Origin of the sequence: Curtobacterium sp. PhB190 (assembly GCF_004365385.1) — a bacterium.
GTDB lineage: Bacteria > Actinomycetota > Actinomycetes > Actinomycetales > Microbacteriaceae > Curtobacterium.
In genome coordinates this window covers 287,497-340,595 of the sequence record NZ_SODN01000006.1, presented here as the reverse complement: position 1 = coordinate 340,595, position 53,099 = coordinate 287,497, and the positions used below count along the sequence as shown (strand labels likewise).

Annotated in this window: 53 protein-coding genes, 1 tRNA gene and 1 pseudogene (1 of these 55 running past the window's edge); 11 read left to right on the top strand and 44 right to left on the bottom strand. The window is 69.0% G+C overall.

The annotated features are described in order from the left end of the window. Nucleotides 1-142 precede the first annotated feature (142 nt). A complete protein-coding gene (gene polA, locus EDF47_RS12450) occupies nucleotides 143-2,812 on the bottom strand; it encodes a DNA polymerase I (RefSeq protein ID WP_123294360.1) in 2,670 nt (889 codons plus the stop codon). 100 nt (nucleotides 2,813-2,912) lie between these two features. On the opposite strand from polA, the gene EDF47_RS12445 reads away from it, so the two are divergent. Both EDF47_RS12445 and EDF47_RS12440 read left to right on the top strand, forming a co-directional pair. After that, nucleotides 2,913-3,281, top strand: coding sequence for a hotdog fold thioesterase (locus EDF47_RS12445; protein ID WP_111084165.1), 369 nt, complete (start codon nucleotides 2,913-2,915; stop codon nucleotides 3,279-3,281). Between the two features lie 46 nt (nucleotides 3,282-3,327). Continuing rightward, on the top strand, nucleotides 3,328-3,702 hold the full coding sequence (locus tag EDF47_RS12440) for a VOC family protein (RefSeq protein ID WP_131879602.1): 375 nt from the start codon (nucleotides 3,328-3,330) through the stop codon (nucleotides 3,700-3,702). A 12-nt stretch (nucleotides 3,703-3,714) separates the two neighbouring features. Here EDF47_RS12440 and EDF47_RS12435 read toward each other — a convergent pair whose 3' ends face one another. The 5 genes from EDF47_RS12435 to EDF47_RS12415 form a co-directional block, all read right to left on the bottom strand. Further along, nucleotides 3,715-4,185 carry a GNAT family N-acetyltransferase gene (locus EDF47_RS12435; protein WP_159571203.1) on the bottom strand — a complete coding sequence of 157 codons (471 nt, stop codon included), beginning with the start codon at nucleotides 4,183-4,185 and terminating at the stop codon, nucleotides 3,715-3,717. Nucleotides 4,186-4,461: 276 nt separating this feature from the next. Beyond that, entirely contained in the window at nucleotides 4,462-5,067 is a 606-nt protein-coding gene (locus EDF47_RS12430; RefSeq protein ID WP_071291723.1) for a response regulator, read from the bottom strand. A 74-nt stretch (nucleotides 5,068-5,141) separates the two neighbouring features. Then, nucleotides 5,142-5,223 (bottom strand) — tRNA-Leu (locus EDF47_RS12425). A 12-nt stretch (nucleotides 5,224-5,235) separates the two neighbouring features. Continuing rightward, a complete protein-coding gene (locus EDF47_RS12420; RefSeq protein WP_131920098.1) occupies nucleotides 5,236-6,744 on the bottom strand; it encodes a HAMP domain-containing sensor histidine kinase in 1,509 nt (502 codons plus the stop codon). Beyond that, on the bottom strand, nucleotides 6,741-7,424 hold the full coding sequence (locus EDF47_RS12415) for a response regulator transcription factor (protein ID WP_243648773.1): 684 nt from the start codon (nucleotides 7,422-7,424) through the stop codon (nucleotides 6,741-6,743). The genes EDF47_RS12420 and EDF47_RS12415 overlap by 4 nt, the downstream gene beginning before the upstream one ends. A 147-nt stretch (nucleotides 7,425-7,571) precedes the next feature. On the opposite strand from EDF47_RS12415, the gene EDF47_RS12410 reads away from it, so the two are divergent. Next, nucleotides 7,572-8,090 carry a hypothetical protein gene (locus EDF47_RS12410; protein ID WP_133936957.1) on the top strand — a complete coding sequence of 173 codons (519 nt, stop codon included), beginning with the start codon at nucleotides 7,572-7,574 and terminating at the stop codon, nucleotides 8,088-8,090. 79 nt (nucleotides 8,091-8,169) lie between these two features. Here the strand turns inward: EDF47_RS12410 and EDF47_RS12405 are convergent, their stop codons facing one another. Then, nucleotides 8,170-9,348 (bottom strand): helix-turn-helix domain-containing protein, encoded by a 1,179-nt coding sequence (locus tag EDF47_RS12405; protein WP_133936959.1) that lies wholly within the window; start codon nucleotides 9,346-9,348, stop codon nucleotides 8,170-8,172. 52 nt (nucleotides 9,349-9,400) lie between these two features. Continuing rightward, entirely contained in the window at nucleotides 9,401-9,640 is a 240-nt protein-coding gene (locus EDF47_RS12400) for a DUF779 domain-containing protein (protein ID WP_279586404.1), read from the bottom strand. 95 nt (nucleotides 9,641-9,735) lie between these two features. Here EDF47_RS12400 and EDF47_RS19865 point away from each other — a divergent pair, with 95 nt between their 5' ends. Then, the gene (locus EDF47_RS19865) at nucleotides 9,736-10,185 is read left to right on the top strand and encodes a hypothetical protein (RefSeq protein WP_166673224.1); all 450 of its coding nucleotides are present in this window, start codon (nucleotides 9,736-9,738) and stop codon (nucleotides 10,183-10,185) included. Between the two features lie 29 nt (nucleotides 10,186-10,214). Further along, on the top strand, nucleotides 10,215-10,484 hold the full coding sequence (locus EDF47_RS12395) for a hypothetical protein (protein WP_133936961.1): 270 nt from the start codon (nucleotides 10,215-10,217) through the stop codon (nucleotides 10,482-10,484). A gap of 96 nt (nucleotides 10,485-10,580) precedes the next feature. On the opposite strand, the gene EDF47_RS12390 is transcribed toward EDF47_RS12395, so the two are convergent. Together EDF47_RS12390 and EDF47_RS12385 are read right to left on the bottom strand one after the other, a co-directional pair. Continuing rightward, nucleotides 10,581-10,832: a DUF3892 domain-containing protein gene (locus EDF47_RS12390; protein ID WP_133936963.1), complete on the bottom strand. Its 252-nt coding sequence runs from the start codon at nucleotides 10,830-10,832 to the stop codon at nucleotides 10,581-10,583. 75 nt (nucleotides 10,833-10,907) lie between these two features. Then, complete coding sequence (locus EDF47_RS12385) at nucleotides 10,908-11,324, bottom strand: hypothetical protein (RefSeq protein WP_133936965.1); 417 nt, start codon at nucleotides 11,322-11,324, stop codon at nucleotides 10,908-10,910. Nucleotides 11,325-11,415: 91 nt separating this feature from the next. Here EDF47_RS12385 and EDF47_RS12380 point away from each other — a divergent pair, with 91 nt between their 5' ends. Continuing rightward, complete coding sequence (locus EDF47_RS12380; protein ID WP_133936967.1) at nucleotides 11,416-11,703, top strand: hypothetical protein; 288 nt, start codon at nucleotides 11,416-11,418, stop codon at nucleotides 11,701-11,703. Nucleotides 11,704-12,025: 322 nt separating this feature from the next. Further along, nucleotides 12,026-13,249, top strand: coding sequence for a hypothetical protein (locus EDF47_RS12375; RefSeq protein ID WP_133936969.1), 1,224 nt, complete (start codon nucleotides 12,026-12,028; stop codon nucleotides 13,247-13,249). 57 nt (nucleotides 13,250-13,306) lie between these two features. Here EDF47_RS12375 and EDF47_RS12370 read toward each other — a convergent pair whose 3' ends face one another. The 12 genes from EDF47_RS12370 to EDF47_RS12315 form a co-directional block, all read right to left on the bottom strand. Next, entirely contained in the window at nucleotides 13,307-14,548 is a 1,242-nt protein-coding gene (locus tag EDF47_RS12370; RefSeq protein WP_133936971.1) for a GDSL-type esterase/lipase family protein, read from the bottom strand. A gap of 82 nt (nucleotides 14,549-14,630) precedes the next feature. Continuing rightward, nucleotides 14,631-18,446 carry a phage tail tape measure protein gene (locus tag EDF47_RS12365; protein WP_133936973.1) on the bottom strand — a complete coding sequence of 1,272 codons (3,816 nt, stop codon included), beginning with the start codon at nucleotides 18,444-18,446 and terminating at the stop codon, nucleotides 14,631-14,633. 359 nt (nucleotides 18,447-18,805) lie between these two features. Further along, nucleotides 18,806-19,090 carry a terminase gene (locus EDF47_RS12360; protein WP_243834052.1) on the bottom strand — a complete coding sequence of 95 codons (285 nt, stop codon included), beginning with the start codon at nucleotides 19,088-19,090 and terminating at the stop codon, nucleotides 18,806-18,808. Nucleotides 19,091-19,662: 572 nt separating this feature from the next. Continuing rightward, on the bottom strand, nucleotides 19,663-20,205 hold the full coding sequence (locus EDF47_RS12350; protein WP_133936979.1) for a hypothetical protein: 543 nt from the start codon (nucleotides 20,203-20,205) through the stop codon (nucleotides 19,663-19,665). After that, nucleotides 20,202-20,621, bottom strand: coding sequence for a helix-turn-helix domain-containing protein (locus EDF47_RS12345; RefSeq protein WP_133936981.1), 420 nt, complete (start codon nucleotides 20,619-20,621; stop codon nucleotides 20,202-20,204). The genes EDF47_RS12350 and EDF47_RS12345 overlap by 4 nt, the downstream gene beginning before the upstream one ends. Then, on the bottom strand, nucleotides 20,614-21,018 hold the full coding sequence (locus tag EDF47_RS12340; protein ID WP_133936983.1) for a hypothetical protein: 405 nt from the start codon (nucleotides 21,016-21,018) through the stop codon (nucleotides 20,614-20,616). Before EDF47_RS12340 ends, EDF47_RS12345 begins: the two co-directional genes overlap by 8 nt. A 10-nt stretch (nucleotides 21,019-21,028) precedes the next feature. Next, a complete protein-coding gene (locus tag EDF47_RS19860; protein WP_166673230.1) occupies nucleotides 21,029-21,178 on the bottom strand; it encodes a hypothetical protein in 150 nt (49 codons plus the stop codon). Continuing rightward, on the bottom strand, nucleotides 21,175-22,230 hold the full coding sequence (locus EDF47_RS12335) for an AAA family ATPase (RefSeq protein WP_133936985.1): 1,056 nt from the start codon (nucleotides 22,228-22,230) through the stop codon (nucleotides 21,175-21,177). Before EDF47_RS12335 ends, EDF47_RS19860 begins: the two co-directional genes overlap by 4 nt. Further along, nucleotides 22,227-22,529 carry a hypothetical protein gene (locus EDF47_RS12330; protein ID WP_133936987.1) on the bottom strand — a complete coding sequence of 101 codons (303 nt, stop codon included), beginning with the start codon at nucleotides 22,527-22,529 and terminating at the stop codon, nucleotides 22,227-22,229. Before EDF47_RS12330 ends, EDF47_RS12335 begins: the two co-directional genes overlap by 4 nt. Nucleotides 22,530-22,809: 280 nt before the next feature. Continuing rightward, the gene (locus tag EDF47_RS12325; protein WP_123294341.1) at nucleotides 22,810-23,034 is read right to left on the bottom strand and encodes a hypothetical protein; all 225 of its coding nucleotides are present in this window, start codon (nucleotides 23,032-23,034) and stop codon (nucleotides 22,810-22,812) included. Further along, on the bottom strand, nucleotides 23,034-23,396 hold the full coding sequence (locus EDF47_RS12320) for a hypothetical protein (RefSeq protein WP_133936989.1): 363 nt from the start codon (nucleotides 23,394-23,396) through the stop codon (nucleotides 23,034-23,036). Before EDF47_RS12320 ends, EDF47_RS12325 begins: the two co-directional genes overlap by 1 nt. Nucleotides 23,397-23,805: 409 nt before the next feature. Then, entirely contained in the window at nucleotides 23,806-23,997 is a 192-nt protein-coding gene (locus tag EDF47_RS12315) for a helix-turn-helix domain-containing protein (protein ID WP_123294339.1), read from the bottom strand. A 90-nt stretch (nucleotides 23,998-24,087) separates the two neighbouring features. Between EDF47_RS12315 and EDF47_RS12310 the strand changes: the two genes are divergently transcribed. Then, nucleotides 24,088-24,675, top strand: coding sequence for a helix-turn-helix transcriptional regulator (locus EDF47_RS12310; RefSeq protein WP_133936991.1), 588 nt, complete (start codon nucleotides 24,088-24,090; stop codon nucleotides 24,673-24,675). After that, on the top strand, nucleotides 24,662-25,753 hold the full coding sequence (locus EDF47_RS12305) for a site-specific integrase (protein WP_166673229.1): 1,092 nt from the start codon (nucleotides 24,662-24,664) through the stop codon (nucleotides 25,751-25,753). Before EDF47_RS12310 ends, EDF47_RS12305 begins: the two co-directional genes overlap by 14 nt. Here the strand turns inward: EDF47_RS12305 and EDF47_RS12300 are convergent. Together EDF47_RS12300 and EDF47_RS12295 are read right to left on the bottom strand one after the other, a co-directional pair. Beyond that, nucleotides 25,734-26,126: a DUF779 domain-containing protein gene (locus EDF47_RS12300; protein WP_123294336.1), complete on the bottom strand. Its 393-nt coding sequence runs from the start codon at nucleotides 26,124-26,126 to the stop codon at nucleotides 25,734-25,736. The genes EDF47_RS12305 and EDF47_RS12300 overlap by 20 nt on opposite strands. Then, nucleotides 26,126-27,638 (bottom strand): annotated as a pseudogene (locus tag EDF47_RS12295) (aldehyde dehydrogenase family protein). Before EDF47_RS12295 ends, EDF47_RS12300 begins: the two are co-directional and overlap by 1 nt. A gap of 182 nt (nucleotides 27,639-27,820) precedes the next feature. On the opposite strand from EDF47_RS12295, the gene EDF47_RS12290 reads away from it, so the two are divergent. After that, nucleotides 27,821-28,360 (top strand): DUF308 domain-containing protein, encoded by a 540-nt coding sequence (locus tag EDF47_RS12290; RefSeq protein ID WP_166673228.1) that lies wholly within the window; start codon nucleotides 27,821-27,823, stop codon nucleotides 28,358-28,360. 18 nt (nucleotides 28,361-28,378) lie between these two features. Here EDF47_RS12290 and EDF47_RS12285 read toward each other — a convergent pair whose 3' ends face one another. From EDF47_RS12285 to EDF47_RS12200, 18 genes are all read right to left on the bottom strand, one after another. Then, entirely contained in the window at nucleotides 28,379-29,473 is a 1,095-nt protein-coding gene (locus tag EDF47_RS12285; protein ID WP_133936997.1) for a VIT1/CCC1 transporter family protein, read from the bottom strand. A gap of 130 nt (nucleotides 29,474-29,603) precedes the next feature. Then, the gene (pyk, locus tag EDF47_RS12280; protein ID WP_123294333.1) at nucleotides 29,604-31,049 is read right to left on the bottom strand and encodes a pyruvate kinase; all 1,446 of its coding nucleotides are present in this window, start codon (nucleotides 31,047-31,049) and stop codon (nucleotides 29,604-29,606) included. Between the two features lie 157 nt (nucleotides 31,050-31,206). Continuing rightward, nucleotides 31,207-32,664: a glutamate synthase subunit beta gene (locus tag EDF47_RS12275; RefSeq protein ID WP_131846522.1), complete on the bottom strand. Its 1,458-nt coding sequence runs from the start codon at nucleotides 32,662-32,664 to the stop codon at nucleotides 31,207-31,209. Further along, nucleotides 32,657-37,174 carry a glutamate synthase large subunit gene (gene gltB, locus EDF47_RS12270; protein WP_133937188.1) on the bottom strand — a complete coding sequence of 1,506 codons (4,518 nt, stop codon included), beginning with the start codon at nucleotides 37,172-37,174 and terminating at the stop codon, nucleotides 32,657-32,659. Before gltB ends, EDF47_RS12275 begins: the two co-directional genes overlap by 8 nt. 202 nt (nucleotides 37,175-37,376) lie before the next feature. Then, nucleotides 37,377-38,375 (bottom strand): prolipoprotein diacylglyceryl transferase, encoded by a 999-nt coding sequence (gene lgt, locus EDF47_RS12265; protein ID WP_123294331.1) that lies wholly within the window; start codon nucleotides 38,373-38,375, stop codon nucleotides 37,377-37,379. A 98-nt stretch (nucleotides 38,376-38,473) separates the two neighbouring features. Continuing rightward, a complete protein-coding gene (trpA, locus tag EDF47_RS12260) occupies nucleotides 38,474-39,268 on the bottom strand; it encodes a tryptophan synthase subunit alpha (protein ID WP_123294330.1) in 795 nt (264 codons plus the stop codon). Next, on the bottom strand, nucleotides 39,265-40,479 hold the full coding sequence (trpB, locus tag EDF47_RS12255) for a tryptophan synthase subunit beta (RefSeq protein ID WP_123294329.1): 1,215 nt from the start codon (nucleotides 40,477-40,479) through the stop codon (nucleotides 39,265-39,267). Before trpB ends, trpA begins: the two co-directional genes overlap by 4 nt. A gap of 64 nt (nucleotides 40,480-40,543) precedes the next feature. Then, complete coding sequence (gene trpC, locus EDF47_RS12250) at nucleotides 40,544-41,329, bottom strand: indole-3-glycerol phosphate synthase TrpC (protein WP_123294446.1); 786 nt, start codon at nucleotides 41,327-41,329, stop codon at nucleotides 40,544-40,546. A 16-nt stretch (nucleotides 41,330-41,345) separates the two neighbouring features. Further along, complete coding sequence (locus tag EDF47_RS19855; RefSeq protein ID WP_159571188.1) at nucleotides 41,346-41,585, bottom strand: HGxxPAAW family protein; 240 nt, start codon at nucleotides 41,583-41,585, stop codon at nucleotides 41,346-41,348. Continuing rightward, nucleotides 41,582-42,247, bottom strand: a complete 666-nt coding sequence (locus EDF47_RS12240) for a Trp biosynthesis-associated membrane protein (RefSeq protein ID WP_123339700.1) — start codon at nucleotides 42,245-42,247, stop codon at nucleotides 41,582-41,584. Before EDF47_RS12240 ends, EDF47_RS19855 begins: the two co-directional genes overlap by 4 nt. Continuing rightward, complete coding sequence (locus EDF47_RS12235; RefSeq protein ID WP_133936999.1) at nucleotides 42,244-43,788, bottom strand: anthranilate synthase component I; 1,545 nt, start codon at nucleotides 43,786-43,788, stop codon at nucleotides 42,244-42,246. Before EDF47_RS12235 ends, EDF47_RS12240 begins: the two co-directional genes overlap by 4 nt. Then, nucleotides 43,785-44,183: a phosphoribosyl-AMP cyclohydrolase gene (gene hisI, locus EDF47_RS12230; RefSeq protein WP_133937001.1), complete on the bottom strand. Its 399-nt coding sequence runs from the start codon at nucleotides 44,181-44,183 to the stop codon at nucleotides 43,785-43,787. Before hisI ends, EDF47_RS12235 begins: the two co-directional genes overlap by 4 nt. A 43-nt stretch (nucleotides 44,184-44,226) precedes the next feature. Next, entirely contained in the window at nucleotides 44,227-45,012 is a 786-nt protein-coding gene (gene hisF, locus EDF47_RS12225; protein WP_243692450.1) for an imidazole glycerol phosphate synthase subunit HisF, read from the bottom strand. Further along, nucleotides 45,009-45,848, bottom strand: coding sequence for an ATP phosphoribosyltransferase (gene hisG, locus EDF47_RS12220; RefSeq protein WP_133937003.1), 840 nt, complete (start codon nucleotides 45,846-45,848; stop codon nucleotides 45,009-45,011). Before hisG ends, hisF begins: the two co-directional genes overlap by 4 nt. A 69-nt stretch (nucleotides 45,849-45,917) precedes the next feature. Next, nucleotides 45,918-46,181 (bottom strand): phosphoribosyl-ATP diphosphatase, encoded by a 264-nt coding sequence (locus EDF47_RS12215; RefSeq protein ID WP_111084162.1) that lies wholly within the window; start codon nucleotides 46,179-46,181, stop codon nucleotides 45,918-45,920. A 59-nt stretch (nucleotides 46,182-46,240) separates the two neighbouring features. Next, on the bottom strand, nucleotides 46,241-46,900 hold the full coding sequence (gene rpe / locus EDF47_RS12210) for a ribulose-phosphate 3-epimerase (protein WP_123294325.1): 660 nt from the start codon (nucleotides 46,898-46,900) through the stop codon (nucleotides 46,241-46,243). Between the two features lie 44 nt (nucleotides 46,901-46,944). Continuing rightward, nucleotides 46,945-48,519, bottom strand: coding sequence for a transcription antitermination factor NusB (locus EDF47_RS12205; RefSeq protein WP_243834051.1), 1,575 nt, complete (start codon nucleotides 48,517-48,519; stop codon nucleotides 46,945-46,947). Then, complete coding sequence (locus tag EDF47_RS12200) at nucleotides 48,516-49,451, bottom strand: methionyl-tRNA formyltransferase (protein ID WP_133937005.1); 936 nt, start codon at nucleotides 49,449-49,451, stop codon at nucleotides 48,516-48,518. Before EDF47_RS12200 ends, EDF47_RS12205 begins: the two co-directional genes overlap by 4 nt. A gap of 96 nt (nucleotides 49,452-49,547) precedes the next feature. Between EDF47_RS12200 and EDF47_RS12195 the strand changes: the two genes are divergently transcribed. Continuing rightward, on the top strand, nucleotides 49,548-50,003 hold the full coding sequence (locus EDF47_RS12195) for a DUF4383 domain-containing protein (RefSeq protein ID WP_123339707.1): 456 nt from the start codon (nucleotides 49,548-49,550) through the stop codon (nucleotides 50,001-50,003). 210 nt (nucleotides 50,004-50,213) lie between these two features. Here the strand turns inward: EDF47_RS12195 and EDF47_RS12190 are convergent, their stop codons facing one another. Next, nucleotides 50,214-52,220, bottom strand: a complete 2,007-nt coding sequence (locus EDF47_RS12190; RefSeq protein WP_133937007.1) for a primosomal protein N' — start codon at nucleotides 52,218-52,220, stop codon at nucleotides 50,214-50,216. A gap of 8 nt (nucleotides 52,221-52,228) precedes the next feature. Then, nucleotides 52,229-53,099: the 3' portion of a methionine adenosyltransferase gene (gene metK / locus EDF47_RS12185; protein ID WP_133937009.1), read on the bottom strand. 341 nt of this gene lie beyond the right edge of the window; only the last 871 of its 1,212 coding nucleotides appear in the window; the start codon falls outside the window, past its right edge; its stop codon occupies nucleotides 52,229-52,231.

The window sequence follows — 53,099 nt, the reverse complement described above, 5'->3', positions numbered from 1 at the left end:
GGCACGACTCGAGGGCATGAGCCCGGTTCAATACCGAGCTCACGCCCTCGCGGCCTAATCTGACTTCACGGTCCAACAAACCGGGACCAGTTCACTGGCACCGAGCCTCCCGTCCGTTCTGTGGTCGCGTCGCGACCCGCGGTCAGTGCGCCGCGCTCTCCCAGTTCGCGCCGAGGCCGACCGAGACGTCGAGCGGCACGGTGAGTTCGGCGGCGTTGCCCATCCGGGTGCGGAGGATCTCCTCGACGCGGTCCTGTTCGCCGGGCGCGACCTCGAGGATGAGCTCGTCGTGCACCTGGAGCAGCAGGTGCGACTCGAGTCCGCCGTCGCGCAGGTCCTGGTCGACGCCGAGCATCGCGATCTTCATGATGTCGGCCGCCGAGCCCTGGATCGGCGCGTTCAACGCGGCGCGCTCGGCGTTCTCGCGCAGGACGCGGTTCGGGCTCTTCAGGTCCGGGAACGGCCGGCGACGACCGAAGATCGTCTCGGTGTAGCCGTCCTCGCGCGCCTGCTCGACGACGTTGCGCAGGTAGTCGCGCACGGCGCCGAACCGGGCGAAGTACTCGGTCATGAGCGTCCGGGCCTCGGACTGCTCGATGCGGAGCTGCTTCGACAGCCCGAACGCGCTCAACCCGTAGGCCAGGCCGTACGACATCGCCTTGACCTTGGTGCGCATCTCGGCGGAGACCTCGGCCGGCTCGACGCCGAACACCCGGGCGCCGACGAAGCGGTGCAGGTCCTCGCCCTCGTTGAAGGCCTGGATCAGACCGGGGTCACCGGACAGGTGCGCCATGATGCGCATCTCGATCTGCGAGTAGTCGGCCGTGATGAGCGTCGTGTACGGCTCCGCGACGGCGAACGCCGACCGGACCCGGCGTCCGACCGCGGTCTTCACCGGGATGTTCTGCAGGTTCGGATCGGTCGACGAGATGCGGCCGGTGCTGCTGCCGGTCTGCTCGTACCGGGTGTGGATGCGCCCGTCGACGATCGCCGCGTCGAGCGTGTCCACGATCTGGCGGAGCTTCGTGGCGTCGCGGTGCTGCAGCAGCAGTCCGAGGAACGGGTGCGGGTGCTGCTCCTGCAGGTCGGCCAGGCTCGCGGCGTCGGTCGAGAACCCGGTCTTCGTCTTGCGGGTCTTCGGCATCGCGAGCTCGGTGAACAGGACTTCCTGCAGCTGCTTCGGCGACCCGAGGTTCACCTCGTGCCCGATCTCGGCGAACGCCTGCTGCGCCAGGTCGGCGGCACGCTCCCCCAGTTCCTTCGACAGCCCCGTGAGCACCGGGCGGTCGATGCCGACACCGATCGTCTCCATGCTCGCGAGCACCGACACCAGCGGGAGCTCGATGTCGTCGAGGACCTTGAGCGACGACTCGTCGATCCGGGCACGGAGCGCCGTGGTGACCCGCAGGACGAACCACGCGTGGACGCCGACGTTGACCGGGTCGGTCTCCGGCACGAGCTGGTTCGGGTCGGCGGTGGGGAGCTCTTCGCCGAGCTCCTGGTAGACGAGGTCGGCCAGCGGCTGCCCCTGCTTGCCGGGCTGGGCGAGCCACCCCGTGATGCGGGCATCGCCGGCGATGCCGTTCACGACGAAGCCCGCGGTCGCGAGCACCTTGATCGCGGTCTTGGCGTCGTGGAAGTGCTTCGGGGCGTCGGAGGCGAACCACGCCGACAGCTGCTCGTAGTCCTTCGCGCCGCTGCCACCGGGCACCTGGACGGCGTCGTCGTGCGTGGCGATGCCGATGGTGCTGAGTCGGCCGTCGATGACCTCGACCGCGACGCCGTAGCCGTTCGCCGCCTCGGAAGCGTTGCGGCGCTCGAGCCAGTACCCGAGTTCCTCGTCGATCAGGGTCTTCACCGACGGCGGGGTCGCGGCGCCGTCGGTTACCCCGCCCTCGGCCGGCTGCTCGGACGGTTCACCGGAGCCAGCGACCTTGAAGACGCGGTCGAGCAGCGTGCGGAACTGCAGCTTGGCGAACAGCTCGCGCACGGCGGTCTCGTCGAGGGGCCGGAGCGCGACGTCGGCCGGACCGACGGGCAGTTCGACGTCGGTGACCAGGCGGTTCAGCCGGCGGTTCCGGACCGCACGGTCCTGCTGCTCGCGCAGGTTGTTGCCGACGACGCCCTTGATCTCGTCGGCGTGCTCGAGGACCCCCTCGAGCGAGCCGTACTGCGTGACCCACTTGACCGCGGTCTTCTCGCCGACCTTGTCGATGCCGATCAGGTTGTCGCTGGTCTCGCCGACGAGCGCGGCGATGTCCGGGTACTGGTGCGGCTCGATGCCGTAGCGCTCGTACACCTTGTCGCGGTCGTACCGGGTGAGCTCGGAGACGCCACGGACCGACGGGTACAGCAGCGTCACGTCGTCGTTGACGAGCTGGATGGCGTCGCGGTCGCCGGAGACGACGTACACCTGGTACCCCTGCGCAGCACCCTGGGACGACAGGGTCGCGAGGATGTCGTCAGCCTCGTAGTCTTCCTTCGTCACCGTCGTGATGCCCATCGCCTCGAGCGCCTGCTGCAGCAGCGGGATCTGCCCCTTGAACTCGGCCGGGGTCTCGGAGCGGGTGCCCTTGTACGCCTCGTACTCACGGGTGCGGAACGAGAACCGGGAGATGTCGAACGCCACCGCCAGGTGCGTCGGCTTCTCGCGCTGCAGGAGCATGAGCAGCATCGAGATGAAGCCGTGGATGGCGTTCGTGTGCTGCCCGTCGCGGTTCACGAAACTGTCGACCGGCAGCGCGTAGAAGGCCCGGAAGGCGAGCGAGTGGCCGTCGATGACCATGAGGGTAGGCTTTGCGGAGTCCGACACCCGGACAGCCTACCGACGCCATCCGACACGGGAGTTCGAGCGCGTGACCGACGAAGCCACCATCACCGGGAACGTCGACGAGCGGCTCGCTGCCCGTGGGATGGGCGAGCTCGCCGACAAGATGGGCATGGTCATCACCGAGATGTCGGCCGACCGCGCCGTCGGCAGCATCCCGGTCGAGGGCAACCGTCAACCGGTCGGCCTGCTGCACGGGGGCGCCTACGTCGTCCTCGCCGAGAGCCTCGGTTCGATGGCCGCCAACGTGCACGCCGGCGAGGGCCGCTACGCCGTCGGCATCGAGCTGAACGCCTCGCACACCCGCAGCGCCACGTCCGGCACCGTCACCGGTGTCTGCACCGCGATCCACCTCGGCAACACGCTCACCACGCACGAGATCGTGCTCACCGACGACCAGGGGCGCCGCTGCTCCACCGTCCGCATCACCAACCTCATCCGCGAGGCACGCTGAACTGCGAACAGCGCTGAACCCCTCGCACGCACGCAGGGAGTCCGTCATGGACTGGAAGATCGAACTCGTCATGTTCCCCGTCAGCGACGTCGACCGGGCCCGCGAGTTCTACGAACGCATCGGCTTCACGATCGACCACGACCAGCGCGTGTCCGACGACGTACGGTTCGTGCAGGCCACCCCGCCCGGGTCGGCGTGCTCGATCGCGTTCGGCGAGGGCATCATGTCGCCCGACGTCCAGCCCGGGTCGCTGAAGTCCGTCCAGGTGGTGGTCCCCGACGCCGACGAAGCCCTCGCCCACCTGCAAGGACTCGGCGTCGACGCGATCGGTGTCGACGAACTGGCCTGGGGTCGCTTCGTGTTCTTCACCGACCCGGACGGCAACGCCTGGACGCTCCAGCAGCTCCCCGCGCGCGGCTGAGGCACCGGGCGCTCAGTCCTCGGGCGGACGCTGCAGCAGCAACCGTGCGTCGCCGAAGCCGAGCCGTCGGTACAGCCGCTCCCCGTCGACGCTCGAGTGCACCGAGGTCCGCTCGACGCCGAGGTCGTCCGCGATGTCGAGCAGCGCGGTGACGAGTCGTCCGGCGACGCCGAGCCCGCGCAGGTCGGGGTGCACGTAGACGGTCTGCACGTCGGCGGTCAGGCGTCGCCCCGGCCGGTCCGGGGTCGGCGGCCGGGCGACGAGTCCGAGCCACGCCATGCCGAGCACCGCACCGTCGCGCTCCGCGACCACGCACCGGTGCGTGTCCGGGTGTTCGCGGGCGAAGGCCGTCATCGCCGCGCGGTAGTCGTCCGGCGTCGCGGCCGGCTCGGCGCCGCCCTCGCCCACACTCCACCGCCACCGCAGGTCGGCCACCGCCGGCATGTCGTCAGGCCGGGAGGCCCGGATCACCACGTCGTCCACGGCTCCAGCCTGCCAGGTGGTCGCCTCCACCGCCCCACGCGCCCGTGGCCGCCAGTGCATGCGTCCGCACACTCCGACAGAACACGCGTCGATCGACCGGTGTCGTGTCGCAACATGCACACGCAGACGATGCGTCTGCACACTGCGACAGAACACGCGTCGATCGACCGGTGTCGTGTCGGAACATGCACACACACCGAGCGCGCCACGCGCCCGGGAACGCAGCAGCGCCGCCGGACCGGGGTCCGACGGCGCTGGTGTGAGCGACGGGTGGTACTACTTCTTGGCGCTGAGCTGCTCGATGATCGCCTTGGCGACGTCGTGCATGGTCAGACGGCGGTCCATCGAGGCCTTCTGGATCCAGCGGAACGCCTCGGGCTCGGTGAGGCCCATCTTCTCGTTGAGCAGGCCCTTGGCGCGGTCGACGAGCTTGCGGGTCTCGAAGCGCTCGACGAGGTCGGCGACCTCGGCCTCGAGCGTGATGATCTGCTGGTACCGCGAGAGGGCGATCTCGATCGCGGGGAGCAGGTCGTTCGGGGTGAACGGCTTGACCACGTAGGCCAGCGCGCCGGCCTCGGTCGCACGCTCGACGAGGTCCTTCTGGCTGAACGCCGTGAGGAGGACCACCGGAGCGATGTGGTTCTTGGACAGCTTCTCGGCTGCGGAGATGCCGTCGAGCTGGGGCATCTTGACGTCCATCACGACGAGGTCGGGACGGAGGTCGGTGGCGAGCTGCACGGCGGTCTCGCCGTCGCCGGCCTCGCCGACCACGTCGAACCCGTTGTCGCGGAGGATCTCGACGATGTCGAGGCGGATGAGCGACTCGTCCTCGGCGACGACGACGCGGCGCGGTGCTGTTGCAGTTGCTTCTGTGTCACTCACAGCCGCAAGCCTACTAGACGTCAGAAGTGCTTCATGTCATCACACGGCGATCCGTGGACAGAACAGTCGCCTTGTACGAGTGGCGGGACTTGAACCCGCACGCCGTGAGGCAGAGCATTTTGAGTGCCCCGTGTCTGCCGATTCCACCACACTCGCGAGGCCTCCAGGCTAGCAGGGCCCCCGCCCCTCGACCGCCGCCGGCAGCCGCAGGTCGAACACCGCACCGCCGAGCACGTCGCCCTCGCCGCCTTCGTTGTCGTCGGCGTGCTGCAGGGACCCGCCGTGCGCCTCGGCGATGCCCCGTGCGATCGGCAGGCCCAGTCCGGCCCCGCCGGAACGGGCGTCGCGAGCGGCCTCGAGGCGGACGAGTCGGTCGAACACCCGCACGCGGTCCTGGGCCGGGATGCCCGGACCATCGTCCGCCACCCGGAGCACGGGGCCCGCTCCCCGGTCGTCGAGGGAGACGACGATCCGGCCGGCGGGTCCGGCAGCGCGGGCGGCGTTGTCGACGAGGTTCCCGACGACCTGGGCGAGCCGCTCGGGGTCGACGTCGGCGCACACGGGCCGCTCGGGCACCACGACCTCGAGCGCGACGGACGGCAGCCGCAACCGCAGCCGGTCGCCCTCCGCCACCAGGAAGGCGCCGAGGTCCACCGGTCGTCGGTCGAGTTCGATCCCCCGGTCGAGCCGGGCCATCGTGAGCATGTCCTCGATGAGCCGTGCGGCTCGGTCGGCCTGGCGGACGACGTGCACGGCGAGCACCTCGCGCGTGGCGACGTCGCCGCCACCGTCGCGCACGAGCGTGTCGGCTGCAGCCCGGACCCCGGCGACCGGCGTCCGCAGCTCGTGCGCGGCGTCGGAGAGGAACGAGCGGACCCGTGCCTCCGCGGCGACCGCCTCACGCTCCGCGCCCTCGACGGCGTCGAGCATCTCGTCCAGGGCGACGGCGACGCGACCGATCTCGGTGTCCTGCCGCGAGGGTCGGAGTCGCCGCCCACGGTCGCCGCCCGCGATCGACCGCGCGGTCGTCGCCATCTCGTCGAGCGGCCGCAGGGACCGCCGGACGACGACCACCACCCCGAGGACGGCGACCCCGAGGAACGCCGCGGAGGCACCGCCCATGACCCAGCCGAGCTGGACCAGGGTGTCCTGCACATCGCGGGTCCCGGCGGTCAGCGTGATGCGGGTGCCGTCGTCGAGTCGGCTCACGAGGGTGAGCACCCCGTCGTCCTCGCGCACGGACGACGACGTGACCGTGGCGCCGTCCTCGGTGGTCGTCGGCGTCGCCGCGGCCGTGGGTGTGGTCCCGCCGACGAGTGCGCTGCCGCGCGGAACCGTTGCCGGCAGGCTGCCGGGGTCCGGCGGGCCCGTCCGCAGCTGGTCCGGCGTCGGACCGGCCTCGACGGCCCCGCCGTCCGGCCGGACGATGCGCACCGACAGCCCCTGCGCGGAGAGCCGGTCGGCGAGGTCCTCGGCGTCGACGGTCCCGACGAGCGCCGCGGCGGCCGACGCCCGGTCACGGAGCCGGTCCTCGGCCTGGGCGCGCAGTCGGATGCCGAGCAGCACCTCGACGGCGACCGCCAGCCCGGCGAGCAGCACCGCGAGCAGGACCACGATCGCGACGACCGTGCGCAGCCGCAACGAGGTCGTGCGGAGCGCGCCGTCGTGGACCCTCACGCCGCCGTCCGCTCGTCGCTCAGCCGGTACCCGAGGCCGCGGACGGTGTGCACGAGCCGCGGCCCGTGCGCCTCCATCTTGCGTCGGAGGGCGCTGAGGTGGACCTCGACGACGTTCGCCGCGACGTCGTCGTAGCCCCACACCTGCGTCGTGATCTGCCCCTTCGACACGGTGCGGCCCCGGCTCTCGGCGAGGAACCGCAGCAGGCGGAACTCCGTCGCGGTGAGGTCGAGCAGGACCCCGGCACGCCGAGCGGTGGCGGCGTCCGGGTCGAGGACGAGGTCGCCGACCTCGACGACCGACGGGATCCGCCCGCGCCGCCGGAGCACCGCCGTCACCCGCGCCACCAGCTCGGCCATCGCGAACGGCTTCACCACGTAGTCGTCGGCACCCTCGGCGAAGCCGCGCAAGCGCTCGTCGAGCTCGTCCCGCGCGGTCATCATGACGACGGCGGCGTCCGAGGTGGAGCGCACCCGGCCGGCGAGCACGATGCCGCTCGGCCCGGGCAGCATCCAGTCCAACAGGACGAGGTCGGGTGCGGCGCGTCGGAGGTCCTCGACGAGGTCGCGTCCGTCGGATGCCTCGGCGACCAAGAAGCCCTCCGCACGCAGGGTCGTCGCGACGGAGGTCCGGATGGAGTCGTCGTCGTCGACGACCAGGATTCGAGCGGGAACAGGCACGGCGGACACCGTAGGACGCTCCGGCGGCCACCGAGCATGGAGGACGCTGGAGAACCCCTGTGCTTCAGGCATGCTTCAGATTCGGACTCGAGCGTCGTCTCCAGCGGCGGATCACCCGGATCCGCCCGGTCACGGAACGGAACCACCATGCTCGACGAACGAGACGACTCGACCACCACCGCCACCCCGCGACGCGGCGCACTCCTGCGACGGGTCGGGATCGGCACGGCCGCAGCCGCGGTGCTGGTGCTCGGCGGGTTCGGCATCGCCACGGCGAACGCCGCGACGACGACCCCGGCGCCGAGCGCCCCGACCGGTGCGCCGAGCGGTGCACCGGACAGCGCGACCACACCGGCCCCGGTTCCGTCGGACGGCGACACCGCGACGGTGCCCGCACCACCCGAGGGCGGCCCCGCGGCGGCGCCCGGCTGCACGGCGCTGCCGAAGGCCGGCGACACCGCGACGGTGCCCGTGCCGCCGAAGGGCGACGAGGGGAAGGCACCCACCCCGCCGAAGCACGGTGCGAAGACCACGGCACCCACCCCGCCGAAGGACGGTGCGAAGCCCACGGCACCCACCCCGCCGAACGACGGTGCGAAGCCCACGACGGCCACCCCGCCGACGCCCGACGCGACCACCACGCCGGCGCCGACCTCCGGTTCCTGATCACCAGGCCGGGAGGCGCGCACCGTCGGCGGTCCCGACCGCGCGGGGCGTGCCTCCAGGCCGGGTCGTCCCGACCGGCTCAGGGACCCTCGAGCGCCTCGATCGCCGCCACGAGACCGGCTCGTCGCGGCGACCGCCGCGGCAGGACCGCGAGCAGCGCGCGGAGCACGCGCGCGTCCGCCGCCCCGTCCGGCGTTCGCGCCCACGCGAGCAGCGCCTCGACGCTGCCGTCCGCGACGACCGACTCGCGGAACCGACCGCGCACCAGGTCGCGCACGGCGTCCACGCCAGGCGCAGCCGACCCCGGCAGGACCGGTCCGGTGTACCGGTCGACGGCCTGGAGGCGCGCCCCGCGGTCGAGCGCGGACAGCACGGTGTCGATGTCGGTCGCCATCCCGGTCACCCGGTACGGTCGCGACGTCACGGTCACGCCCGACGCGTGCTCCGCGAGGACCCGTCGGAGCCGCACCACCTCGGCGCGCAGCGTCACGACGGCGCCGGCGTCGCCGTACACGGCGTGCGCGAGGTCGGCGGCCGCCAACCCGTCGGGGTGGGCGGCGAGGACGACCAGGAGCTCGGAGTGCCGCGCGGACAGGTGGACCCGGCGGTCGTGGACGCGCAGGACGGCGGTGTCGGTGCCGAGGACCGTCAGGTCCGCGCCGGGTGCGCGCGGCGTCGACGCGGCGGACGCCGGGAACCGGCTCGCGGCCAGGGCGAGCTGCGCCTCGGCGGCGGCGACCGTGGCGGTGAGGAGCGAGAGGGTGTGCCGTTCGACGGCCCGGTCGTCGCCCGTCAGGTCGAGCACGCCGACGGTGGCCCCGTGGGCGTCGTGCACGGGCACTGCGGTGCACGACCACGGCTTGACGGCGTTGGCGTAGTGCTCGTCGGAGCGGATCTGCACCGGTCGATCCAGCCGCAGTGCGGTGCCGGGCGCGCTCGTGCCGACGCGGTCCTCGGCCCAGTCGGCCCCGGGCACGAAGCCCATGTCCTCCGCCGCACGTCGGGCCGTCCGCGCGCCGTCGACCCACACCAACCGGCCAGAGGCGTCGCCGACGGCGAGGACGCAGCCGGCGGACCGGGTGTCGTCGAGCAGCAGGTGCCGGACCACGGGCAGCAGGGTGGCGAGGGGGCCGTCCCGGCGGGCGGCGTCGAGCTCGTCGTCACCGAGCGCGAGCGATGGCACGCCGTCCGGGTCGACCGCCGCGGACCGTCGCCACGACGCGGCGACGAGCGGGCGGAGCCGGTCGGGTGCGCGCATGCGTCCTCCGATCGACCCCACCCGCCGCACCGTCGCGACGAGTACGGCCAGCCTACGTCCGGTGCGCGACCGGGACCAGGCCGAGATCCGCCAGCTCGGCGTCGTCGAACATCCGCGACCGGGTCAGGAACCGCTTGCCCTCGGGGCTCTCGACCGAGAACCCGCCGCCCCGCCCGTCGACGACGTCGATCGTCAGGTGCGTGTACTTCCAGTACTCGGCCGAGGGTGTTGTCCAATGGTGCCGGTGGTTGTCCGGCGCGGTCCGTCGCGGATGCGCTGGTAGTGGGGTGATGCTCTTTGATGGTGGCCGGAGCTGCTTTTGCGGACTTCTCGCGGACTTCTGCTCGGTGCTGGCAGAAGAGACTCGAGGCTGGAAGTGTGTGCGGCATGCACCCCGAGGATGAGCGCTTCGAGTATCGGGCTGGCTTCGTGAGGGAGGATGACGGTCAGCCGGTCTGGGTCGCGATGGAACAACTGAGCGGGATACGACAGGCTGCGTCAGTCGGATGGGAGCTCGAGGCGCGACGAGTCGGCCGCTGGCAGCCGTTCGATGCGTCTTCGATACCCGGCCTGGTCCGATTGCGCCAACTCGATTCGAGCACGGTGCACGCCGGGGTGCTGATCGACGGTTGGCGACTCGACTCGGCCGGCGAGACCTACTCGACCTTCTGTGGCCCGAAGACGGGCGCGAACCGGTTGGTCGAGACGACTGACGCGCTGACTTGCAAACGGTGCATCGCGTCGAACCGATCCTCCGAGAAGCCAACAGACATGCGAGCTCTCATCAGCTGGCATGCGAAGGAGATCGAGCGTCTCGTTCGGCAGTCGGCCCTCTGAGCAGCCCTGCGGTCGCCTATCGTGTCGGTGTGGTTGACGACATCGAGTCCATCATCCGGCGCGTGGTGCGCGAAGAGCTCGAGCGCAGCCGTGGTGATGCTGCGGAGCAGGCGACGAGCAAACGCGCCTACACAGTGCAGAGCATGTCCGAGGCGTACGAAGTGAGCGTCTCCTACATCAGGAACGACATCGCCACTGGGAGACTGCGACCGCAGTACCTGGGACGTAAGCCATTGATCGGCATCGATGAGGCTCAGCGCTGGTTCGCGGCGCTCCCGCCCGAGAGGCCAGTCGTCTAACTAGAGCGCCCACAGCCCCAGTCCGTCGAAACCGGCCTCGCGCGAGGGTCCCTGTCGCAGGAGTCAACTCGCTGCCACTGAATAAGCGATCAACCGTTAGCAGGGGGGCAGATCGTCGAGGTTGTTGCGCGTTGTGCCATCCCAGTTAGTTCTGAGGTACGGGCGATTCCGCCCTTGCACGATCTCGATCTCTGCCGTCGAGCCGTTCGTCAAGGGGACGTAGAACCGGTGCCCGAGCTGGATGAGCTGCATGACATCGGTGCTGGAAGCGGACCCCCATGGCCCGCATAGCTTGATGATGTCACCGTCCCGATCCTTGCCTGCCCGGTTGACCTGGTAGTCAGTCATCGCAGCTCCTTTGCTCGAAGGGACCGTAAGCACACTGACCGGTGGCACCAATCCCCGCAAACAGGGGTGCTCGGGCTACTCTTCGAGCAGCTTGGCCAGACGTTCGTCCTCGAGGCTCAGGTTGAACCCGTTGTCCGGATGGTAGGTCCACGACGCGTGGATGCCGCGGAAGGTTGCCTCTTGCATCCCGTCGAGGGCGCGAGTGCTGAGCATCCGATCTTGCAGCGCTGCGCTTGCCTTGACGCGCTTGAGAACGCACACGACGTTGAGAATGTTGGCCTCGTTGGCCTCTACGTCGACATCATCGTCCGCCGCAGTGGTGAGGATGAGTGAGACGCCCTTGTCTGCGTACTCGACCCCATCCTTGCCTTTGAGTTCACACTTCGATACCGCGGTCTTGAAGCGCGGTGTGGGTGGTTCCTGCTTCGCACACCCCGCTACGCCGACGATGGCGATGCTTGCGATGGCCAGGGTGGCGAGGGCGCGCTTCATAGTTGAAGCATAGGGTTTCTCAACTTTGACCAGCATGCCCCAGTTCGGGCGGCCAGCGGGAGGTGTCGGTGGTCCTTCGCATCATCGACACATGCCCGAGCACAAGTGGGCTCCCCCGGAGCATCCCGACGTCACCCTCCACCAACCCGTGATGCTGAACGCCGACACCGCGGATGAGCTGCGCACCGTCGATCCCGTCGCCCCGGTCTGGGCTGACATCGAGTTCGTGGACGTTGGGCTGCTGCACCTCAAGTGCTTCGCAGCAGCTGAGTCGGAATTCGCCGTCCTCGTTCAGACGGCGTGGCAGGGGCGGCTGCAGCAGGTGCTCGTTGCTCGCGAGAAGGTCACGCGCCGCGCTCTGACGCCACGAGCGCACTGATGGCCCGTAGACGTCGTGACAGGTGGGCGTTGGGGCCGGCGTTCTCGCTCCCCGAGATGGCTCGCGGAGGACCCGACTACGACGTCACGCCGCCAGACCCGGTGCTGGCCTGGGTGCAGTTCCCAGACCGGATCCTCGAGGTCGAGGCGTGTGTGATCGCGTACACGGAACGGGCGGTCCTGGTCGAATGGGGATTTGGCCAATCCGCCGACTGCGCCTGGCTGTGGCGCGACGCCGTGCGCGAACAGCCGCCTCCAAATGGCCCCCGTAACGGGGGGCGCGGAGGAACTCCCAAGCTCCGTACCGTGTCCACCGATCACTGATGACTACTCAAGATGAACTCCGACTCGCCCGCCATCACGCCGCATGGGCGGCGCTCGACGAACTGATAGCCCGCGCAAAAACGACGAGCCCCCGGTCATCGACCGACCGCGAGACGATCAGCCGGCTCGTCGCAGTGGCGCAGTACCTTCGCCGCTACCAGTCCACGAACTTCCGGTTGATGCCAAGCAATCGACTCGCTGTCTTAGACCGGGTGGCCCTTGCCGCTGAGTATCTGTCTAATTATCTCGAAGGCTGGGATCAGGCGGGTGCCATGCCCGTGTCAACCGTAAAGGCGATCGACAACTACGTTGATGAGCTGGTGGGCTGCGCCGCCCAATGGCCTGCGCTTCCGAAGCCGGAGCGGGATCGCGTCAACGAAGAAGCTGAAGAGGCCTCTCGAGAGGCCACCTCCGCCGCCCTCGACGGGTTGCTTGCCGACGTTGCCCAAGCACACGGAGAACTCGCGTCCCTGCGGGCATCGGCAGCCGAAACGCAGAGCCGGACGAATCGCATCGCTGATGAGGCAGGCGACGCACTAGACCTCATGTCTTCGACGCTTGAAACACTCAGCCAACAGGCGGAATCACAGCGCCGCGAATTTTCCGATCTTAATGAAGACCGAGCCCGTGAACAGCGGGTTCTGATTCAGGATGCCGCCGATAAGTTCCTCGAGCAACTTCGCGAGTCCGGCAGCTCTGCGATTAAGGAGCTGGAGGACGATCGGGACACCGCCAAGAAGCTCCTAGCTTTCGTTTCCGATGGTTCCGTCTCCGGCGGCTACGGCAAGTACGCAAAATCGGAGTTGAACGCCTACAGGCTCTGGAACGCATTAGGAGCTTTAACCGCGCTTGGCGGCATAGCTTACCTAATCTGGCACTTTCAAGACATTTCAGGTCTAGATGTCGCAGTGACAATCACGAGGGCCGCACTGTCCGTTCCGATCTTTGGATTCACCGCATTCGCTTTCCGGCAGGCAACTCTTCGTCATCGCAACTCAGTCGAAGCCACCTATCGCGCCCTAGACCTACTCGCACTTCCACCGTTTACACACGACATGAGCGACGAGGAACGATCTAAGTTGCGCATGGTGATGGGTGAACGCATATTTGCGCGAGTCGGAGAGGATCCTGAAGCTGATGCGAACGATGCTCCTGATCTCACGTCCGAGAATATCGCGTCGCTCACTCAGTTGATGAAGGTCGTTCAAGGATTCACCAAGTAGCTCGCTGGTATGACGGAACGCCCCGCCCCTCGATGTGAGGGGCGGGGCGTTTCGTTGCTACAAGACGCCCTGGGTCGTGAGGTCGTACGCCGTGAGCTGCCCCACAGCGAACGTCGTCGTGCCGGGTTGGACGAACATCTTGAGGTCAATGCTGGTCGTGTTCGCCGGGACCACGAGCTCGGTCGAAAACTTGCCGCGGGTGACTGCCTCGGTGACGTCGAGGAGCTGGTTGTACGTGTCGGTCTGGTTCGACGTGTTCACGTAGGCCTGTAGGCCTGCCGCGCCGGCGGTCTTGGTCACCGTTCCCGAGATCACGATGCGGCGGCCGACAACCGGCGTGATCCGCTTGTACAGCGTCGCGCCGGCAGTGGTCGCGGCAAGTGCGAGCTGCTGCATCTTCCCGGGCACTAGTGGGTCAGTGACTACCGATGGGGTCGCGTTGGAAGGTAGCGTGCCGTAGACGCCCCACGGGGCGGCGAGACCATTCGCGACGGTGCCGAAGTTGAGTCCGTCCACGACGAGATTCAGCGCGTCGGTGTTGTCCGCTGCGACCGGGACGGCGGATGCCCCTACGAGTGGTCCGAGGATGTCCGCGGCGTACTTCCCGAGCAGCGCGTTACCGATGTTGCCCGGGTGCGTGCCGTCTGTGTTCCCCATCGCTGACTGCAGCAGATTGCCGGTCTCCGGATCGACGCTGAGGGTGTAGAAGTCGAGCAGTGGGATGCCTTGCTGGGCAGAGTAGCGGCGCAGCCAGGTGTTGTATCTGATGATGACCGCACGCTGTGCGGTCGAGTTGATCGTGGGGATGGTGCAGAGGACGGGCGCGATCCCTGCCACGCGGAGTGCAAGCACGATTCCTGCGATGTTCGCGGCAAAGTCGGTGAGCTCGACGGGCGTCGCGGAATCGTTCGTCCCGCCGAGCACCACGCACACTGCAGGCTTATAGGCGATGACGTCGCTTTTCACGCGGGCGAGCATCTGCGCGGTGGTGTTGCCGCTTATGCCGGCGTTCACGGTCTTCGAGAGCTTCCCGCCGGAGTAGAGCATCGCGTAGGTCGGGATGCTGTCGCCTGCCACAGCGATTGTGGTGCCGGTGAGGATCGGCGGCCAGGAGTCGCCCTTGTTCGTTGCGCCGAGGCCGCGCGTAATCGAGTCGCCCAGCCAGGCAATTCCGGATCCGAGGCTCTGTCCGCGGATCGGAGCGAATCTGCGTCCGAGGCTCGGCAGCAGGGACGGTGGGAGGAAGGTTCCGGCGATTGTTTCCTCGAGGGAGACCGTGGGGTCGGTGATTGTAGGCATGTGAACCTTTCATGAGTATGGGCCGAACCGCATCGAGCGGTCCGGCCCATGGGAGGGTGGTGCTGGGGTTACTGCAGAGGTGTCACTGGACCATCCCTGCAAACGCGCGCGTAAATTCACGCGCCATCACTGTCGTCATCGTGTTCGGGTCGACGTGCTGCATGGGCTGCACGTGCACGTCCTGCCGGTACTGCGGTGCCGTAGCAGGAGCGGCCTGGACGATGCGAGTGGGATCCATGTACCGGACGTTGCCGCCCTGATTCATTGCCTCGAGAAGCTGCCGATTCGCTGCAGTAGCCGAAGCGTTCATCACGAACTCGCGACCATGCACCAAACCAGCAACCTGACCTGTTGCACCGTCGCCCGTGTAGCCGCCCACCTGATAGCCAGGAACACCAAGCGCCTTACCGATCAGACGCTGCAGACGACGCGACTCCGTACTGATCGCACGCGTAATCGACGAAGCGTTCTTGTTCGCCGCACGCAACTGCTTCTCAGCAGCAGTGATCAGCTTCCCGAAGTTCGCGTCCGCAACCTGATTGCCGATCTGAGTCGACGTCTTACCGATCGACCCGTACTGGCTGTTGATAGCAGCGATCTGCGACTTCGACGATGCTGCCAACGACTTCGCCAACGGCAGACCCTCATCAACACCAAGCGACGCCACCTCGTTCAGAAGAGCCGGCGCGAGACCGTTCTTCCGCAACGTCACCAGCAACGCCTGGAACTGCTTCAACTTAGACGCGCGAGACGTCAGGCCACGCAGCAGAGAAGTCGACGACCGGTAATCGCCGTACGAGAAATCAGACAGCTTCCCGGAAATCGACGACGACATAGACGACGCAGACGACTTCAAACCGTCGAGCTTATCCGACGCCTTCTCAACAGCCTTCGAAGCAGCATCAGACCGCTTCTCGAGCTTGATCATCGCCTTTTCGGACCGATCAGCAATCCGCGCAACAGCATTCCGATACCGCTCCGGATACTTAGAATCCGTCGCAATACCAAACGCTCCCTGCACCGCCGACATACCCGTCAACGACCCAGTACGCATCGACGTCCGGAACTGATAAATATCCGTCTGCCGTGCAAGACGTGCAGCCTCAGCCTTCTCACGCGCATCAGCACGTTCCTTGGCCAGCTTCTGCCGCGCTTCCTGCGCTTTCTTCGCGGCCGCAGCAGACCCGCCAGCGGCCAGGTGAACGAGTCCGCCATTCGCGTACCGGCCCGCGTTCACCGCATCCAGGAAGCCGGTCCCGTACTTGCTGACCGACCGCTCACGGATGACGTACTCACCGTTCGACAGCATCGCCGGGATCGAATCCGACGTGCCTGTACCAGGACCCGAGATGTAGCCACCGTCAGCCTTGAAGATGCCGACCGTGTTCTGCTTCGTCGCGGTCTCAACGCGGTTCGTCGTAATCGTGATCGACTTTGACTGCACCAAGCCTAGCGAGTTCAGCACGCTCTGAATGGCTGACTGAGCCTGAGCCGTCGCAGCGTTGATCTGCGTGCGCTTCTCCGCCGGCAAAGCGTTGAGCTTGTCCTTGTACGTGTCCGCAGCCGCGCCAGCCTCAGGTGCGTTGTTCTGGAACAACGTCGCCCAGTCGGTCGGCGTGCCCAGGATCTTGTTCGCGTAATCCTGAGCAGCCTGGCCGGTGATGCCGTACTGCCCCAGCGCAGCGACGAGCGCGCTTCGCCCCTGCTCCATCGCGGCGGTGGCCGACTGCTGGTTGCCGGTCTGCTCATAGATGGAGCCAGCAGCGTTCTGAGCCGCCTGCGCGATCCCGTCCAGTGCCGATTGGTTGTTGCGCCCCTTCTCCGTCGAGATGTCGAGCGACGTGCCGTTCTCCTTGAGAGAGTCCGTCACGCCGTCGACTGCCGCCTGGAACTGACGCTTTGCCTCACGGGCGTCAAGCGTCGGAGACGTCAGCGCCCGCAGTGCGTTCGCCACCTCATCGATAGTGGGAGCAGCCTCACTGGCAGCCCCCTGCAGCGCGTTCAAGGCATCCGCGTTGTCCTCAGTCGGCTGCTTCGCTCCCTTCGCGGCGTCCGCATACTGGCCCATCGCGAGCTTCACGAGGTTCGTGTCGTTCGCCGTGATGCCAAGAGCGTCCGCCTGCTGCACGAGTGCGGATCGGTAGTCGCCACCGATCGCATCAACCAGTCGGTGCAGCGACTTCTGCGAGCCGTCCGTCTGCTCCGCCAGCAGCTCGAACGCCCGGACCGCCTTCGACGGGTCGGTCTGTGCGAGCTGGCCCATCTCCGCGTTGATGTCGCGGAGCGCGTTGGCACCCTGATTGAAGTCGGTGTTGGTGAACCGCGTCAGGATGGCCTGGAAGCCGTTCGAGCTGTTGTGGGATGCGAACGACTGCAGAGCAGCGTCCATGTCCTTCAGCTGGTCCTTTACGCTGCCATCGATGCCCGCCGAGAGCTGACCCTTACCGAGCGTCTTGTAGATCTCAGCCGCCGACGAAGCCGACTTGAGCGTGTGCGTGATCTCGGAACTGTCCGCCTTCAGCTTCTCGAGCTCCGTGTTCAGCAGCGCGACTGCGGTGACACCTAGGGCGACACCGCCGACCCACGGCCCGCCGAGGAAGCCAGACATGGAACTCAGTGCCGCACGCCCCGTGATGCCACTTGCCCGGAGCGTCGCCATCGCGGACCGGAACTCGACGATCTTCGGGACCGCAAGGAGCAGACCGCCGCCAAGGAGCCCCGCCGCACCAACGACGCCAGTCGCCCCGAGGGCTGTCGCCTTCAGCGGCTCCGGAAGCTCCCGCACCTTCTGAATGAACGAGGTCATGTCCTGCACGAGCGGACGGAGGGCACTGCTGGCAGAGGTCCCCGACTCGATCAGGCCGGCCTGGAACGCGGACTTGAGCTTGCTCAGGTCCCCGTTGAGGTTGTCGGCCTTCTTCGCCGCCTGATCGACCGCGTAGCCGGCGTCGTTGTTCTGGTCGATGTACTGCTGGATGCCATCAGCACCCTCCTTGTACAGAACCGTCGCCGCACGAACCGCATCCGCACCGAAGATCTGTGACAGAGCCTGCTGGCGCTGAGCATCCGACAGCCCCGAAAGGCGCTCCTGCAGAACCTGAGCGATGTCAGCAGCACCCAGGAACGACCCGTTTGCGTCCTCGACATTGATGCCGAGGGACTTCATCAGCTGCGCCGACTCCTTCGACGGGTTCGCCAGCATCTGCAGCATGCTCTTCAGCGACGTACCCGCATCGGAACCCAGCAGACCAGCGTCCGCGAACGACGACAGCACACCCGTCGTTTCCTCAATCGAGAAGCCGAAGTTCGACGCCACCAGACCGGACTGGTTCAGCGCATCACCAAGCTCCTGCACGCCACCCAGCGCCTTACCAGCACCAGCAGCGAGCAGGTCAGCGATGTGCGGAACATCGGAACCGGCAAGGTTGAACTGCTTCATCGCGACCGCAGCGATCTGCGTCGCCTTACCCAGATCCACATTGTCCGACGCAGCCAGCGCCAGAACGCCAGTCAGGCCGCCACCGAGGATGTCCTTCGTCGCGAGGCCCGCCTTGCCGAGCTCCACCTGCGCCTCGGTTACCTGCGTCGCCGTGTATCCGAACGCAGCACCAGCAGTCAGCGCCTGGTTCCGGAACTTGTCCATCTCGGACGCAGACGCATTCGTAGCCGCCTGCACCTTGGACATCTGGGCGTCAAAATCGGCAGCCATCTTCGTGACGATCAGCACAGAGCCCGTCGCCGCCGCGCCCATCGTCAGCAGCGAACCACCAACGCGCTCCGCTGCCTGCCCGACCTTCTCGAGCTTGTCGGATTCCTTTGCCGTATCAGCTGTCGCCTTACGGACTTTCTCCATGCCCTTGACGTAGTTGTCAATCGCAGCACGGATCGTGACTTGCACTACCCTCTCGGCCAAAATGTTCTCCTAAGATTAGGAGAAATCGGCACACCAAAACGCTCACCCACACCCGGGCATGCCAAGATCTCTCTTGTTCATGCCCGGGTAAACCGGCGGGCTAGATTGCTACTTCAATTGTCGCAGAGGTCAGATATCCTCGTACCGGAAAACACCGTCCGGGTAATTCTGCATCGCTTCTTCATCTCCGGGAAGCACTGCAATGCCGTGCAAGTCACCCCAATCAGACCGGGCGCGATACCAAGCCCCGTACCGCTCAGCGGCGTCCGCCCCGAGCCAATCCGCCTCCCTGAAGATATTCAGCCGCGCCGGCAGGCCGATCTTGTTCTCACGAACACGCCGCCTCATCTCGCAGTCGACAAACTCGCTCTACGAGCACCCGAACGTTGCTGCGGCTGAGTTTCATCATCTCCAAACGGGATACGCAGCGACGCCATGCACTTCGCCAGCGCCAAGGCCTGCTGCCTGAACTCCACAACCGCCGGGTTCGTCTTCTTACCCTGCGGCGAGTCAACGACAACATCTTCACTGGCCATGGCCGCCTGCAGACGGTCGAGCAGATCTACGATTCGGCACGCCTGCAGCAGCACCGACTCTTCGTGATCAGCGAGCTCGAAGTCCCGCTGCACACGGTTCCAAAGCCGTTTGCCGCCCGTAGCGAGGTCTTTCGGGGCTCTCGGAGCCCTTGAATTAGCCATCCGATACGCCTCCTTCCTAGTAGTTGTGCGGACTATTGGTGAAAAGGGCGATCCATCCAGCTCTCGGGGACGGACGGTGCCTAGCCCCAGAGGTCCACAGGCTTCGTCGAGGGCGGTCCTCCCCCACCCTCAGGGGCTCCGAGATGTGGTGGATGCTCTGTGTGTGCAAGCCGCATGAACCCGGAGGTCGGGCCTCCGCGCGATGCGGGGACCCCGGCCACCGGGCGTGCGTCAGCGATCTAGTGACCCGCTGCGACGCACGGTGTTGTCGTGGTCCCGAGCACCGCGCCGAGAGTTGCAGACGCGGTGAGCTGATGCTGCGTTGGTGATGTCGTCGCGTCCGCCTCGTACTACTGCCGTCACGTGGTCGACGACGAACGACATGGGGTCGGAGCTAGGCAGCGTGTAGTCCACTGGCTTGCCGCAGAGGTGGCACGCTGCGCCTGTTGCTGCGAGTCGTGCCCGCATCTGGTTGCGCCTGGCCGTACTGCGGGACGCTGAGCTCATCGGCCCAACATGTAGTGCGCGGCACGTACGAAGCCGCCAGAGCGCAGGTTCTCTTCGAGCCGGCTGATGTCACGAGCAGCCTCGGCCGAGTCGGGGTTCTCAGCGGTGAACTCGTTGACTGCGCCGGTCCATCCGTGCTGGATGGACTTACGGAAGACGGCGTGTGCGAGCGTCTTGTCGTTGTTGCGCAGGGCCTGAGCGATGGAGCGAGCTGCGGTGTCTGCATCGTCGATGCGCTCTGCGCGTTCCTGCGCATCTCGGAAGGCGATGATGTCGGTGGCACCGCTGCCCACCTTCGCGTCAAGCTTTGTCTCGAGGCTTCGAAGGTGCCCCTTGATCAGTGTCAGCTCCTTGTCGCGCAGCTCCTTGAGTCGTTCGCCAGCCACGGCCCTCTGGTCGTCGATCGCCTGGCGCTTTCCTTCAGCGCTCCAGTTGATGTCTGCCTCGATCTCACGGGTGCGCTGCGCTGTGGAGCCCTGGACGGAGTGGGCCTGTTCGCGGATGCTTTCGATCTGGGTTTCAAGTGCATCAAGGCTCATGGTGTTCCCTTTCTTGCTTTGAAGTGCGCGAGTTGTTCGCGGTTGATTCGATAGGCGCGACCTACCGTTGTCGCTTTGAGTCTGTTCTCACGGATTGCCTTGCGGATTGCACGGTCTGTCATCGCGAGGGCATCAGCTGCTTGCTTTGTGCTGAGCCATTCCGATTGTGCATCGAGTTCCGCTTTGGGTGCATCTGCTGTTCCGGTAGCGGTATTTCTCCACGTGAGTGCAGCAACCTTTAGCGCGACGAGTGTTTCGTCTATCTCTGCGTCTTCCCCTCGGTGGTCGAGGTGGTATTCGTTGAGGCCGGCGTAACGGAGAAGCCATGCGGCTGCGCGACCACTGACTACTACTTCGGGACCGCTGACACCAATGACGAGATCTTTCGCGCGCCGAACATGAGCAACATCATTCATGCTGGTCCGTGGCTTCAGCAATCGAACGCCACCACTGCTTTGCTGCAGAGCGCATGTCAACCTCGGAGTTGTCGGTGACCTTGTACGCCGGCTCGAGGTAGAGCATCGCGAGGTGAAGCAGCGCGCCGTACTGCACGTCGGGCCATGCGTCAGGGCCGAGCTTTTCCTGCGCGAGCTCGTGGTGCCTGACGATGATCTGCACCAGCTGGCTGGGGTCGTCGGTGACGGTGGCGAGCTGGGTTGCGAGCGAGTAGCCGGCGAGGCTGATGGAGCCAGCTCCGACAACGGTGTTCGGGATTCCGTCGCTGTCTTCGTAGATCTGCGTGAGCAGCTTGTTGCCAGCCTTCTCGAGTTCGGCGAGGTAGGCCTTGAGCCAGTTGCGGGTTGCGTCGGTCATGGGTGTCGTCCTAACGGTCGTGGTGCAGCCCGAAGGCTGGGTGGTTGAGTCGTGGGCACGTCTCGTCGTGCTCGAGGACGGCGTGGGTGATGCCGGTGCCAGAGATGTCGATGACTGCTGCGGCAGAGCAGTCGGGGCAGGCGACGGTAATCGGATTCATGCCACGCCCTCGAACACGTCGCTCTCGTAGGGGGTGTTAGAAGCGTTAGAAGTGTTAGAACCCTCTTCGGAACTAACAGATCTAACGGAACTAACAGGGCCATAGAGGCCTCTTGCAACCTTCGCCAGCCGGTTGCTGTCCACCGCGCGCTTGAGGTACACGTCAAGCTGCTGGACCGGGATCGCCGGGAGCAAGTGCTGCAGCTCCTGTCGAGAGACGGATTCGCTTGCCTGGTACACCGCGGCGATGATGTCGGCCATGCGGTCACCTACGCCGTCGGACACCTTGATGGCTTCTGCTGCCGCCCGTGCCGCTTCGAGTCCGCCGCCGTTGAGCGTCCAGGTCCCGTTATCGGAGAGCAGCATCGCGTACTCGCCTTCCTTCGCATCACGCGAAGTGACGTGGAGAGTGGCGTTCTGCTCTTGCCGGTCTCGTCTGAGCACGAGCACTGTGTCTGCTGCGCCTGCGATGCCCTGGGTGCCACTCACGGCGTCCAGGAAGTCCTCTCCGCCGCTCTTCCGGGTGTGGTGGACGATGATGAGGGACGATCCTGGTTCCGCGTCCGTGGTGGCCTTGAGCGCGCCAAGGAACTCGTAGTCCGCGGCGTACTGCGACTTCGTGGCTGCGTTACTCGGAAGCACCTTCCCGAGCGTGTCGAGGATCACGACGGGGTTCTGGTCGATGTTCCGGGAGATGAACTCCTTGATCGCAGGGATGACCTGACCGCCTTCGAGTGCTGTGACGAACTCGAGTCGCGGGGTGACAACCTCAGGGTCGAGCGTGCGGATCCGCTGCTGCAACCGGCGGGGGCCGTCTTCGAGCGCGAGGTACAGAACCGGCCTTGGCGCGCCCGTGGGTACACCGCCAAGCGCTTTCTCGCCGACGTGGAGCGAGAGCGCCAGCCCGAGCACTAGCCAGCTCTTACCGATCTTCGGAGCAGCGACGAGCAAGGTCATGCCTTCGGGGATGACGCCGGGGACGACGTACTGGGTCGGCGGGAATTCCTGCGCCATCAGCCAGCGGGCATCGAAAGTGGTGGGGGGTCGGGTCATTGGGTCTCCTGTCCGGAGTAGATCTGGGCGCGGATGTCGGCCGCTCGTTTGGCTGCGGCTTCTGCGCCGCGGTGTTTCTGCGCCTCGAGAAAGGCGTTGGTGGTTTCGTGTTCTCGTGAGGGCTGGCGTCGGCAGACTTCGGCGTAGAGCCGGTCTGCGTCGTCGTTGGCCTGGTCGATCTCGGCTTGCCGTGACGCGCTCCCCTGCTCGAACGCGAAGACGTAGAACTGCCGAAGCGAGGGCGGTAGCTGCCTGAGCTCGACAACGCCGGCCGTAAGGTCGATCGCGAGCTGGTGCATGTATCGCTCTGCGGCTGGCGAGAGGGCGATGGTGTCCGGGTACGAGAAAGCCCCCTCGTCCTCGTAGTGAGGATCTGGGGGCTTCCTGGTGCCGGACTGGCCTACGGCCACTCAGGCGGCTCCGGCCGTTCAGCGTCTTGCGCAGCTTCGAGCAGGCAGATGGCCAGGCGTCGTGCCTGGTCCCCCGCTAGCTCCGTCAGGGGTCGTTCCGCACGGAATCCGACGACACCGTTGATGGCGAGCACCGCGAACCCGTCGACTGTCGACTTCCCCGCCGGCATCAGGCAGCCACCTGCAGGGTTGGGACCAGCATGGGCACTGCGAGCGGCTGTGTCCGCACATCGGAGACGCGGGCGACGATGGCGTGAGCCAATCGCAGCGCTTCTGAAGGGGTCAGGATGATCGAGTAGCCATCGCTGAACTGGCTCGGCTGAGCATCGATGATCACTTCCGCGCGACCAGTGGCGGTCGTCTCGACTTCGACGAGCTTGATCACGTCATCCATCAGGCGTCCCCCTCGACTCGCTCGAACTTCCCGGTGATGACCCCTTCACCCTGGTCGAAGGAGTAGCCGACGAGCTTGTACAACCCGACGTACGTCATGACGAACTCCCGTGGGCGGCTGATCGGCTCGTCTTCGGGGTCATCTCCCCACTGGTATCCGGGGGTTGTGTGCAGCTGGTACTCGACAGGCGTGAGGTGACCCCAGGTCGTGGCGTCTGGCATCGCACTGATCTCTTCGCGACCACCGTCGTACATGCGGTGGGTGGTGATGATCCTGTAGAGGTTGTTGGGGTCGGGCCGCTTCCACTGCTTGTGGTGCCAGCCCTTCAGCTCGAGCGTCGGTGTCCCGACTCGAGCTGCCACGGCGTCCCCCGAAGGGGCGCTTGCGTGGATGTCAGTGGGACGTGAGATGATCGTGTTGTTGAGAGACAATGTCTTCTGTCCTTCGGTTTCGGTGATAGTTACTGGTTGGACGTGGCCCCGGGTGTTGGCGCACCTGGGGCCTTCTTCTTGAGACGAGCGCGCGTACTCTTGCCGCTTCGGCTCTGCTTCACCTCGGCTTGGCGACCGATGAGTTGCATGATTTCCAGGGCGAGGCGCGAGTCGAGTAGCACTGTGATGGGCTGCTCGTCGCGCCACGGTCCGACTAGTTTCCAGTCGGCGCGAGGTGACCAGTCGGCACCAGTCAGGATGTTCCTGACGGCCTGTTCGCCGGTCGGGTCGCCGTAGGCGGGAGGCGCGAGACTTTCGTCGATCGCGCGGTCTGGCAGGTTCAGGAGGCCTCCTGAGCGAACGCCTGTTCAACCCAGGCATCGATGTCGGCCTCTTTGAACACCCGACGTCCGGCCAGGAGGGCCGAGCGCGGCGCGGTTCCCTTGTGGACCATGTATCGCAGCGCGGCTGGTGAGCGGCGGATGCGCTTGGCTGCTTCGTCGATGGTGAGAAGCACTGCTGGGGCGGTCATTCGAACATCCTTTCGGTTGCGGCTGTGCAACGTTGTCGCTGTGTGAACAACACTAGCGCATGTTGTCCCCGATGCAATAGCGTTGTCAACATGAACAACGACGAACTCACCGCCGACCAGCTTTTCGGGCGCGCCGTGCTGGACGCCCGGCAGGCCAGGGAGATCTCCCAGCGTGCTTTCGCGGAGCTCCTGACCGAAGCTGGCATGGCCGTGGACGCTTCGGCAGTGTCCCGGATCGAGAAGGGCACACGATCCGTACGACTGACCGAGGCGCTGACCATCGCGGACGTGCTCGACCTCGACCTGGGCGACCTTGTTCAAGAGACTCAGACGCCCGTCAAGGCATTCGCGCGGCAGCGGCGCTACGTCGACTACAACCTCCAGCGAGTGGAGGAAGCCGGCCTCGGCGCAGTGCGAGCTCTAGTGGACGCCTGCACGCTCATCGACGACAACCCGAGCGTGCTGACCGCGGCCCACGACGAGCGTTTCGATGATCCGACTGACGCGGGCTCCTACCTCAAGTGGATCGCGGATCGTTGGCGGGCGAACACCGAGATATCGGGGCCGGAGTTCGTTGTGACTACGAAGCTTGGAGCTGGCCACCTTCGTGACGTGTTGCGAGCAGTCTCCGATGGCGTTGTCGACGCACTCGACGAGGTTGACGATGGCCAGCATTAAGCAGCGCCCTGATGGCGTGTGGCGCGCCCGCTACCGCGACGATGAGGGCAAGGAGCACTCCAAGCACTTCGGCCGGAAGCGGGACGCCCAAGGCTGGCTCGATGAGGTCACAACGGCCGTTCGAACCGGGTCCTACGTCGATCCCAGGGCGTCACGATCAACCCTCGCCTCGTTCTACGCGGAGTGGGCACCGCGCCAAGTGTGGTCGGAGGGGACTATCCGGGCCGCTGATCGCGCTATCGAGTCGTGCACGTTCCGAGAGGTGCCGTTCGGCAAGCTGAAGCGCTCCCATGCTGAGTCTTGGATCAAGGCACTCGAACAGGATCTCGCTGCGTCCACGATCCGCACACGAGTGAAGTACGTCCGTGGCGCTCTTCGTGGTGCCGTACTCGACGGGTATATCGGCAAAGATCCGACGCTCGGACTGCGGCTCCCGGCCGTTCGCAAACTCGAGCACACGATGCGGATTCCGACGCCGGCCGAGGTTTCGAGCATTCGAGAGCACGCTGAGCCGTTTCTGCGCCCGCTCCTTGACCTGATGGCCTTCGCTGGGATGCGCATCGGGGAAGCGTCTGCAGTGCAGGTCAGCGATGTGGACTTTCTGCGCCGAAACGTGCACGTCGCGCGGCAGATCCAGAACCGTACTGGACGGCGTGAGGTCTGCGCTCCGAAGCATGGGAGCGAACGGACGGTGCCAGTCCCATCGGCGCTCGTTTCACGCCTCAGCGGCCACCTGAGCGAAGTTGGGGCGTACGAGGGCGGCTGGCTACTACCAGGCAGCCCGCCATCCCCCGCAGCACTTCGCGCATGGTTCAGCAAAGCGTGCGCGTCAGCAGGGGTCAGCGGGCTGACCCCGCACGATTACCGGCACTTCTACGCGTCCGGCTTGATCCGTAGCGGGCTTGATCCGGTCTCCGTTGCGAGGGCGATGGGGCACGCGTCCCCGACGATCACCCTCAGCATCTACGCGCACCTCTTCCCGGACGCCGCGGACCGAACTAGGTCCGCGGCTGCGGACCTGATCGGCTCAACTGAGGTTTCTGCGGACGATTCGCGGACTATCGATGCTGCGGGGTGAGACCAAGGGCCTCCAGTTCGGTCTCATCAAGCATCCGGGAACGTGTCAAAAAGCGCTTCCCATCAGGACTTTCCACCGAGAACCCGCCGCCCCGCCCGTCGACGACGTCGATCGTCAGGTGCGTGTACTTCCAGTACTCGAACTGCGACACCGACATGTACACCTCGACGGGGTCGATGCCGTCGACCTCGAGTGCCCCGAGCAGGACGTCGCCGGAGCCGGTCCGGAACATGCCGACGGGGTAGCACATCGGGCTCGAGCCGTCGCAGCAGCCGCCCGACTGGTGGAACATCAGCGGGCCGTGCCGGGCGGCGAGGGTGCGCAGGAGCTCCCCCGCCGCCGGCGTGACCGCCACGCGTGCGGTGTCGGGCATCAGAAGAAGCCCATCGGACCATCGGCGTAGGACACGAGCAGGTTCTTCGTCTGCTGGTAGTGGTCGAGCATCATCTTGTGGTTCTCGCGCCCGATGCCGGACTGCTTGTACCCACCGAACGCCGCACCGGCCGGGTACTGGTGGTACGTGTTCGACCACACCCGTCCGGCCTGGATGTCACGTCCGGCGCGGTACAGCGTGGTGGCCTCGCGACTCCACACCCCGGCACCGAGTCCGTAGAGGGTGTCGTTGGCCGTGGCGATCGCGTCGTCGTAGCCGCTGAAGGACGTCAACGCGAGGACCGGACCGAAGATCTCCTCCTGGAAGATCCGCATCGAGTTGACGCCCTCGAACACCGTCGGCGTGACGTAGTACCCGCCGGAGAGCTCCCCGCCGAGGTCCGCGCGCTCCCCGCCGGTGAGCAGCTTCGCGCCCTCCTGCTTGCCGATGTCGATGTAGCTCAGGATCTTCTCGAGCTGGTCGTTCGACGCCTGGGCGCCGATCATCGTGGACAGGTCGAGCGGGTGGCCCTGCTTGACGGCGCGCACCCGGTCGAGGCCGTCGGCGACGAACCCGTCGTAGATCTCCTTCGCCACGAGCGCCCGGGACGGACACGTGCAGACCTCGCCCTGGTTGAGGTTGAAGAAGGTGAAGCCCTCGAGCGCCTTGTCGTAGAACGAGTCCTTCTCGGCGGCGACGTCGGGGAAGAACACGTTCGGGCTCTTGCCGCCGAGCTCGAGCGTCACCGGGATGAGGCTCTGCGAGGCGTACTGCATGATCAGCCGACCGGTGGTGGTCTCGCCGGTGAACGCGATCTTCCGGATGTCCGGGTGCTGGGCGAGTGGTGCGCCGACCTCGATGCCGAAGCCGTTGACGACGTTGAGCACGCCGGCGGGCAGGAGGTCGCGGATGAGCTCGACGAGTACGTGGATCGACGCCGGGGTCTGCTCGGCGGGCTTCAGCACGACGCAGTTGCCCGCGGCCAGGGCCGGCGCGAGCTTCCACACGGCCATCAGGATCGGGAAGTTCCACGGGATGATCTGTCCGACGACGCCCAGCGGTTCGTGGAAGTGGTACGCCACGGTGTCGTGGTCGATCTCGCCGGCCGAGCCCTCCTGCGCGCGGATCGCTCCGGCGAAGTAGCGGAAGTGGTCGATCGCGAGCGGGATGTCGGCGCCGAGGGTCTCGCGGATCGGCTTGCCGTTCTCCCACGTCTCGGCGACGGCGAGCATCTCGAGGTGCTCCTCCATGCGGTCGGCGATCTTGTTGAGGATGACCGCGCGCTCGGCGGCGCTCGTCCGCCGCCACCGCACGGTCGACGTCGGTGGAGTCACCGCGCGCGACCTCGGTGAAGACCTTGCCGGTGACGGGGGTGGGGTTCTCGAAGTACTGCCCGCTCGCTGACGGGACGTACTCGCCGCCGATGAAGTGGTCGTACCGCGATCGGTACTGCACGAGGGAGCCCGGTTCGCCGGGTGCGGCGTAGCTGGTGGGCGATGGTGCGATGGTCATGGTGGTGGCCTTTCGACGACGCTGTCGGGGCACGCACGGTTCGCGTGCTGCTCGCACCGTACGACCGCGGGGGTTGCATCCGGTTGCACGGGCTCACGCCCGCTCGGGTCCGAGGACCGCACGGGCTCGCCGTCGGCCGGGTAGCGTTCGGGACTCCAGCGGTCCGATCAGGAGGAGTGTCCGTGGATTCTCGTGCCGTCCGCACGTTCCGGGTGTTCGTCGTCGTCACGGCGGTCGTCGCGATCGCCCTGGGGATCGTCGCCATCGTGTGGCCCCGGCCGTCGCTCGTCCTCGTGGCGCTGCTGTTCGGCGTGTACCTCGTCGTCGCCGGCGCCCTGCGGGTCGTGGCTGCGGCGCGCGGGCACGGGACGCCGACGGTGTGGCGGTGGACCTCCGGGATCGTCGGTGCGCTCATCGCGGTCGCCGGACTCGTCGCGCTGCTCGACCCCGCGATCCCCCTGGTCGTCTACGCCGTGCTCGCCGGGGTCGGCTTCGTGGTCGAGGGCATCGTGTCGATCGTGGGCGGCTTCGTCGGCCACCCCGGGTCGTCCCGGGTGCCGACGCTGGTGAGCGGCGTGCTGTCGATCCTCGGCGGTGTCGTCGTGCTCGTCGCGCCCGGCCTCGCGCTCACGGTGTTCATGGTCTTCGCGGGCATCGCCCTCATCGTCGTCGGTGCCGCGGCCCTGCTGCTGCTCCCGCCGCGAGCCGCCGTCCGCCGGTAGGCGGTGCCCCGTCCGCCGCTACGCGGTGCCCGTCCCGAACAGCAGCCCGAGCGCGTAGGTCACGACCGCGGCGCCGAACCCGATCGCCAGCTGCCGGAACGCCCGCTTGCCCGGCGACGCACCGCTCAGCACGCCGACGACCGCACCGGTGCCGAGCAGGGCGAGTCCGACGAGCGTGCCGGCGACCGCGATGGCCGCCCACCCCTGCATGCCGAACAGGAACGGCAGCACCGGGATGATCGCGCCCGACGCGAAGAACAGGAAGCTCGACACCGCGGCGCTCAGGCCGTTGCCCACCGCCTCGTGGTCGTCGGTGACGGTGACCGGACCGGTCGACGGGTGTCGCTCACCGATGCCGGACAGCACGTGCGCTGCGTGCTCGGTCGCCTCAGCCTCGGCCATCCCGCGGGCGCGGTACACCAAGGCCAGCTCGTTCGCGTCGACGTCGAGGTCCGCCACGGCGCGGCCGGCCTCGGGGTGCGGTGCGGACGCCTCGAGCAGTTCGCGCTGCGACCGGACCGACACGTACTCCCCCGCACCCATCGACAGGGCTCCGGCGAGCAGGCCCGCGATGCCGCTCAGCAGCACGAAGTGCCGGTCGGCGCCCGATGCGCTGATGCCGATGATGAGGGCCAGGTTCGACACGAGTCCGTCGTTGGCGCCGAAGACCGCCGCACGGAAGGTGCCCGACAACCGCATCCGACCGCGGTTCGCGAGCCCGCGCACCACCTCGCCGTGGATGCGCTCGTCGGCAGCCATGCTCGCGGTCGCGTCGTCGTCGTCGGCGTACGGCGAGCGGTCCTCGGCGCGCTGCATCAACGCGAGGACGAACACCGACCCGAAGCGCTTCGCAAGTGTCGCGAGGACCCGGGTGCGCAGACTGCCCCGCTGCGGACGTCCGACGTCGTCACCGAGCAGGTCGAGCCAGTGCTGCTCGTGCCGTCCCTCGGCCTCGGCCAGCGCGGCGAGGATCTCGCGTTCCTCGCCGGACCGCCGCGCGGCCAGGTTGCGGTAGACCGCGCCCTCGGCGCGTTCGTCGGCCAGGTAGCGGCGCCAACGGCGAACGTCGGCGCGCGGCGTCGGGTGTTCGGTCTGGAGGCTCACAGCAGCCATCCTGCCGCCTGCGGCCGATCGGTGGTCGCCACCAGGGCCGTGGAGACGCGGCAGGGCGCGGACCGGAGGCGACGCGTGTTCGTGCGCCGGGCCTCCTGTCCGCGCCCTGTCGGCGTCGGGATCCTGCGGATCAGTCCCGCACGTAGGCCGGAGCGGCCTCGGCGTGGGCGTCGCCCACCCGGTGCACGCGCAGGTCGTTCGTCGAGCCCTCGATCCCGGGAGGCGAACCGGCCGTCACGATGACGCGGTCGCCGGGGGCGGCCAGGCCGTTCTCGAGCAGGACGTCGTCCACCTGCGAGAAGAGCTCGTCGGTGTGGGTCTTGCGCTCGACCAGGAAGGACCGGACGCCCCAGGTGAGCGCCATGCGGCGACGCGTGGCCTCGTTCGGGGTGAAGGCGATGATCGGCAGGCCGTGGCGCAGACGCGACATGCGGCGCGCCGAGTCGCCGGACTCGGTGAACACGCAGAGGTACGACGCCTCGGTGAACTCCGCGATCTCGACCGCGGCGAGGGTGATCGCCCCGCCGAGGGTGCGCGGCTTGGTGCCGAGCGGCGCGATGCGCTCGAGGCCGTGGTCCTCGGTCGACTCGACGATGCGGGCCATCGTGCGGACGGTCTGCACCGGGTACTCGCCGACGCTGGTCTCGCCCGAGAGCATGACCGCGTCCGCACCGTCGAGGACGGCGTTCGCGACGTCGGAGGTCTCGGCGCGGGTCGGGATCGGCGACGAGATCATCGACTCGAGCATCTGGGTCGCGACGATGACCGGCTTCGCCATGCGGCGGGCGAGCTCGACGGCCCGCTTCTGCACGATCGGGACAGCCTCGAGCGGCAGCTCGACGCCGAGGTCACCGCGGGCGACCATGATGCTGTCGAAGGCGTCGATGATCTCCTCGAGCGCGTCGACGGCCTGCGGCTTCTCGATCTTCGCGATGACGGGGAGGCGCTTGCCCTCTTCGTCCATGATCTCGTGCGCGCGGACGACGTCCGAGGCGTTGCGGACGAACGAGAGCGCGATGAGGTCGGCGCCCTGGCGGATGCCCCAGCGGAGGTCGGCCTCGTCCTTCTCGCTCAGCGCGGGGACGTTGACGGCGACGCCGGGCAGGTTGATGCCCTTGTTGTTCGACACGGTGCCGCCGACGACGACCTCGGTGCGGACACGGACGCCGTCGGTGTCGAGCACGCGCAGGCGGACCCGACCGTCGTCGATGAGCAGCGGGTCGCCGGGCTTGACGTCCTGGGGCAGGCCCTTGAACGTCGTGCCGCAGATCTCCTTGGAGCCGGGGACGTCCTCGGTCGTGATCGTGAACACGTCGCCGACCGCCAGGTCGTGCGGGCCGTCGGCGAACTTGGCCAGACGGATCTTCGGACCCTGCAGGTCGACGAGGATCGCGACCGGCTTGCCGAGCTCCTCGGCAGCGCGACGGACGTTCACGTAGTTGGCCTCGTGGACGCTGTAGTCACCGTGGCTGAGGTTGAGTCGGGCGACGTCGACGCCCGCTTCGATGATCTCCTTGACGGTCTCGTAGTCCGACGTTGCCGGTCCGAGCGTCGAAACGATCTTTGCGCGTCTCAATGGATTCCTTCGTGGTGGTGGGTGATGCTCTGGTTTCCGCGCTGTGGGGCCGCGCGGAACGAAGCGAGGCCACCAGCACCTTATCGAGTGCTGGTGGCCCCTCGCTCACCGGGGGGTGAGCATCTGGTGGTGGTTGGTCATGCGGCGATCCGTCATCTCAGACCGACATCGCGCGGTCGGTCGCCTTCACCGGCGCCGGCAGGATCGTCGAGCCCTCGAGGTACTCGTCGACCTTCGCCGCCGCGGCACGGCCCTCGGCGATCGCCCAGACGATCAGGGACTGCCCGCGGCCGGCGTCACCGGCGACGAACACGCCCGCCTCGTTCGTCGTGTAGTCGGCGCGGCGGTCGAGCGCACCGGACACCGTCGTCGGCAGACCGAGCTGCGGCTCGATCGTGTCGGATTCCGGACCCGTGAAGCCCATCGCGACGAGGACGAGGTCTGCGGGGATCTCACGCTCGGAGCCGGCCTTCGGCACGCGACGGCCGTCGAGGTACTCGGTCTCGGCGACCCGGAGCGCCCGGACCTCGCCGGCCTCGTTCGCCAGGAACTCGACGGTCGAGGCGAGGAAGTGCCGCTCGCCGCCCTCTTCGTGGGCGCTCGTCACCTCGAAGACGGTCGGGAACATCGGCCACGGCTGCTCGGACGGACGCTCCAGCGGCGGCTGCTTGCCGATCGCCAGGTTCGTCACGCTCAGGGCACCCTGCCGGTGCGCGGTCCCGATGCAGTCCGCACCGGTGTCACCGCCGCCGATCACGACGACGTGCTTGCCCTCGGCGGTCAGCTGGTTGTCGACCCGGGTGCCGGCGTTCGCCTTGTTCTGCTGGACCAGGTAGTCCATCGCGAAGTGCACGCCCTCGAGGTCGCGCCCCGGGATCGGCAGGTCGCGCGGCACCGTCGCGCCGGTGGCGACGACGACCGCGTCGTAGCGCGACTTCAGGTCGTCCCAGGTGATGTCGCGGCCGATCTCGACGCCCGCACGGAAGCGGGTGCCCTCGGCCTGCATCTGGGACAGGCGCGCGTCGATCTGGCGCTTCTCCATCTTGAAGTCCGGGATCCCGTAGCGGAGCAGCCCACCGATGCGGTCGTCGCGCTCGTAGACGGCGACGGTGTGCCCGGCGCGCGTGAGCTGCTGCGCGGCGGCCAGCCCGGCGGGGCCGGAACCCACGACGGCGACGGTCTTGCCCGTCAGGCGCTCGGGCGGGTGCGGGGTGACCCAGCCGTTCTGGAACGCCTCATCGATGATCGAGACCTCGACCTGCTTGATCGTGACGGGCGGCTGGTTGATGCCGAGCACGCACGAGGACTCGCACGGAGCGGGGCACAGCCGGCCCGTGAACTCCGGGAAGTTGTTCGTCGCGTGCAGTCGCTCGATCGCCTGACGGCCCTCACCCCGCCAGGTCAGGTCGTTCCACTCCGGGATCAGGTTGCCGAGGGGGCAGCCCTGGTGGCAGAACGGCACGCCGCAGTCCATGCAGCGGCCGGCCTGGCGCTTGAGGGCACCGGACTCCTGCTGCTCGTAGACCTCTTTCCAGTCCATGAGCCGGACGGGCACGGGGCGCCGTGCGGGCAGTTCGCGTTCCTGGACCTTGAGGAATCCCTTGGGGTCAGCCACCGGTCACCTCCATGATTCGATTCCAGACGACGTCGCCGTCGGGGTCGAGCCCCTCGTCGACGGCGCGCTGACGGGTCTCGAGCACCGCCGCGTAGTCACGCGGCAGCACCTTGACGAAGTCGCTCAGGTCGCCGGACTCGAGCAGGTCGGACGCGAGCGTCGAACCGGTCTCCTCGGCGTGCCGGATGAGCAGGTCGGTGACGATCTCGACGTCGGCGCTGTCGAGCGCCTCGAGTCGGAGTTCACCGGTCGCGAGGGCGTCGGTGTTGACGTGCTCCTCGCGCAGACCACGGACGTACGCGGTGCCGCCGGACATGCCAGCGCCGAGGTTCCGACCGGTCTCGCCCAGGATGAGCGCGAGCCCGCCCGTCATGTACTCGAGCGCGTGGTCGCCCACGCCCTCGACCACCGCGGTCGCCCCCGAGTTGCGCACCAGGAAGCGCTCGCCCACGATGCCGCGGATGAACATGCTGCCCTGGGTCGCTCCGTAGCCGATCACGTTGCCGGCGATGACGTTCTCCGCCGGGTCGAAGCCCGAGCCGGCGTCCGGCCGCACGATGATCTCGCCACCGGACAGGCCCTTGCCGACGTAGTCGTTGCTGTCGCCGATGAGGCGCAGGGTGATGCCGGCGGGCATGAACGCGCCGAGCGACTGTCCGGCGGAACCGCGCAGCGTGACGTCGATCGAGCCGCTGGGCAACCCGTGCTCACCGTGCCGTTTGGTGACCTCGTGGCCGAGCATCGTGCCGACCGCGCGTTCGGTGTTGCGGATGGGCAGGTCGAGCGCGATCGAACCACCGTGGTCGAGCACGTCGGCGGTCTGCTGGATCAGCCCCACGTCGAAGTGCTGCTCGAGCTCGTGGTCCTGCTCGCGCTGGTGGCGACGGGGCTCGGCGTCCTCGAAGTGCGGACCCGCGAGGACCGGTGCGAGGTCGAGCCCTGACGCCTTCCAGTGCTCGAGGGCACGGTCGACGTCGAGGGCGTCGGACCGGCCGATCGCCTCGTCGAGGGTGCGGAAGCCGAGCTCGGCGAGGAGCTCGCGCACTTCCTGCGCGATGAACTCGAAGAAGTTCACGACGAACTCGGGCTTGCCGGAGAAGCGCTTGCGGAGCTCGGGGTTCTGCGTCGCGACCCCCACCGGACACGTGTCCAGGTGGCACACGCGCATCAGGATGCAGCCCTCGACGACGAGCGGAGCGGTGGCGAAGCCGTACTCCTCGGCGCCGAGCAGGGCTGCCACGACGACGTCGCGCCCGGTCTTCATCTGACCGTCGACCTGGACGACGACGCGGTCGCGCATGCCGTTCAGCATGAGCGTCTGCTGCGTCTCGGCGAGGCCGATCTCCCACGGGGTGCCGGCGTGCTTGAGCGAGTTGAGCGGGGACGCACCCGTGCCACCGTCGTGTCCGGACACGAGCACGACGTCGGCCAGGGCCTTCGTCACACCGGCCGCGACCGCGCCGATGCCGGACTGGCTCACGAGCTTCACGTGGACGCGTGCGGCCGGGTTGGCGCGCTTCACGTCGAAGATCAGCTGCTTGAGGTCCTCGATCGAGTAGATGTCGTGGTGCGGCGGCGGCGAGATGAGGCCGACGCCGGCGGTGGCGTGCCGGGTGCGGGCGACCCACGGGTACACCTTCTGCGGGGGCAGCTGGCCGCCCTCGCCGGGCTTCGCACCCTGCGCCATCTTCAGCTGGATGTCGGTGGCGTGGGTGAGGTACATGCTCGTCACGCCGAACCGCCCGGAGGCGACCTGCTTGATCGCACTGCGGCGCTCGGGGTCGAGCAACCGGTCGACGTCCTCGCCGCCCTCACCCGTGTTCGAGCGGCCACCGAGGCGGTTCATCGCGATCGCGAGCGTCTCGTGGGCTTCCTTCGAGATGGAGCCGTACGACATCGCGCCGGTGTTGAAGCGCTTGACGATCGACTCGATCGACTCGACCTCGTCGAGCGCGACGGGCTTCCGCGCCCCGTGCTTGAAACGGAACAGCCCGCGCAGTGTCATGAGCTCCTCGGACTGGTCGTCCACGGCGCTCGAGTACTCACGGAAGATGTCGTACCGGCGGGCACGGGTGGCGTGCTGCAGCCGGAAGACGGTGTCCGGGTTGAACAGGTGCGGGGGGCCCTCGCGACGCCACTGGTACTCGCCGCCGGTCTGCAGCCGCTCGTGCGACAGGACCGCGCCGTCCTGCGGGTACGCCTGGGCGTGCCGCTCGGCGTTCTCCTTCGCGATGACGTCGATGTCGACCCCGCCGAGGATCGACGACGTGCCGGTGAAGTACTTGTCGATGAACTCCTGGCTGAGCCCCACGGCTTCGAACGCCTGCGCGCCGGCGTAGCTCGACACCGTCGAGATGCCCATCTTCGACATGATCTTCAGGACGCCCTTGCCGAGCGCCTTGATCACGTTCTTGACGGCCTGTTCCGGGGTGATCCCGGTGATCATGCCGGCACGGACCAGGTTCTCGCAGGTCTCCATCGCGAGGTACGGGTTGATCGCCGACGCGCCGTACCCGATGAGGGACGCCACGTGGTGGACCTCGCGCACGTCGCCGGCCTCGACGATCAGACCGACCTTCATGCGCTGCTCGGTGCGGATCAGGTGGTGGTGCACGGCGGCGAGCAGCAACAGGCTCGGCACGGGCGCCTGCTCGCCGTTGCCGTCGCGGTCCGACAGCACGATGAACTGCTTGCCCGACTCGATCGCGGCGTCGACCTCGTCGCACACGGCGGCGATGCGCTTCTGCATCGCCTTCTTGCCGGCGTCGACGCGGTACAGGCCCTTGATCGTGACCGTCAGGTGCCGACCCGACTCCGTCTCGAAGTGCTGCACCTTGGCGAGCTGGTCGTTGTCGATCACCGGGAAGTCGAGCGTGATCTGCTTCGCGTGCTCGGGACCGGCCGACAGCAGGTTCCGCTCCGGACCGAGGCCCATGCCCATCGAGGTGATGACCTGCTCGCGGATCGAGTCGAGCGGCGGGTTCGTCACCTGGGCGAACTGCTGGGTGAAGTAGTCGAACAGCAGCCGGGGGCGCTGCGAGAGCACCGCGATCGGGGTGTCGGACCCCATCGCACCGAGGGGCTCCGCGCCCACCTGCGCCATCGGGCGGAGCAGGATGCGGACTTCCTCCTCGGTGTAGCCGAACGCACGCTGGCGGCGGGTGACCGATGCCGGGGTGTGCACGATGTGCTCGCGGTCGGGCAGGTCGTTGAGGTTGATGCGCCCCTCGTCGAGCCATTCGCCCCAGGGGCCGGAGGACGCCAGGCCCTGCTTGACCTCGACGTCCTCGATGATGCGGCCGGCCTCGGTGTCCACCAGGAACATCCGGCCGGGGCGCAGACGGCCCTTGCGGACGACCTTCGCGGCGGGCACGTCGATGACACCGGTCTCGGACCCCATGACGATGAGCCCGTCGTCGGTGACGAGGAAGCGCCCGGGACGCAGCCCGTTGCGGTCGAGGGTCGCGCCGACGAGCGAACCGTCGGTGAAGGTGATGGCGGCTGGACCGTCCCACGGCTCCATGAGCATCGAGTGGTACTCGTAGAACGCCCGCAGCTCCGGGTCCATCCCGACCTGGTTCTCCCAGGCCTCCGGCACCATCATCGACACCGCGTGCGGCAGCGTCCGGCCGGTCAGGGTCAGGAGCTCGAGGACCTCGTCGAACGACGCCGAGTCGCTCGCACCGGGGCTGACGATCGGCAGCAGCGGCGCGACGTCGCCGAGCAGTTCGCTCTCGAGCTGCGACTGGCGTGCGCGCATCCAGTTGCGGTTGCCGCGCACCGTGTTGATCTCACCGTTGTGCGCGATCGTCCGGAAGGGCTGCGCGAGCGGCCACGACGGGAACGTGTTGGTCGAGTAGCGCGAGTGCACGATCGCGAGCTTCGACGCGAAGCGCTCGTCGCTGAGGTCCGGGTAGAACGGCTCGAGCTGCAGCGTCGTGACCATGCCCTTGTAGACCATGGTGCGGCTCGACAACGACATGAAGTACAGGTCGTTCGCGTGCTCGGCGCGCTTGCGCAGCCGGTAGGTCTGGCGGTCCAGGGCGATGCCGCTCCAGGACGCGCCGTGCACGTCGTGGCGCACCGAGGCGACGAACAGCTGCTCGAACGCCGGCATGGCCGCACGCGCCAGGGTGCCGAGCACCTCGGGGCGCACCGGGACCTCGCGCCAGCCGAGGACCTTGAGGCCCTCTTCGCGCGCCAGTCGTTCGACGGCGCCCTTGACGGCGTGCCGGTCGCCCTCGTCGGTCGGCAGGTAGGCCGTGCCGACCGCGTACTCCCCCGCCGCCGGCAGGTCGAACGGCACCACGGCGCGCAGGAACTCGTCCGGCACCTGGCACAGGATGCCCGCGCCGTCGCCCGTACCGGCGTCCGAACCGACGGCACCGCGGTGCTCGAGGTTGCGGAGGGCGCCGAGTGCAGCGTCGACGATGTCGTGGCCGGGCGTCCCGCGCAGCGTCGCGACCATCGCGAGACCGCAGGCGTCCTTCTCGTTCGCCGGGTCGTACATGCCGGTGGCGTGGGGGACCGCCGAGAACCGACGGTGCGGCGGCACGAGGGACTTCGGTGCCGAGGGCTGGAGTGGCTGGAGCGCCATGGGGGAACCGTCCTCACGAGGAAGTGGAACAGGGACAGCGGTGGCCCGGTGGTGCGTTCCGCCCAGACGGGCGGGACTGGTGCCCGTACCCCGCTTGTGGCGGGGAGGAGTGCTCCTAGGCGCGGTCAGTGGGAGTCGTGACCGCTCCGGAGCCCTGGGCGACGAGGCGTTCGTCGTCGTCCTCGTGCTCCGAGAAGGTGTCGTCGGAGTCTACATCGGACTTCGGACGCGGCTCGCGACCGGGCAGGTACGGGCTCGGCTCCTTGCCGGTGTGCCGACGGGTCTGCACGATGAAGATGACGATGCCGAGCAGGATGGCCGCGAACGACATCCAGACGTTCGTGCGGATGCCCGCGAAGGTCTCGCTGGTGTCGACGCGGATCGACTCGAGGAAGGACCGGCCGACGCCGTACCAGATCAGGTACAGGGCGAGGACCTTGCCCCACTGCAGCGTGAACTTGCGGTCGAGCAGCAGGATGACGACGACGCCCAGGACGTTCCAGATGATCTCGTAGAGGAACGTCGGGTGGAACAGCGTGCCCTCGGGCAGGCCCTTCGGGAACGCGGCGTTCGTCGACTCGATCTGCAGGCCCCACGGCAGGCTGGTCGGCATGCCGAAGAGCTCGTGGTTGAAGTAGTTGCCGAGCCGACCGAAGGCCTGTGCGAGCAGCACCCCGGGCACGACGGCGTCGATGAACGACGTGAACCGCAGGCCGACCTGGCGGCAGCCGATCCAGGCACCGACGGACCCGAGGATCAGGGCGCCGAAGATCGCGAGCCCGCCCTCCCAGATGTACAGGAAGGACAGCGGGTCGATGCCGGGGCCGAAGTAGTCCGACACGTGCGTGAACACGTGGAAGAGCCGGCCGCCGATGATGCCGGCGGGCACCGCCCAGATCGCGATGTCGATGATGATCCAACGCTCGACGCCGCGCGCGTTGAGGCGGCGGTTCGCGAGCAGGACCGCGGCGACGATCCCGAGCAGGATGCAGATCGCGTACGCGTGGATGCGGAAGTCGAGCGGCAGCGACCAACCGAACACGTCGCGCAGCCAGGCGGTCAGGTCGAAGTACTGCCAGGCGGTGCTCGGGCTCGGGATGCTCAGGAGGGGCATGGAGGAACGGTCGCCTTTCGGAACTGACGGGGCGCGGTGTCGACGTGTCGTCGGCCCCGCTCACTGTAGCGCGGGTCGTGGGCCCGCCAGGAACTGGACTAGGAGCGGCGGGCGCCGGTGGTGAGGTCGGCCGCGCGGTCGGCGACCCCCTGCACCCCGAGGTCGGCCAGTGCGCGGACGAACGCCGAGCCGACGATCGCGCCGTCGGCGTACTCCAGGACCTCGGCGACCTGCTCGGCCGTCGAGATGCCGAGGCCGACGCAGGTGCGCGCGACGCCGGCGTCACGGAGCCGCGACACCACGGTGCGTGCAGCGACGTCGACGCCGGCCCGTGCTCCGGTGACGCCCATCGTCGAGACGGCGTAGACGAACCCGCGGCTCGCCTGCACCGCCTGCTGCATCCGGGAGTCGGACGAGGACGGTGCCGCGAGGAACACGCGGTCCAGGCCGGTCCGCTCCGACGAGGCCATCCACTCGGCGGCTTCGTCCGGGATCAGGTCGGGCGTGATGAGGCCCGCGGCTCCGGCGGCGACGAGGTCGTCGGCGAAGCGGTCCACGCCGTAGCGGAGCACAGGGTTCCAGTACGTCATCACGAGCACCGGCACGTCGGCGCGCTCGGTGATCTGGTGCACGGCATCGAAGACCTGCGCGACCCGGAAGCCGTTCGCCAGGCTCTCCTCGGCCGCACGCTGGATGACCGGACCGTCCATGACGGGGTCGGAGTACGGCAGGCCGAGCTCGATGACGTCCACGCCGTTCTCGGCGAGGGCGACGGCAGCGTCGACGCTGGTCTGCACGTCGGGGTACCCGGCGGGCAGGTAGCCGACGACGGCCCCGGCACGCTCGGCGTTGGCGGTGTCGATCGTCGTGGCGACGGTCTGGTTCGTGGTCACAGCTGCACCGCGTTCTCGTCGAGGATGCCGAAGTAGCGACTGGCGGACGCCACGTCCTTGTCGCCACGGCCGGACAGGTTCACGAGCACGACGCCCTCGGGGCCGAGCTCCTTGCCGAGCTTCATCGCACCCGCGAGCGCGTGCGCCGACTCGATCGCCGGGATGATGCCCTCGGTCTGGCTGAGCAGCCGGAACGCCTCCATCGCCTCGGTGTCGGTGATCGGCGCGTACTGTGCGCGACCGATCGACGCCAGGTAGGCGTGCTCCGGCCCGACGCTCGGGTAGTCGAGCCCGGCGGAGATGCTGTGGCTCTCGATGGTCTGGCCGTCCTCGTCCTGCATCAGGTAGGACTTCGCGCCCTGCAGGACGCCTTCGCGACCGAGCGTGATGCTCGCGGCGTGCCGACCGGTCTCCACGCCGTCGCCACCGGCCTCGAAGCCGTGCAGCGCGACGGACTCGTCGTCGAGGAACGCCTCGAAGATGCCCATCGCGTTCGAGCCGCCACCGACGCACGCGGCGACGGCGTCGGGGAGACGCCCGACGCGGTCGAGGACCTGCTGGCGGGCCTCTTCACCGATCACCTTGTGGAACTCGCGCACCATCTCGGGGAACGGGTGCGGGCCGGCGACCGTGCCGAGCAGGTAGTGGGTCGAGTCGACGTTCGCCACCCAGTCGCGGAGGGCCTCGTTGATGGCGTCCTTCAGCGTGCGCGATCCGGTCTCGACCGGGATCACCTCGGCGCCGAGCAGGCGCATCCGGGCGACGTTGAGCGCCTGCCGTTCGGTGTCGACGGCACCCATGTACACGACGCAGTCCATGCCGAACAGCGCCGCCGCGGTCGCCGTGGCCACGCCGTGCTGGCCGGCACCGGTCTCCGCGATGAGGCGGGTCTTGCCGAGCCGGCGGGCCACGAGCGCCTGACCGAGCACGTTGTTGATCTTGTGCGACCCGGTGTGGTTCAGGTCCTCGCGCTTCAGGATCACGCGGGCACCACCGGCGTGCTTCGCGAACCGCGGCACCTCGGTGATGATCGACGGACGACCGGTGTAGTCGCGCTGGAGCTCGTCGAGCTCGGCACGGAAGGCCGGGTCCGCCCAGGCCGTGCGGAAGGCTGCCTCGAGCTCGTCGAGCGCCAGGACGAGCGACTCGGGGACGAAGCGTCCGCCGAAGTCACCGAAGTACGGGCCGTGCAGGTCGCGGAGTGAGGTCACGATGGGTCTTCCCGGGACGAGTCCGACGCGACCGGCGGTGCCGATGGTCGGACGGGTGGAACGTTCAGCCGCGGTCGGCGGCCTCGATGAACGACGCGAGGGTGGTGGCGGGGTCGGCACCCGTGACGAGCGCTTCCCCGACCAGGACGACGTCGGCACCCGCTGCGCGGTAGTGGGCGACGTCGGCGGGACCTGCGACGGCGGACTCGGCGACGCGCACGACCCCGTCGGGGATGCGGTCGGCGAGCGACCCGAAGAGGTCGCGATCGAGCGAGAAGTCGGTGAGGTCGCGCGCGTTGACGCCGAGGATCCGCGCACCGGCGTCGAGGCCCCGGGAGACCTCGTCGGCGGAGTGCGCCTCGACCAGCACGCGCATGCCGAGCTCTTCGGCCAGCGTGTGGAGCTCGACCAGCTGCTGCTGCTCGAGCGCGGCCACGATGAGCAGCACGACGTCGGCGCCGGCAGCTCGGGCCTCGACGACCTGGTACGGGTCGGCGATGAAGTCCTTGCGCAGCACGGGGATGCCCACGCGGGCCTTGACGGCTTCGAGGTCGGCGAGACTGCCGAGGAACTTGCGCCCCTCGGTCAGGACGCTGATCGTCGACGCGCCACCGCGCTCGTAGTCGGCAGCGAGGGCGGCCGGGTCCTCGATGGGGGCCATCGAGCCACGGGACGGGCTGGCGCGCTTGACCTCGGCGAGGATCTTCACCCGGTCGCCCGGGGCGAGGAACGCGAGGGCGTCGAGCGGCGACGCCACCCGGTCGAGGTCGCGTTCGACGTCCGAGTACGGGCGGTCGACACGACGGGCGGCGGCGTCCTCGAGCGCGCCCGCGACGAGGGTCTCGAGCACGTTCGGCATGCGAGTCCTACTCGGCGTGGTGCTTGGCGACGTACTTCGGGCCGTTCACGCCGTAGCCGGCCTTGGCCATGACCGCGCCGATGACCAGACCGATGACGACGACGGCAGCGGAGACCCAGACGCCCCACGGCTGGTCGAACCAGAAGAACAGCGTGCCTGCCGCGAATCCGATCAGCATGATCACGACGGCGGTCCAGGCGGCCGGCGAGTGGCCTTCGCCGAGTTCTGCGGGCTCAGTGTTGCTCACGGTGCTCCTCGTTCTGCTCCGGCGTCGTCGGTCGACCGACGCCCATCCGATCCTACCGTGCCGTCGGTCGGGTCGACCCCAGCACTGAGGTCGTCCCAGTCCACGACGGCGTCGCGCACGACCGGGGCTGCGGCGCGGGCGTCGGCGGCGGCTCCCGCGGTCGCCGCGCCGTACTTCCGGCTCGGACCGGGCCACGCACGCTGCACCACGATGACGACGACACCGAGCAGGACGGCCAGGACCCCACCGGCGATGCCGACGGCCGGCCAGAGCGACACGTCGACGCCGGACACGACGCGGCGCACGGCGGTCAGGTCGCTGACCCCGGCCACCGCGCCGACGGCACCCTTCGCCGCGGCGACCGGGTCACCGAGTGCGGTGATGCCGCTGACCACGACGCCGAGTCCGAGCAGGATCTCGACGCACGCGAGCACGATGCGCAGCACCCGGCCGGCGATGGTCATCGCGAGGAACAGGGCCAGGCTCGCGATCGCCAGGGCGGTGTACTGCGGCACGACCGCGGCCCCGTCGGCGTCGACCGTCGAGGTGACTGCCGCACCGGCGTGCAGGTCCACGGTGAACCAGGTCTGCGTCCACGCGAGCATGATGATGCCGGCGACGAGCAGTCCGGCGACGACGACGATCGGGCGCGAGCGCTTCACGAGCGCACCTCGCGCATCCGGTTCGCCGTGGCCACGGCCCGCAGGGGTGCCGCCGCCTTGTTGATGGTCTCCTCGTGCTCGGTGGCCGGGTCGGAGTCCGCCACCAGGCCGGCACCGGCCTGCACCCGTGCCACGCCGTCCTTGATCAGGGCGGTGCGGATCGCGATCGCGATGTCCGCGTCACCGGCGAAGTCGAAGTAGCCGACGACACCGGCGTAGGCACCGCGCTTCGCCGGCTCGAGCTCGTCGATGATCTCCAGCGCGCGGGGCTTCGGCGCACCGGACAGGGTGCCGGCCGGGAACGTCGCCCGGAACACGTCGATGGCGGACATCCCCGGACGCACCGCACCCTCGACGCTCGACACCAGGTGCATGATGTGACTGAAGCGCTCGACCGTCATGAACTCGGTGACCGCGACGGTACCGGGCTCGCAGACCTTCTGCAGGTCGTTGCGGGCCAGGTCGACGAGCATCAGGTGCTCGGCGCGTTCCTTCGGGTCGTCGAGCAGGTCGTCGCCGAAGCGGACGTCCTCCTCCGGGGTCGCACCACGTGGACGCGACCCGGCGATCGGGTGCGTGATGGCGCGGCCGGACTGCACCTTCACCAGGGCCTCGGGCGAGGCACCGACGATCCAGTACCGCTCGTCGGCGGTGTCCGCCAGGGCCAGGAAGTACATGTACGGACTCGGGTTCAGCGTCCGGAGGACCCGGTACACGTCGAGCGGGTCGGCGGTCACCTCGTGGTCGAAGCGCTGCGAGATCACGACCTGGAACACGTCGCCGTCGCGGATGAACTCCTTCGAGCGCTCCACCGCGGCCATGTACTCGTCCGGCGTGGAACGGTGCGTCGGCGTCGGCTCGGCGATCTCGAACGCCTCGGCGACGGTCGCGACGCTCGGCTGGACGAGGTCGGCCTGCAGGCGGTCCAGGCGGCGCTGCGCGTCGGACCAGAGCGTGTCGGCGTCGTCGGTGCCGTCGTTCAGCACGCTCGCGACGAGCAGGACGAGCCCCGTGCGGTGGTCGAGCGCGACGAGCTCGGAGACGAAGGACAGCGCCTGTCCGGGCACGTCGAAGTCGGCCGGCGGCACGTTCGGCAGGTGCTCGAGCTGGCGCACGGCCTCCCACCCGATGAACCCGACCGTCCCGCCGACGAGCGGCGGGGAGCCGGGCACCCGCGGGGTGGCCCAGCGCTCGTGCAGGCGTTCCAGGACCTCGAGCGGTTCGCCGTCGAGTGAGCCGACCGCACGTTCGGCGTCGATGCCGGTGTCGATCCAGGCGGCGCGGTCGCCCTCCTGCGTGAGGACGCCGAAGCTGCGCACACCGACGAACGACCAGCGCGACCAGAGGCCGCCCTGGCCCGCGGACTCCAGCAGGAACGACCCGGGCCGGCCGTCGGCGAGCTTCCGGTAGACACCCACCGGCGTCTCGCTGTCGGCGTAGAGCGCGCGCACCACCGGGACGACGCGGTGGTCGCTCAGCAGGGCGTCGAACTCCGGCCGGGAGGTCGTGTGCGGCGCATCGGAGATCGTCGCGGTCGTCATCGGGTCGCCTCCACTGCCGTGTCGGCCGGGGCAGACGCGGTCACGGGCGCGAGCGGATCGACGTCGAAGCAGCGGTGCGCCCCGGTGTGGCATGCGGCCCCGACCTGCTGCACGGTGACGAGCAGGGTGTCGGCGTCGCAGTCGAACGCCGCGTCGCGCACGTACTGCGCGTGCCCCGACGTGTCGCCCTTCCGCCAGTACTCGTTCCGCGACCGCGACCAGAAGGTCACGCGCCCCTCGGTGAGGGTGCGGCGGAGCGCTTCCCGGTCCATGTACCCGAGCATGAGGACGTCCTTCGACGACTCCTCTTGCACGATGGCGGGGAGCAGCCCGTCCGCACCGAAACGTGCGCGGTCGAGGACCGCGTCGATGTCGGTGCTGGTGCTGTCGGTCATGAGACTCCTAGCCTACGGCGGCGGATCAGCGGGCGGCGGCGGTTCAGCGGACGGCGTGACCGGTCGCGCGCAGCGCGGCCTTGACGTCGCCCACCGTCATCTCGCCACGGTGGAAGACGGACGCGGCGAGGAGGGCATCCGCACCCGCGTCGACGGCGGGGGCGAAGTGGTCGACCCGACCCGCGCCTCCCGAGGCGATGACCGGGACCCGCGCGACCGACCGCACCGCGGCGACGAGCTCGAGGTCGAACCCGTTCTTCGTGCCGTCCGCGTCGATGGAGTTGACGAGCAGCTCCCCCGCACCCCGCTCGACGGCGTCGCGCGCCCAGGCGATCGCGTCGATGTCGGTCTCGGTGCGGCCGCCGTGCGTGGTGACTACGAAGCCGGACGCAGTCCGGTCGGAGCGCTTGACGTCGAGCGACAGCACCACGGCCTGCGCGCCGAACCGGTCGGCGATCTCGCCGACGAGGTCGGGCCGGGCGATCGCGGCGCTGTTCACGCCGATCTTGTCCGCGCCGCACTGCTGCAGGCGGGACACGTCATCGACGGAACGGACGCCGCCACCGACCGTGAGCGGGATGAACACCTGCTCGGCGGTGCGGGTGACCGTGTCGTACATCGTGGCGCGGTTCTCGACCGTGGCACCGACGTCGAGGAAGGTCAGCTCGTCGGCGCCCTGCTCGTAGTAGCGCGCGGCGAGCTCGACCGGGTCACCGGCGTCCTGCAGATCGAGGAAGTTCACGCCCTTGACGACCCGGCCGCCCTTGACGTCGAGGCACGGGATGACGCGGACGGCCACGCCGCCCGGCGCCGTGGCTGCCGCGGTCACAGCCGGGCCGCGTGGATCGGGCTGACGAGGATGGCGCGGGCACCGAGGTCGTACAGGGCGTCCATGATGAGGTTCGCGTCGTCGCGCGGGATCATCACGCGCACCGCGGACCAGTCGCGGCCGTGCAGCGGCGACACCGTCGGCGACTCGATGCCGGACGCGACGGCCGTCGCCTGCTCGAGCAGCGCGGTGGGGATGTCGTAGTCGAGCATGACGTAGCCGCGGGCGACGAGCACGCCCTGCAGTCGACGGCGGAGCACGTCGATGCCCGGGATCGTCTCGTCGGTCGACACCAGCAGCGCGGTCGACTCGAGGATGACCGGACCGAAGATCTCGAGGCCGGCCTGCCGCAGCGTGCTGCCCGTGGAGACCACGTCGGCCACGGCGTCGGCGACACCGAGACGCACCGCGCTCTCGACGGCCCCGTCGAGCTTGACGAGCGTCGCCGTCACCCCGTGGCGGGCGAGGAAGTCGCCCACCAGGCCCGGGTAGCTCGTGGCGACGCGGACGCCGTCGAGGTCCTGCAGCGTGCTGTACCGGCCCGGCGTGCCGGCGAAGCGGAAGGTGGAGTCGGCGAAACCGAGCGCATCGACCTCGTGCGCCTCGGAACCGGAGTCGAGCAGCAGGTCGCGGCCGGTGATCCCGACGTGGAGTGCGCCGGAGCCGACGTAGGTCGCGATGTCCCGCGGGCGGAGGAAGAAGAACTCGACGCCGTTGCGCTCGTCGAGCAGGTGCAGCGCCTTCGGGTCGCGGCGACCGGCGTACCCGGCCTCGCGAAGCATGTCTGACGCGGTCTCGGACAGGGAGCCCTTGTTGGGCACGGCGATGCGGAGCATCAGGGGGTCTGCTTTCTGGTCGGGGTCGTGGCGGATCGAGGTCGGTGCGCGGGCGGGCCCGAGCGCGTCCTACAGATGTCGCCAGATGTCCGCCGGGGACAGCCCCTTCGCGACCATGAGGACCTGCAGGTGGTACACGAGCTGCGAGATCTCCTCCGAGGTGCGCTCGTCGCCCTCGTACTCGGCCGCCATCCAGACCTCGGCCGCTTCTTCCACGATCTTCTTGCCGATCTGGTGCACGCCGGCGTCCAGTTCGGCGACGGTGCCGGAGCCCTCGGGGCGCGTACGCGCCTTCTCGGTGAGCTCCTGGAACAGGTCGTCGAACGTCTTCACACGGTCCAGGCTACCGGTCTCCGCTGACGCTGCCGACGTACCGTCCGGACGGGTCGCGCTCATGCCCGCGCCCGCGCGGCCGCTTCGCGCAGGTCCGTGATCCGCGCGGCGGGCTCACCGCCGTAGACGGCCGACCCGGCGACGAGCGTGTCGGCACCGCTGCGCACGGCCTCGGGCACGGTGTCCACCGAGATGCCGCCGTCGACCTCGAGCCACACGTCGAGCCCCGAGGCGTCGACCGCCGCACGGGCGTCGGCGAGCTTCGGCATCACGGACGGCATGAACGACTGCCCGCCGAAGCCGGGCTCGACGGTCATGAGCAGGATCATGTCGTAGGCATCGAGGTGGTGCAGCACCTGCGTGATCGGGGTGCCGGGCTTCACCGCGACGGCGGCACGGGCCCCGTTCGAGCGGATCGCGGCGGCCGTGGCCACGGGGTCGTCCGCGGCCTCGAAGTGGAACGTCACGCTCGACGCACCGGTCTCGGCGTACTTCGGTGCGTTGACGTCGGCGTCGGTGATCATGAGGTGGACGTCGAGCGGCACCGGCGAGACCTGCTGCAGGCGCTCGACGATCGGCAGCCCGAGCGTCAGGTTCGGCACGAAGTGGTTGTCCATCACGTCGACGTGCACCAGGTCGGCGGTCTCGATGCGGTGGAGTTCACGCTCGAGGTTCGCGAAGTCGGCGGACAGGATGCTCGGCGAGATGCGGATCGTCACCCGGCAAGCCTACCGGCGCGTGCGCGACGCCCCACTCGACGGCCTCAGGCGACGCGACGGAACAACGCGATGAACATCGCGTCCGTGCCGACCCGGTGCGGCCAGAGCTGCGCCGTCGCGCCGTCCGCGATCTCCGGGTCGCGCGCGGCAACCCCCCGGACGATCGTCGCGGTGTCGAGCTGCTCGAGGACTCCCCCGTGCCGCCCCATCAGCGCGTCGACCTGCCCGCGCGTCTCGGCCAGGTGCGGTGAGCACGTGACGTACGCGAGCGTCCCATCCGGTGCGAGCACCCGGACCGCGGCGTCGAGCAGCTCGGTCTGCAGGGCCGCGAGCTCCTGGACGTCCTCGGGGGTCTTCCGCCAGCGTGCTTCCGGACGCCGACGCAGGGCGCCCAGGCCGGTGCACGGCGCGTCGAGCAGGATGCGGTCGAAGGTCATCCCGGTGCCGTCGCGGCCGTAGCGCCTGGCGTCGCCCTCGACGACGCGGACGTGGTCGCCGAACACCCCGAGGGCGTTCCGCACGAGTCCGGCACGTGCCGGCACGAGTTCGTTCGCGACGAGGGTCGCGCCGCCCTGCTGCGCCTCGGCGGCGAGCAGCGCGGCCTTGCCGCCGGGGCCGGCGCACATGTCGAGCCAGCGCTCGCCCGCGCGGACCTCGGACGACCGGCTCAGCGCGAGGGCGGCGAGCTGCGAGCCCTCGTCCTGCACGCGCAGGCGCCCGGCAGCGACGCCCGGCACGCGCGCGGGGTCACCGGAGATGCCGCGGATCCCGACGGGCGAGACCGGCAGGGCGTCGGCGGCCGGCACGGGGTCGGCGGTCCGGACGGGAGGCACGGTGCCGGTCGCGCCGTCGGCCTCCGGTTCGTCGTCGGCGGGCACCAGGGCCGCCGGCACGTCCGCCGCGCCGGTCGCGTCGGCGAACGCGGCATCGGCGTCTGCGTCTTCGTCGGGCACCGTGCGCGTGGTCGCGGTGGCGATGTCCTCGTCGGTGGCGAGCCCGGGCAGCGCCGCGAGCTGCACCCGGGGCGCGGCGTTGTCGGCGGCGAGCAGGGCGGCGAGCTCGTCGCGGGAGCGTTCGGCGGCGAGGGCGTCGCGCAGTGCCGAGACGACCCAGACCGGGTGCGACCACCGTGTGGCGAGCAGGGCGTCGCCACCACGGCCCTCGGTGATCTGCGCGTCCCACTCGTCGTCGGTGCGGGCGGCGATCTTGCGCATCACGGCGTTCACGAAGCCGGTGGCACGGCGGGCACCGACCTCGCGGGCGAGCTCGACCGTGGCGTCGACCGCGGCGTGCGTCGGGGTGCGCATGGCGAGCAGCTGGTGGGCGCCGAGCCGCATCACGTCGAGGACGTCGGCCTCGATGTTCTCCGGCCGACGACCCGACGCCAGCGCGATGATGACGTCGTAGCGACCGAGCATCCGGATCGAGCCGTAGGTGAGCTCGGTGGCGAACGCGGCGTCGCGCGCGGTGAGGCCGGCGCGACGGATGCGTGTCGGCAGCAGCAGGTTCGCGTACGCGTCGTCGACCTGCACGGCGCGGAGCACGTCGAACGCGACACGACGGGCGTTCGCGGGACGGGGACCGCGGCGGGCGCCCCGGGTGTTCGTCGGCTGGCTCATGCGAGGACCTTCCCGTCCAGTTCGCCCAGGCCACGGGCCCAGGCTGCGGCGCCCATCGCCTTCTTGCCGGCCGGCTGCACCTCGAGCAGTGCCAGCGGAGTGTCACCGGTCCCGACCAGCAGCCGACCGCCGTGGAGTGCCAGCGCACCGGGCGCGAGCTGCGGGGCGGGGTCCGCGGGGCCTCCTGTCAGGCGGTTGCTGCGGAGCAGCTTCACGCGGGTCTCGCCGAGGTGGGCGTACGCGCCGGGCTCGGGGGTGACCCCGCGCAGACGGGCGTGCACGACCGCCGCCGGAGCACCGAAGTCGATGCGCCCGTCGTCGATGGTCGTCTTCGGCGCGAGCGTCGGCTCGCCGGTCTGCTCGGTCGCGACGGCCGTGCCGGCGGCGATGGCGTCGACCACCCGGGCGACGGTCTCGGCGCCGGACTCCGCCATGGCGGCGAGGACCTCGCCGGCGGTGGCCTCCGGGTCGATCTCGAACGGGTCAGCTGCGAACACCGGGCCGGCGTCGAGCGCCTCGACGAGCTGGAAGACCGACGCGGCGGTGCGGGTGTCCCCCGCCATCACGGCCCGCTGGACCGGCGCCGCGCCGCGGTACGCCGGCAGGTCGGAGAAGTGCAGGTTCACCCAGCCGAGGCGCGGGGCGTCGAGCGCGGGACGGCGGAGCAACGCGCCGTAGGCGACGATGACACCGAGGTCGACGTCGAGGTCGGCGATGCGCGCGGTGACGTCGTCGTCGACGCGGCTGGCCTCGATGACGGGCAGCCCGAGCTCCGCGGCGACCTGCGCGACCGGTGTCGGCGTCAGGACGCGCTTCCGGCCCTGCGGTGTCGGCGGACGCGTGAGGACCGCGGCGATCTCGTGGTCGGACGCCGCCAGGCGGCGGAGGGTGGGGACGGCCGCAGCGGGGCTGCCGGCGACGACGAGACGCATGGGTTCGATCCTCCCACGCGCGCGCTCGGTGGGCTGACCCGAACCGGGCCCGCGCCGGGTGGGTACGGTCTGTGGGACAGCACGAGAGGGGTTCCCATGTCCGACGTCACCACGTCCACCGACCGCTTCGCAGGGTCCAGCATCCAGAAGGTCGCGCTGCTCGTCGGCGTCGTGTTCCTGCTCGTCGGCATCGCCGGGTTCGTACCCGGGCTGACGTCCGGCTCGCTCGCGGGTGCCGGCCACGGGTCGATGGCGATGCTGCTCGGGGTCTTCCAGGTGTCGGTGCTGCACAACGTCGTGCACCTGCTGTTCGGGGTCGTCGGGGTGCTCGCGGCGGGGTACGCCACCGGGTCGCGGATGTACCTGGTGCTCGGCGGGGTCGTCTACTTCGTGCTCTGGGTCTACGGGCTGTTCACCGCCGGGCACTCGTTCGGCGCGAACTTCGTGCCGCTGAACTGGGCGGACAACTGGCTGCACCTCGTGCTCGCGGTCGGGATGGTCGCGCTCGGCGTGGTGTTCCCGCGCGTCGGCGGGCGGGCCGTGCGCGCCTGACGCTGCTGCGCGGCGGACTCGTTTCGCGACGAACCACTCGTTGATCGACGCGTGGTTCGTCGGAAGGTGCACACGCATCGGGTGCGTGCGCATCGGCCGACAGAACACGAGGTGATCGACGCGTGGGACGTCGCAAGATGCGAACGCACACGGCCCGGGAGGCGCGGCGCAACTCCGCCACGGAGGCCCCGCCCCGACGGCCGGTGCGGCTCAGACCTCGCTGAAGGGTTCCGCGTCGTCGAGCCGAACCCGCAGCGTCGGTGCCGCCCGACGCCGGTTGCCGCCCTTGAGCACTCGACGGGTCGACGACCGCCGGATGACCTCGGCCTTCAGGGTCGCCGCGACCTCGGCACCGTGCGCGTACGGGAACCGCACGATCGCCCGGACCGTGCCCGGCAGGGCGTCGTCCTCGACGGGGACCGGGCCGAGCACCGGGCCCGCGGTCGCCCCCTCGAGGGCCTCGACCGCGGCGGTCACGGCCTCGTCGGTGCCGGTCATCGTCGCCACGCGGACCGCCGGCGGGAAGTGCAGCTCACGCCGGTCGGTGAGTTCGTCGTGCGCGGGACCGTCGAGCCGCCAGAGCGCCATCGCGGTCGCGAGCTTGCCGCCGATGCCGACCAGGTACGCCTCGGCCCCGGGAGCGCCCTTCGCGGCGGCGTTCGTCCAGAACCGGAGCACGTCCTCCTGCACGCGCAGTCCTTCGCGCGCGAGCATCTTCTCGCCGTCGAGCAGCAGGACGCACGCGTAGCCCCCGGGCACGCTCGGCTCGGCGCCACGGGTCGCGACGACGACGGAGGGCCGCGCGGGGACCTCGTCGAGCGGGCGTGAGCCGTCGGCCACCACGATCCGGGTGCCGGGGAATGCCCGCCCGAGTTCGTCGGCGGTGCGTTGGGCGCCCTGTCCCACGGGCTTCACGGTGCCGTTGCCGCACGTCGGGCAGCGGAACCCCACGGCGAGGGCACCGCAGAACCGGCACTGCGGCGTGGCACCGCGGTGCGGGCTGCCGAGCGGACCGCCGCAGATCCGGCAGTGCGCCCGCTCACCGCACTCCGCGCAGACGAGTCCGGTGCCGAACCCGGGGCTCGCGACCTGCACGAGCACCGGGCCGTGCTGGCTGGCCTCGCGCGCGGCACGCCACGCGGAGCTCGGGATGCGTGCCTGCGCGGCGTACCCCTCGGCCGAGGTCTGCTGCACGGTCGGGATGACCTTCGGGGTCTTCACCCGGAACGGCGTGACGTCCTGCAGCCAGTGCAGTTCGACGAGCCGTTGCACGTCGGTGCTGCGGGCGTGCGAGACGAACAGCAGTGCGGCACCCGACTGCGCAGCCCGCACGAGGGCGACGTCACGCGTGTGCACGTACGGCGCGCGCTGCTCGATGAACGAGGCGTCGCCGTCGTCCCACATCGCGATGAGCCCGAGGTCGGTCGCCGGTGCGTACACCGCCGTGCGGTTGCCGATGGCGACGACGGGGTGCGTCCGCGCCCGCAGGAGTGCCTTGGCCCGCTGTCCGTTCGTCTGCTTGGCGTCGAAGCGCACGACCCGTTCCGGCGGCAGCACCGCGAGCAGCGCGCGCTCGAGGTCGATGACGTCGCGGAAGTCGGGGACGGCGATGACGGCGGACTGCTCGGCCGCGAGGGTGTGGGCGGCCGCCTGGGCGAGCGTCGCCGCCCAGCCGGGCACCCAGATCGGATCGGAGTCGCCGTCGCCCTCGTCGCTGGTGGGCCGGGTCAGCGCCACGGGGTGGGGAACGGCGGCGACCGCAGCGCGATCGTGCTCGGCGATCACGACTTCGAGCATGCCCGGGGTGTAGCCGGTCACCGGCGGGGCGGACACCGGGGGCGGGGACCACGAGGTGTCCCGCGCGAGCCAGGCCTTCTCGGCGCGGACCTGGCGGGTCGGCACGGCCAGACGGAGGACGTCGGACGCCACACCGGCGGCGCGGTCGGCCACGGCGCGGGCGAGCTTCCAGATCTCCGGCGCCAGGACCGGGACGGGTGACACCAGGGTCTCGATCGCGCTGAGCTCACCCGGGTAGTCGCCCTCGTCGACGATCTCGACGACGTAGCCGTCGGACATCCGGGCCCCGGTGCGGAGCGGGACCTTCACGCGGACGCCCGGCACGCAGTCGTCCTCGAGCTCGGCCGGCACCCGGTAGTCGAACAGACGGTCCAACTGCGGGAGCGGCGAGTCGAGGACGACGCGCGCGACGGTGGTCACGCGGTGCCTCAGACGGCGGCGGTGACGAGCCCTGCGGCGGCGCGGAGTTCTTGGACGCGGTCGAGCTGCTCCCAGGTGAACCCGGGGAGCTCGCGGCCGAAGTGTCCGTACGTCGCGGTCTGCGCGTAGATCGGACGGAGCAGGTCGAGGTCGCGGATGATCGCGGCCGGACGCAGGTCGAAGACCTGGCGGATCGCGGCTTCGATCGTGGCGTCGTCGACGTGTCCGGTGCCGAAGGTCTCGACGTAGAGCCCGACGGGCTTCGCGCGGCCGATCGCGTAGGCGACCTGCACCTCGAGCCGGTCGGCGAGGCCCGCGGCGACCGCGTTCTTCGCGACCCAGCGCAGCGCGTACGCCGCCGAGCGGTCGACCTTCGACGGGTCCTTGCCGCTGAACGCGCCGCCGCCGTGACGGGAGGCCCCGCCGTAGGTGTCGACGATGACCTTGCGGCCGGTGAGCCCGGCGTCACCCTGGGGGCCACCGATCTCGAAGCGACCCGTCGGGTTGACGATGACGTCGACGTGCGAGGAGTCGAGGTCGACGAGGTCGAGCACCGGACGGATCACGTGCTCGGTGATCTCGGCGGTGAGCTGCTCCAGCGTGACGCTCGGCGAGTGCTGCGTCGACAGGACGACGGTCTCGACGGTCTTCGGCACGACGCCGTCGTAGCCGACGGTGACCTGCGTCTTGCCGTCCGGGCGCAGGAACGCCAGCTCGCCGGACTTGCGCACGGCGGCCAGACGCTCGGCCAGGCGGTGCGCCAGCCAGATCGCGACCGGCATGTACTCGGGGGTCTCGTTCGTCGCGAAGCCGAACATGATGCCCTGGTCTCCGGCACCCTGACGGTCGAGCGGGTCGACCGCGCCGGTGCGGGAGTCG

Coding starts and splice junctions, on each gene's coding strand:
- EDF47_RS12445 (WP_111084165.1), top strand. CDS start 2,913: ATGGGCGAGCTCGCCGACAAGATGGGCATGGTCATCACCGAGATGTCG.
- EDF47_RS12440 (WP_131879602.1), top strand. CDS start 3,328: ATGGACTGGAAGATCGAACTCGTCATGTTCCCCGTCAGCGACGTCGAC.
- EDF47_RS12410 (WP_133936957.1), top strand. CDS start 7,572: ATGCTCGACGAACGAGACGACTCGACCACCACCGCCACCCCGCGACGC.
- EDF47_RS12405 (WP_133936959.1), bottom strand. CDS start 9,348: ATGCGCGCACCCGACCGGCTCCGCCCGCTCGTCGCCGCGTCGTGGCGA.
- EDF47_RS19865 (WP_166673224.1), top strand. CDS start 9,736: ATGCACCCCGAGGATGAGCGCTTCGAGTATCGGGCTGGCTTCGTGAGG.
- EDF47_RS12390 (WP_133936963.1), bottom strand. CDS start 10,832: ATGACTGACTACCAGGTCAACCGGGCAGGCAAGGATCGGGACGGTGAC.
- EDF47_RS12385 (WP_133936965.1), bottom strand. CDS start 11,324: ATGAAGCGCGCCCTCGCCACCCTGGCCATCGCAAGCATCGCCATCGTC.
- EDF47_RS12380 (WP_133936967.1), top strand. CDS start 11,416: ATGCCCGAGCACAAGTGGGCTCCCCCGGAGCATCCCGACGTCACCCTC.
- EDF47_RS12375 (WP_133936969.1), top strand. CDS start 12,026: ATGACTACTCAAGATGAACTCCGACTCGCCCGCCATCACGCCGCATGG.
- EDF47_RS12370 (WP_133936971.1), bottom strand. CDS start 14,548: ATGCCTACAATCACCGACCCCACGGTCTCCCTCGAGGAAACAATCGCC.
- EDF47_RS12350 (WP_133936979.1), bottom strand. CDS start 20,205: ATGAGCCTTGATGCACTTGAAACCCAGATCGAAAGCATCCGCGAACAG.
- EDF47_RS12345 (WP_133936981.1), bottom strand. CDS start 20,621: ATGAATGATGTTGCTCATGTTCGGCGCGCGAAAGATCTCGTCATTGGT.
- EDF47_RS12340 (WP_133936983.1), bottom strand. CDS start 21,018: ATGACCGACGCAACCCGCAACTGGCTCAAGGCCTACCTCGCCGAACTC.
- EDF47_RS19860 (WP_166673230.1), bottom strand. CDS start 21,178: ATGAATCCGATTACCGTCGCCTGCCCCGACTGCTCTGCCGCAGCAGTC.
- EDF47_RS12335 (WP_133936985.1), bottom strand. CDS start 22,230: ATGACCCGACCCCCCACCACTTTCGATGCCCGCTGGCTGATGGCGCAG.
- EDF47_RS12330 (WP_133936987.1), bottom strand. CDS start 22,529: ATGCACCAGCTCGCGATCGACCTTACGGCCGGCGTTGTCGAGCTCAGG.
- EDF47_RS12325 (WP_123294341.1), bottom strand. CDS start 23,034: ATGGATGACGTGATCAAGCTCGTCGAAGTCGAGACGACCGCCACTGGT.
- EDF47_RS12315 (WP_123294339.1), bottom strand. CDS start 23,997: ATGACCGCCCCAGCAGTGCTTCTCACCATCGACGAAGCAGCCAAGCGC.
- EDF47_RS12310 (WP_133936991.1), top strand. CDS start 24,088: ATGAACAACGACGAACTCACCGCCGACCAGCTTTTCGGGCGCGCCGTG.
- EDF47_RS12305 (WP_166673229.1), top strand. CDS start 24,662: ATGGCCAGCATTAAGCAGCGCCCTGATGGCGTGTGGCGCGCCCGCTAC.
- EDF47_RS12300 (WP_123294336.1), bottom strand. CDS start 26,126: ATGCCCGACACCGCACGCGTGGCGGTCACGCCGGCGGCGGGGGAGCTC.
- EDF47_RS12285 (WP_133936997.1), bottom strand. CDS start 29,473: ATGGCTGCTGTGAGCCTCCAGACCGAACACCCGACGCCGCGCGCCGAC.
- gltB (WP_133937188.1), bottom strand. CDS start 37,174: ATGTACGACCCGGCGAACGAGAAGGACGCCTGCGGTCTCGCGATGGTC.
- lgt (WP_123294331.1), bottom strand. CDS start 38,375: ATGCCCCTCCTGAGCATCCCGAGCCCGAGCACCGCCTGGCAGTACTTC.
- EDF47_RS12235 (WP_133936999.1), bottom strand. CDS start 43,788: ATGACGACCGCGACGATCTCCGATGCGCCGCACACGACCTCCCGGCCG.
- hisI (WP_133937001.1), bottom strand. CDS start 44,183: ATGACCGACAGCACCAGCACCGACATCGACGCGGTCCTCGACCGCGCA.
- hisG (WP_133937003.1), bottom strand. CDS start 45,848: ATGCTCCGCATCGCCGTGCCCAACAAGGGCTCCCTGTCCGAGACCGCG.
- EDF47_RS12205 (WP_243834051.1), bottom strand. CDS start 48,519: ATGAGCCAGCCGACGAACACCCGGGGCGCCCGCCGCGGTCCCCGTCCC.
- EDF47_RS12200 (WP_133937005.1), bottom strand. CDS start 49,451: ATGCGTCTCGTCGTCGCCGGCAGCCCCGCTGCGGCCGTCCCCACCCTC.
- EDF47_RS12195 (WP_123339707.1), top strand. CDS start 49,548: ATGTCCGACGTCACCACGTCCACCGACCGCTTCGCAGGGTCCAGCATC.